This is a genomic window from Niveispirillum sp. FG156 (genome assembly GCF_057809555.1).
This window is the reverse complement of record NZ_JBMDKE010000028.1, coordinates 1-57671: the sequence shown is the minus strand read 5'-3', so window position 1 is coordinate 57671 and position 57671 is coordinate 1. Positions and strand designations below refer to the sequence as shown.

Below are 57671 nucleotides of genomic sequence, written 5' to 3'. Positions count from 1 at the left end.
TATGGGCCTTCGATATTGCGGGATCGCAGGGCTACCTGTGAACCCTTCTCCACCCCGCCAATAGGCGCGAGGATATAGTAAAATCCATTACGCTTATAGAGCTTGGGGCCTTCCAGGACGGGCAGGTTCTGCTTGTCCTCGACAATCACCGTGCCTTCATCCAGAACGCTTTTGCCATCCGGGCTCATGCGATGCAGGATCAGCGGGCCGGCGCCGACCACGGAATGGACCAGCCAGGCCGTCCCATCATCATCCCAAAACGGGCACGGGTCTTCCAGCTTCGGCTTGGCGATCACCTGGACCGGCGGGGTCCACGGTCCTTCCGCCTTTTCCGCCGTAGCCATGAACACACCCTCATCGGGGGTCGCCCAATAGACGTAGAACAGTCCATTGTGATAGCGGATGGAAGGTGCCCAGACGCCACTGGCATAACGGGTGCCGTCCACCGGCTTGGACTTTGTGTCATCCAGTTTGAACGGGCCGGGCATGTCATATTCGGGCGCGAAGGGCAACTTGGGCAGAACATGGCCAACAATGGTCCATTCCACCAGATTGCGCGACTTCAGCACCGGAATGCCGGGTGAGAAATGGAAGCTTGAGGCGACCATGTAATAGTCCTGGCCCACCAGAACCAGATCCGGATCGGAATAATCGGCATAAAGGATAGGATTGAAATAGGTCACGGGTTCCGCAGAAACCGTGACTGGTGACATCAGAAACGGAATGGCAATCGCCGCCAGGATGGTCTTGCGCATCATCCTCACCCTGCCATCTGATTGCCGTAACCGATGATGATGGTGGCCAGCACCAGCAGGCCAACACCCGACCAGACCATCAGGCGCACACCCGGTCGCGCATCCTTCCATTCCTTGAAGGCAAAGCCCCAGAGTGTGCCGAAAATGATGATGGAGGCCATGTGCAGGGTCCAGGAGGAGAAGCCATAGGCCCCCATCTGGCTTTCACCCATCGTGTAGAAGAAGAACTGGAAGTACCAGGCGGCACCGGCGATGGCGCACAGGATGAAGTTGGCGGCCAGCGGCGGACGCGGCCCCTCGTCCTTGGTCCGGCCAAGCCATTCACCCGCACTCTTGTTGCGGTTGATCAGGATGCCGCACCAGACGGCGTTGGTGATCAGGCCACCGAACATCACCAGGCAGAGGATGGGCAGGCCGGTCCAGAGCGGACCCGTGCCCGCCGCCGCCGACAGCGCCTTCACCGGCTCCCCCGCCGCCAGCCCGAAGGCAAAGCAGGAGGACATGATGCCGGAGAAGGTGGCAACCGCGACGCCCTTCACAAAGTCGAACTCCGCCACCGCCGCCTTTTTCTGCTCCTCGGACAGGGCCGCATCCTTGCGGGCACCGGCCAGGGCGACGACCACGATGCCGGCAAAGGTGACGGCCAGACCCAGCAGGATAACATTGCCGCCCGCCGTATCGATCAGCTTGGCCTTGAAATCCCCCTGGAACAAAGGCGGGATCAAGGTGCCGAAAACCGTACAAAGGCCCAGCACCACCGCCATGCCCAGCGACAGGCCCAGATAGCGCATGGTCAGGCCATAGGTCAGGCCACCAAAGCCCCAGAGCATGCCGAAGATCACGGGCCAGACCAGGGTCGGCGTTGGCGTTGCCGACAGCACGCCCAGCAGGTCATTGGTCTGCACCGACGCAAAGAACCACGGCGCCAGCAGCCAGGAAACGATGCCACCGGTCAGCCAGTAAATCTCCCACGACCAGCGCCGGACAGCGCGGTAGGGGACATAGAAGCTGGCCGAGGCAAGACCGCCCAACCAGTGGAAAAGAACGCCCAGCAACGGATTGCCAACCATGCCTGATTATCCTCCCATTTCACCTTATCGGGCTGAACGCCTCTGTGGTGCCTTGTCAAAGGGACGCTGACAGCGTCCTGCCCGGTGATTTATACGGCAAATTTCTCACATTCTGAATTTTGATCTTAGATTATGGTGAAAAAATTAGAATGTGGTTCTACCGCCCGAGGTATCGAAGGTGGCGGCGGTGGTGAAGCTGCATTCGTCGGACGCCATGAAACAGACCATGGCGGCACTTTCCTCCACCATGCCCAGCCGGCCCATGGGAATGCGGGAGCGCATATACTCCACCTGGGTTGGCGGCAGCTGATCCAGGATCGGGCTGTCAAAGGTGGCGGGCGTCAGGCTGTTGGCGATCACGCCCTTGGTCGCCAGTTCCTTGCCCAACGATTTCGTGAAGCCGATCACCCCGGCCTTTGATGCCGAATAGGCAGAGGCATTGGGGTTGCCCTCCTTGCCGGCGACGGACGCAATATTGACGATGCGGCCATAACCGCGCGGCAGCATGTGCGGCACCACCGACCGGCAGCAATGGAAGACGCCATGCAGGTTGATGGCGATGGTGCGGTACCAGCTATCCAGCGGGAAATCCTGCACCGGCGCCGTGGCCCCGGTGATGCCGGCGGAGCAGATCAGGATATCGACATGGCCCAGCGCCGCCACACTGGACTGCGTGGCGGTCGCCACCTGTGCGGCATCGGCGACATCCACGGCAACGGTATGGGCGGCATCCACATCGGCGGCGGCTGCCGCCAAGGCATCGGCATTCAGGTCCCAGAGGGCGACCTGCCCCCCTTCCGCCCGGATACGGCGGGCAACCGCCAGCCCAAGGCCGGACGCGCCCCCGGTAATGATCGCATTGCGCCCCGAAAAGCGCCCGGCAAAGATACTCATCTGTCAGAACCTCGTGAAACGAGCTGAAGCGTTCATTCATCCGCCCACTTCGTCATCCCGGCGAAGGCCGGGACCCAGGGGCCACGGGATCAAACCTTGGCACGGCGATTATCAAAGCCGACGATAGGTCGGGCATCTGGCCCCTGGGTCCCGGCTTTCGCCGGGATGACGAAGGAGCGTGCTTTCACAAAACTCAGAACACCCCATTGATCGGGCCGTCATTGATCCGGTCGGGCAGCCAGCGGGCGCCCGTGCTGCGGAAATCGACGACATCCTTCAACGCGAAGGCAGGGGCGGCGCGCGGCACGCGCAGGCGGAAGAAATCAGCGTCCTTCACATCTTCCAGCCGGATGGCCGGACGCGGATCGGACGCTTCCACCGCGATCTCGACATTGGTCATCTCCACCCGCCGCGCATGGCGGATGAAGAAACCCGTGGCCGGCAGGTCGCCGAACATGGTGGCCTCCGGATAGGCCATTTCAGCCTCCGGCGGATTGATCTGCGCCATGGACGCCGGCGCGCCGCCGACATGGTGGAAATAGCAATCGGCGATCCGCAGATCCTCAATGGGCTTTTCTGTCAGGCCCGCGACGACCGATGGCAAAATGGTGGCGCTGGAACTGACCACATTCTGGATCAGAATACGTTTCAGCGACCCGACCGGCACCCCCGCCGGCCCGCGCATCCGCTTGCCCAGGCGCAGGAAGATCGGCGCATCGACAATACCGCGCATGGCGATATTGCTGACCGTCACATCCTCCAACACCCCGCCATCCACCGTCTCGAACGCCAGACCACGGCTATCCTCGAAGATGCAGTTGGTGATGGTGATGTTGCGGAAGCCGCCATTGGTTTCCGTGCCAAACTTGATGCGCCCATGGATCAGGGGTGCGAAATCGGCAGGCATCTTCTTCCAGGTGCCATCCAGGACAGACCCGACCTGATAATTGCCCGTCACCAGACAGTCGGAAATGGTCAGGTTTTCCGTCACCCGCGCCTCACCCAGGCCGAAGCTGGATTTGGGGCAGATGGCGTCGTCATAGGGAGAATTGACGGTGCAGTTGGTGACCCGGACATTCTTGCAGCAATCGATATCGAACCCGTCGCGGTTGGTATCGACCAGCAGATTGTCGATGGTCATATTGTCGACGCCGGTGGCCAGCAGGGCGAACCAGCCCCCTTCCAGCACCTTGAAATCGCGCAGCAGGACGTTGCGGCACCATTTCAGGGCGATGGCCTTGTTGCCGGTACCGGGACCCGACGGGTCCTTCAGCCAGTTATCCTTGCCATCGCCCCGCCCCAGCCCCTTGCCCCAGATCAGACCGGGGCCGATGATGGCGACATCATGCAGCCCTTCGCCCCAGATCAGGCTGTTGCGCCAATGGCTGTGGCCGAAATCCTGATACTTATTCCATTCCGGGATGGGTTCGGGATGGTCATAGCCCTGGGTGTCGCTGGGTGCCGCCGCCAGGATGGTGGCGCCCTGTTCCAGATAGAGCGTGATGCGGCTTTTCAGCCGGATCGTGTAGCAGGCATAGGTTCCGGGCGGGAAATAGACGGTGCCGCCGCCGCGTTCGGCCACATAATCGATGGCCTTGTTGATGGCAGGCGTGTCGATGGCGCTGCCGTCACCCTTGGCCCCGAACTGGCGGATATCGGCCTGAAACACCTGGAACGGGCCCGTGGGCTTTTCAGGGGTCTTGGCGCCTGCGGCCATGGCCATGCCGGCCCCAGCCACCGCACCGGCCCCCATGACAAGCGAACGGCGGTCGAACATCTTCACCTCCCTTTTCGCCGGATAATGTCGGGGTTCGGCTCCGCCTCACCCACGACCTACGAAACCCGCCGTAGGTCGTGGGTGAGCGTCAGCGAACCCCGACATATGTCCTGCAATCTTAGAACTTCACCGTAGCACCCAGGAAGAACTCCGGCCCCAGCACGTCATAGGTGGCCGAGAAGGTGTTGGCGTTCGGGCCCTGCGTGGTGATCGGCGGACGGTTGTTGAACGCATTGTTCACGCCGCCGAAGACCTGCAGGCTGTCGCTGAAATCATAGTTGAAGGAGACGTCGAAGTAGTTCTGGGCGGCCAGCGTCGGGTAGGCGATGCTGTCCAGGGCCGGCGTGGCGGCGGAACCCTGCCGCTTGGGCACAATGTAACGGTCGGTCGTGACCTTGCCGACATAGCGGTGGCGAACCGACAGCTGCAACGCATCGACATTCCAGCTGACGCGCGTGCTGCCCCGCCAGACCGGCAGCGGCTGGCCGCAGGTCGGGCCGAACGAACCTTCGCAATGGTTCTGGATGTTGGGGAACGCCGCCACGGGGGTGGAGGTGAAATCATCCAGGAAGGTGTAGCTGGTGGAAATGTCGAAGGACGACACGTCCGACAGGCCGGGGAAGCCGAAACCGGCGGCGAAGGAATAACGCGCGGCCAGATCGATGCCGGACGTCTGGAGGCGGCCCGTATTGGCGTTCAGGATCTTGGCCACATACGGATCGTTGATCTCGCCCGTCGTCGGGTTGCGCTTGATGGCCTGGCAGAACTCGCTGCCCGCGTCCTGGATGACGTTGTAGCAAAGGTTCAGCGTGTTCTGCAGACCACCGCCCAGGGCCGAGATGGCGCCATCCAGCTTGATCTTGAAGTAGTCGACCGACAGGTTCAGGCCGGGCACGAATTCCGGCGTCAGGATCGTGCCGAATGTATAGGTGTCGGACCGTTCCTCACGCAGGTTCGGGTTGCCGCCGAAATCGGCACCGAAGATGGTGTTGGGCTGCACCGCCGCCGTGAAGATGTTGCCGGTGGGCACGCCGGTCGCCGCACAGATGGCGCGCACCGCCGCCGTCTGCTGCGCCGCCGGGGCACGGGACGAACAGGGGTCGGTGGCGACGCTGACCACGCGGTTGATGCCGCCGAACAGCTCGTTCACGTTGGGCGCACGGATGGCACGCTGATACTGCCCACGGAAGGCGATATCGCTGGTGGCGCGATAATCCAGACCGCCAGAATAGGTCCAGACCGAACCGATACCCGACAGGGAATAGTCGGAATAACGGAAGGCGCCATTGGCTTCCAGCGCGTCCACCATCGGAAGATCGCGCAGCAGCGGGATGTTCAGCTCACCGAACACTTCCTTGACGCTGGTGCTGCCACGGGTCGGCAGACCGGGATTGAAGCCCGCCACGTCGCCCGACGCCAGGAAGCTGTCGGGGGTGAAGGTGGCGCTGGTGTCGCGCCATTCCACGCCGGTGGAGAAACCGACATCGCCCGCCGGCATCGGGAACAGCTTGCCCGTCACGCTGGCCTGGGCCGTCTGCTGGGTGGCAACGGTGGAGTTGGTGGCGTTGATGGCGATGGCGGTACGACAGGCGTCGGAAATATTGGCGCCGAAGATGTTACACACCGGCGGCGTGGTACCATTGGCCAGCAGCGAGGCCTGCAGACGCGAGCGCGAAATGGCGTTCTGCAGCAGCAGCGTATTCTCGGTCCGGGCGTAGGTGTAATAGGTGTTGAAGTTCAGGTCGGAGAGGAAATCCTCCGAAGCACTTCCCAGATCCCAGTCGAAGCCCCAGGCGCCGCGATAGGTGTTGCGGCGTTCCGTGGCGCGGCGGGGACCGACCTCCACATAACGACGGCCAGCGGTGACAAGGGCCAGACCGTCACCACGCGTGGTGGTGCGGGTGGCGGTACCGCTGGTCACCGTGGTCGTGCCGGTTTCCGCCAGGTCCAGCTGACGGAAAACCTCCTGCATGGAGGATGACAGATAGGGGTTGTTGACGTTGAACAGGGTCGGCGCGCCGACATTGGTCGGGGCCAGACGGGCATCGACCACATTGTTGGAATAATGCAGCTCCATGAAGCCACGGATCTTGTCCGTGAAATCATAATGGCCGAAGCTGTTCAGCATCACGCGGCGCTGCGGCTGGATCAGGTAATTGTCCGGACCCAGGTTGAAATCGTCCTGCGGCGTCACCGCCGGGCGGGCGGTCGTGCCGCCATCGTTGAAGGTGAACCCGCGTGAGCCCAGCGATCCCAGACCGGCAGCGCTATAGGCGGCGTTCAGCGCGGCATTGGACCCGCCAAACGACGGAATGCCGGAGAAACGGCCATTGGGAATATCGCCCGACCCGCCACGGATAAAGCCCAGCTCGCCACCGCCGGCGACGCAGCCCTGGCCCGCCGGCGGGCTGAAGGGCGTGCCGGCACCATTGGCGCTGCCCGAACCCTTAACCACGCAGCCATCGGACAGGCTGTCATAGGCAAAGCTGCCCCGGTCGCCGCGCGTGATGGCGCCACGGTCCAGGAAGTTGCCGGCCACCACGACATTGCCACGGCCATTGGCGAAATTGCCGCCCGCCGTGATGTCGACATTGTAGGTCGGGGTGGTCGTCGGCTGGTCCAGATTGATCTGGGCGCGGGCTTCGACACCTTCGAAATCGTCGCGCATGATGAAGTTCACGACGCCCGTGATGGCATCGGACCCATAGACCGCCGACGAACCGCCGGTGACGATTTCGGTGCGCGCAATCAGGGTGGACGGAATGGTGTTCAGGTCGGTCACCTGCTCCGGCCCATAGATGGCGAAGCGGCGGCCATTGACCAGCACCAGATTGCGGGTAGATCCGAAACCGCGCAGGTTCACATCGGCAAAGCCGCCGGGAACCGTGTTGGACGTGGCGCTGCCCAACTGCGAGGCGACGGCCTGCGGCAATTGCGCCAGCATCTTCTCGATATTGACGTTACCGGACAGCTTCACCTCTTCAGCGCCCACCACATTCACGGGCGTGGGGGCGGAGAAGGCGCGCGGAATGCGCGAGCCGGTAACCACCACCTCTTCCAGCACGTCATTCGATGCGGGGGCGGATTGTGCCAACGCTGGCAACGCGACGCCGACAAAAGCGGCGGCAGCAATGGCGGTGCCGCTCAGCAGCCGTCCGCGACGGCTGACTACACACTTCTTCACGAGTGACCTCCCTACTTGGCTTTTCGATGATTTGCCAACGCGCCGGGGGATGGGGATCACCCATTTTGCCCTCAGCGCATATCCCATATTTTGAAAGGCACTATTATCTAATGAGAGCGGATCGTCAATCGAATTTGTTACCGCTCCCATAGTATATTTATATGATATAATGTATGTTCAGTTGCTCCATACAATCAGATTGAAGAGTTTGAAGCCACAGGATCGGTGCGGAAAGCCGCAGATTGCCTGGACTGCCGGCATGCGATCACGCTCAGGACCGCTGTCTAGCGCTGGCGCTGCAAAAATGCCACATCGCAGTGCGGTGCTTCACGCTGCACTGCGATGTGGCTGCCCTTTTAGACTTCGGGGAATGCCGACTCTCATGGATTTTCAGGACATCAATACCGTAGTTCCATGAAACTGGACTGACCTATCGCCCCTGAATACTACCATCGAGATATATCGATCACAGAACCGGCGTCGCCAGGGTCTGGGCTTCGGCCTGACAGCGGGCTGCATCCGGCTGGGACCGGGATGGAAGGGCGGACAGTTCCGCTCTGGCCGCCGCAAAGTCTGCCTGGAAAGCGGGCGATGAGCGCAGGCGGGTCATGGAGAGGGTGGCGGACAGACGCCCGGCCTCCACCGCACTGGCATTGTGAACGCCACAGACGATCCGGCTTTCACCATAGGCACGACCGCGCGCCAGGATGGCCGACGCCCGCTCCGGCATCAGTTCGGCCAGGATCAGGGCCCATGTCCAGCCATGGGTGGTGTGGCCCGACGGGTAATCAAAGCTCATCACCTCGATCCGCGACTGACAGATCGGGCCGTCATCAAACTTGAAGGGCCGCTGACGCTGGAACTTCTTCTTCACGGCGCGGTTGGCATCGGACGCGTTATCCGCCGCCGTTTCCAGAAGATGGGTCAGGGCCGGCGCCTGCTTTTCCGTCAGTTCCAAGCCCATGGCACAGCTATAGGCGCTGTACATGTAATCCGGCTTCTCGCTGACATCGCTGGTGGCCAACTGCCAGCGCGGCGAGCCTTCCAGCTTCCGGGTGGCGCGGAAAATGGCGCGGTCGGCCTCGGCGCGGGGGTCCCCCTCTTTAGGCGCGGCGGGCAGGATCGACAGAAGGTCGATGTCCCCGTCCTTCATGTAGGAGGATGCGCCCTCCAATGCCAGCGCCGGCAGTGTTATGGCCAATGTTGTGTTCAGTGCGGCGACGGTCAGCACCGCCATAACAAGAACCTTACCCGTCATCATCCTGTCCCCGGATCATCATCAATGCTTGAAAAACTATCACGTCATGGATGACAGGGAGGATGGATGTTCGGCATAGAACGCCGCCAGTGCCGCCAGCGCCTGCTCAACCGTCCAATCCGCCGCATCGTCCGCCGCCGCAAAAGGCTCCAGTGCGACCAAAAGCATGGCGTGCAGCGCGCGCTCCGCCCCGCCCCGCTTGCGCGTGTCGGCGCGAACCATCCTGTCACCCAGCGCCGCCAGGGGCCGCGCCAGATCGGGCCGGTCAAGGCGAAGGGCCAGAAGCGCCCCCCGTTCCAATGTCCAGGGATAGGCAGAGCTGTATTGAACCCGCCTTGTGATGATCAGGGCGGCATGCGCCTGCACCATCGCCTCCTGCACCTGTCCGCACAACAGCAGGTAGGATGACAGGTTGGCATGCAGCGTCTGTTGCAGGACGGGCATGGTCGGTTCGGACAGGGTCAGGGCCAGTCGCACCATCTCGATGGCTGCATCACGGTTACCGGCGCTGAATTCCGCCTCGGCCAGACGCAGCATGGGCAGTTTGCGAAACAGGCCCCGCTGCTCTGCGATGGATTGGGCTTTGGCAAATTCCTGACGAGCGCCATCGGGGTCGCCCGTCTCCGCGCGCAGCCAGCCCGCCAGCGACAATAGCCGCACCTGATCAGAATAGATTTCCCGCTGGCCGGCATAGTCCACGCCCTCGGCCCATAGGTCCAGACACGCCGCCGCATCGCCCGTGTACCAGCGGATATACCCGGCGGACAGCAGACCATCGATGCGGAAGAAAGGGGGCACATCCGGTGCCCGCAACGCCGCCACGGCCCCGGGCAATTCCGTACGGGCATAGGCGTCGCGATGGGCATGGAACGGCAGCCGAAGGGGCAACCCCTCGCCATGGATCAGCAAACCAAGGGTCGCCCGGATATGGGGTGGTGTCTGATCGTCACAAAGCGTCCAGGCGCGCACCACATGCTGAACCACGTCATTCATGGGGCCGACATAGTTCCACAGCCGGCATGCCGTGATGGCCAGTTCCTGGCCCTTCACAATATCCGCCCCCGCCAGCGCCCAGGCCAGCATGGAACGGATATCGGCAACGTCGAGACGCAGACGTTCGTCAGCATTCCTGACATGGCCCTTTACCACCAGGATACGCCGCGTCTCGGCCTGCAGCCAGTCGATCACGCGCGGCTGTAGCCGGTGCCGATCAATCAAGCCCGGTTCCAGGGTCAGCGCATATTGGCGGATCGTATCCAGCAGACGCAGGCCCGGCTCCCGCCGTTGCCCCGGCCCCACCACCAGCGAGCGGGAAACCAGCCCGGCCACCAGCCCCGGCACCTCATCGCGGCGCAAGGGGGCGCCGCCACAGACCGCCACCGCCGCCTCCACCGGCCAAGCACCGGAAAAGACGGCCAGACGGCACAGCAGCAGCCGTTCAGGCGGCGACAGCGTCTCCACGCTCCAATCCAGCATGCGGGTCAGGCTGCCGTGGCGGTATCCCGCATCGTCCGGCAGGGGCAGGTCCTGAAACCGGCCCTCCAGGGCCTGCACTACCTCTTCCACCGGACAGTCGCGCAGCAATGCCGCGAGCAGCACAAGGCCCAGCGGCAACCCGTCCAGATGCCGGCACAGCCGGGCAAGGGCGGGCATGTCCGCATCACCCGGCGGGGGCCAGCCGGCGCGGGCATGGTTGCGCAGCACCAGCCGCACTGCGGGCGCTGCGCGGATCACATCCGGGTCGGTTTCATCCTCCGGCGGGCAGGCAAGCGGGCACAGATGCAGCAGCAGCTCGCCTGCCAGCCCCAGCGGTTCCCGGCTGGTCAACAGCAGCCGCACATAAGGGCAGGCCCCTAACAGCCCGTCGGCAAACTCCGCCACCTCATCCAGGACATGCTCGGCATTGTCCAGCACCAGCAGCGTCGGTTCCGTTGAAAGATTTGTGCGGATCGCACCCAGCAGGTCGCCACCGACAAACTTCATCGACAGGGCCGCCGCCGTCACAACCGGCACCAATCCCGGCTGTCGCACGGGCGCCAGTTCGACATGCACCGTACGGATTTCCGACCAAGCGGCGGTGGCGGCGCGCGCAAGGCTGGTCTTGCCCACCCCGCCCGGCCCGACGATGGTGACAAGGCGGGACCGGGACAGCATGTCACCCAGCCCCTCCAGCTCCGCCTCGCGCCCCACCAGCAGATCAACGGGTGACGGGTCCGGCACACCGGGGGCGGTCAGCGGCAGCGCCAGGCGATAACCGATGCCGGGCACATTCTGGATGGCGTCATCGCCCAGGGCGCGGCGCAGGGCCCGCACCTGGACCCGCAGATTGCCGGCACTGACCGTCAATCCGGGCCAGACCTGGGCCGTCAGTTCGGCGGCGGTCACAGCCCGCCCTTCAGCAGCGCCCAGCGCCCGCAACAGGTCGAATGCGCGGTCGCCAAGAACCACCGGCTGGCCGTCACGCAGAAGCCGCCGGTGGACCTGATCCAACACATATGTTCCGCCCGCCCCGGCGCCCATGTTCCATCCCGAAATGGTCAATTCGGCCAATAATTTATCGACCGACACACGAAAACGGAAAAGGATTTTATTTATTTTAACAAGCCTTGGACCCCATTCCAGCTGAATAGTTTCCTCCGGCGCCATCGCCAGAAACCGGCATGGCGCGTACGGCATCCATACAAAACGGAGAAGGCCATGGGCACGATCATCACCGATGACGGTACGCAGCTCTATTACAAGGATTGGGGTGCAGGGCGGCCCGTGGTTTTCAGCCATGGCTGGCCGCTGAACTCCGACAGCTGGGAAAACCAGATGCTGCATCTGGCCAGCCATGGTTTCCGCGCCATCGCCCATGACCGCCGCGGCCATGGCCGGTCCAGCCAGCCCTGGCATGGTCACGACATGGATACCTATGCCGACGATCTGGCACAGTTGATGGAGACGCTGGACTTGCGCGATGCGGTGCTGGTCGGCTTCTCCACGGGTGGTGGGGAGGTGACGCGCTATGTCGCCCGCCATGGCCGCGCGCGGGTGGCGAAGATCGCCCTGGTCGGCGCGGTGCCGCCGCTGATGCTGAAGACCGATGCCAATCCCGGCGGCCTGCCGATGGAGGTGTTCGACGGTATCCGCGCCGCCAGCCTGGCCGACCGGTCACAGCTTTATAAGGACATCGCGTCCGGCCCGTTCTTCGGCTTCAACCTGCCCGGCGCCAAGCCGTCGCAGGGCATGATCGACAGTTTCTGGATGCAGGGCATGATGGCGGGCCACAAGGCCACCTATGACTGCATCAAGGCCTTCTCCGAAACCGACTTCACCGAAGACCTGAAGAAGTTCGGGGACATGCCGACGCTGGTGATCCATGGCGACGCCGATCAGGTCGTGCCCATCGATGCCGCCGGGCGCGCCGTGGCGCGGCTGTTGCCCCATGCGGAACTGAAGGTCTATGAAGGCGGCCCGCACGGGGTGACGGACACCCACAAGGACCGGCTGAACGCCGACCTTCTGGCCTTTGCCAGCGCTTAAGGTTAACATGCCGTCGCTCCTGCCTTTCAGGTGGGGGCGACGGCAGCAAAGGGTGTGACGATGCGGCCAGACCCTGGAAATTTCGGGCAGGACAGGCTGACGGCGGAACTGGCGGTCGGTGCTTACCGATTTCATCGGGAAACACGCCGGCTGACCAGCCGGGGCGGCACCCTTGTGCCGCTGGGCCGCCGTGCCACGGCGCTGCTGTCCATCCTGGCCGACCATGCCGGGCAGGACGTGTCGGCAGCCCAGTTGCTTGACCGCGCCTGGCCCGGACAGATCGTCGATCCTGCCAACGTCGCGGTGCAGATTTCGGGCCTGCGGGCCGCCATCGGTGACAGCGAGGGCCGCGTCATCCTGACCGTGCATGGGCGCGGCTACCGGCTGGCCACCGCCAACCTGCCCATGCGGGGCGCGACGATGGGCAATATGCCCTTGCCCCTAGCCCCGCTTTCAGGCCGGGAGGTGGAACTGGCCAATACCGTGCGCCGCCTGCGCCGGGATCGGCGGCTCGTCATTACCGGTCTGTCGGGGATCGGCAAGACCAGATTGGCCATGGCCGCCGCACACAGCATGACCGAGGATTTTCCCGACGGGCGCTGGCTGATCTCCATGAACGGCCATCCGTTTCCCGATGCCGCGACCCTGGCCGCCCATATCCTGAATACCCTGGGCGGGGCGGTGGGGGGTGATCCGGCGGCGACCCTGCTGACACAGTTGCGCGGCAGCCGGGCCTTGCTGCTGCTGGACAGTGCGGAGGGGCTGGAGGATTGCGCCCAGGCCCTGGTGCAGCGCCTGGGGGATGAATGCCCCGGTCTGTGCCTCCTGATCACCAGCCATATCGCCCATTCCCGCCTGCGCAGCGCCTGTGTGCGCCTGTCGCCCCTGGCGGTGCCCGCCGACGGCAGCGAGACAGCGGCACCGGCCATGGAGCTTTTCCTGACCGCCGCGAATGCCGCAGGCCTGCATATTGACGCAAACGCGCAGCCAGCCATCGCCCGCATCTGCTGCCGATTGGGCGGCGTGCCGCTGGGTGTGGAGATTGCGGCCCGCGCCGCCAGCCTTCTGGGCTTGTCCGCCACGGCGGATGCAAGCCGTGATCCGATGCGCGCCTTTCCCGTCGTGCGCCGTCCGGGGCCGGCGCGCCACCGTTCCGTCGGTGCGTCCATCGCCTGGGCCATGGGCATGCTGACCGAAACCGAACAGATGGCCCTGCGCATCCTGTCCACCCTGCCCGGAGAGTTCACACGGGCAGAGGCGGAAAGCGTCTTGTCGCGCGCAGGCACCGATCAGCCGCGCCGCTGGCTGGCACGCCTGGACAGCAAATCCATGCTGGAACATGGCGGCGACGGGTTGAGCCTTAATCCGCTGGTCCGCGCCGGCACAGCGGCATCGGTGCTGGGATGATGCGGATTGCCGCTCTCCTGCTGTCGGCCCTGCTGCTCACCCTGCCATCCCTCGCCGCAGAGCCGCTGCGTGTTGCCATCGGGCCGGAGCCGGAAACGCTGGACCCGCACAAGGGAACGGAGATTTCGGCGGCCCGCCTGCTGCTGGACCTGTGCGAGGGGCTGCTGACCCGCGATGCCGATGGCCGCACCGTGCCGGGCGTGGCGGAGCGGATCGACCATGCCAGCGATGGCCTGACCATGGTCTTCCATCTGCGCAACCACGCCCGCTGGTGGAATGGCGATGCGGTGACGGCGGCGGATTTTGTCCGGGGCTGGCGCCGGGCGATTGACCCCGCCACCCGGTCGGGCATCGCCGATCTTCTGGACGGGGTGGAGAATGCGGTGGCCATCCGCCGGGGCCTGCTGCCGCCCGACCGGCTGGGCATCCAGGCGGCGGATGCGCGGACCCTGGTGGTCCGTCTGGAACGGCCTGTGCCCGATTTCGACATGGTGCTGGCCCACCGCCTTACCCTGCCCGTCCATGGCCCCACCCTGGCGGCCCATGGCGATGGCTTTGCCAGGGCCAGCACCTTGATGTGCAACGGCCCCTACCGCCTGACTGAACACCGGCTGCAGGACCGCTACATCCTGGACCGCGCGGATCATTGGCACGGGGCCGCCACTGTGAAGATCGCCCGTGTGGAGGCGCTGGTGGCGGAAAAGGCGGAACTGGAGATGAACCTGTTCCGTGCCGGACAGCTGGACATCACCAGCACTGTGCCGGCCCCCATGCTGGACTGGGCCCGCACCAACCTGCCCGATGCGGTACAGGTCCATCCCTGGACCCTGCTGTCCTTGATGCTGGCCAATCCCGATGGGGCGGCATGGCGCAACAACCCCGCCTTTCTGGAGGCGCTGGAACTGGCGCTGGACCGGGATCAGCTGGTGGCGGATGCGCAGGGCCGGGCCATGCCCGCCTATGGGTTGATCCCGCCCGGCCTGTGGGGACAGGACAGGCCACCCACGCCCAAGGTCATGACGGGGGAGGCCCGCCGTCTGGCGGCGCGAGACGCCCTGGCCCGTGCCGGATACGGGGCGGGCACACCCCCGCCGCGCGTGGAAATCGTCTTTGCCGGTGTGGAGGCGATCCGCCGCCGGGTCATCGCCATCGCGGCGCAGTGGAAGCAGGTCTTAGGCGTGGAAACGAATCTGGTCGGGCTGGAATCCCGCATGGTCAGCGCCCGGCAGCGCCAGAAGGATTTCCAGGGCTTCCTGTACAATAGCTGGATTTCCTACTCACCCTTCTACGCCCTGTCCCCCTTCCTGCCACCGGATGCGGCGGTGACGGCGACGGACCGGGCGGGACAGGCGCAGCAGATACAGGCGCTGGAACGGTCCCTGCTGGAAAGCCGGCGGGTGATACCGCTGGCCTTCGGCAGCGCCATGCACCTGGTATCGCCCCGCGTGGGCGGGTGGCGGGGCAACACCTATGACATCCATCCACTGCGGTATCTGACGCTGGAGCGGTAAGAGCCAGCCCTCACCCTCCCAAACGCTGACGCGTTCGGGCCCCTCCCTCTCCCGCAAGCGGGCGAGGGGCATAATTTATACCCTCGCCCACGAAGGTGGGAGAGGGAGGGGCCCGTCGGCGTTAGCCGACGGGCGGGTGAGGGTAACCCGACCGCGCAGCCTCTCTTACTCCGCCGCCGCACTGACCGGCGATATCGGACGGCGCCAGCGGGACAGAAGTTCCGCTTCCTCATCCTTGGCCTTGTGCAGATGTTCATCCTTCACATGGCCAAAGCCACGGATTTTCTCCGGGATGCTGGCGATATCGACGGCCAGATGCATGTTGGCGGGCGACAGGCCGGCCAGCAGCTCCTCCACCACGGCGATATAGTCGCTGATCAGCTGCCGCTCCATCACACGTTCCGGGTTGCGACCGAAAATATCCAGGCTGCCACCGCGCAGGCCCTTCATCTTCGCCAGCATCTTGAAACCCAGCATCATGGCTGGCCCGAATTCCTGCTTCTTCAGGTGGCCGGTGATGGGATCGCGGGCAGATGTTGCCGGCGGGGCCAGATGGAATTTCAGCTTGTAGTCGCCCTCGAACTGGCTGGCCACCTGCGCCCGGAAACGGCCATCGCTGTAAAGGCGGGCCACCTCATACTCGTCCTTATAGGACATCAGCTTGAACAGATACCGGGCCACCGCGCGGGACAGGGCGTCGCGGCCCGGCGTGCGCTCGGCCTCCACGGCCTGCACCCTGTCCACCACGGCCTTGTACCGGCCGGCATAGGCAGCATCCTGATAGTCGGTCAGATAAGCGATGCGGCGTTCCACCATTTCCGCCAGGGTTTCAGACGCACGGCGATGGCCGAAGGCACCGGCCTTTTCCTGCTTCGGAATGGCGGCATCAATGACCCGGCCCAGATCGATGGCGGCACGGCGACCCCAGCGGAAGGCGTCGGTATTCATCTTCACCGCCGCCCCGTTCAGCTCGATGGCCTTTTCAATGGCGCTGGCCGTCGTCGGGACCAGCCCCTGCTGATAGGCATAGCCCAGCATGAACATGTTGGTGGCGATGCTGTCACCACACAGCGCGGTGGCGATCTTCTGCGCGTCGATGGCCGACACGGCCTCCGCCCCGCCCACGCCGGACGCAATGGTGCGGGTCAGGCTGCCCGACGGCACCGTCGCATCGGCATTGGCGATGAAGGCCGCCGTCATCGTCTCTGCCGTATTCACGACGGCGCGTGTGCGGCCCGGCGCCATCTTGGACAGGGCATCGGCATTGGCCGCCACGACGATGTCGCAGGCCAGGACCAGATCGGCCCCGCCGGCCACGATGCGGTTGGCATGGATCAGGTCCGGGCGCTCGGCAATGCGCAAATGGCTGGTCACCGACCCGCCCTTCTGCGCCAGACCAGCCATGTCCATGGCGGTAAAGCCACGGCCTTCCAGATGGGTGGCCATGCCCAGGATAGCGCCGATGGTGACCACGCCGGTGCCACCAATACCGGTGACCAGGATGTTCCAGGGCTTGTCCAGCGTCGGGATCACCGGTTCCGGCAGTACACCCCAATCATCACCCTTGGCCGCCGCCGGCTTCGGCTTCTTCAAGCTGCCGCCCTCAACCGTCACAAAGCTGGGGCAGAAACCCTTCAGGCAGCTGAAATCCTTGTTGCAGCTGGACTGGTCGATCTGCCGCTTGCGCCCGAACTCCGTCTCCACCGGCACGACCGACAGGCAGGAGGATTTGGCGGAGCAATCGCCGCAGCCTTCGCAGACCAGCTCATTGATCACCACGCGCTTGGCGGGATCGGGATACTTGTTGCGCTTGCGGCGGCGGCGCTTTTCGGCGGCACAGGTCTGTTCATAGATGATGACCGTGACGCCCTTTTCCGTCCGCAGGTCGCGCTGCACCTGATCCAGCTCGTCGCGGTGGAAAATCTTGGTGCCATGGGGCAGGCCACGGCCCAGCCCATACTTTTCCGGCCCGTCGCTGACCACCACGATGCGCTTCACGCCCTCGGCGTCCAGCTGCTGCGCGATGTCATAGACGGACAGAGTGCCGTCCACCGGCTGCCCGCCCGTCATGGCGACGGCATCGTTATAGAGGATCTTGTAGGTCATATTGACCTTGGCCGACACGGCGGCGCGCACCGCCAGCAATCCTGAATGGAAATAGGTGCCGTCGCCCAGATTGGCGAAGACATGCTCCTCGCCGGAAAACGGCGACTGCCCGATCCACTGCACGCCTTCGCCGCCCATCTGGCTGAACACTTCCGTGTTGCGGCCCATCCAGGTGACCATGTAGTGGCAGCCGATGCCGGCCAGACCCCGGCTGCCATCGGGCAAGCGGGTGGAGGTGTTGTGCGGGCAGCCGGAGCAGAAGAAGGGCGTGCGCACGGTGGTCGATGACGGCGTGTTCTGCCGCACCCGGTGCTCCATGCGGGCCAGCCGCTCCGACACATAATCATTGGGGCCGAAGGACAGGATGCGCCCGGCCAGGACGCGGGCGATATCCACGGGGTTCAGTTCCGCCTTTTCCGTGAAGAGCGGCTTGCCCGTATGGTCAGTCTTGCCCAGCACGCGCGGGCGGCGGTCCCAGTGGAACAGCTGTTCCTTGATCTGGCTTTCCAGGACGGAGCGCTTTTCCTCCACCACCAGCAATTCCTGGGTGGTCTGGGCAAAGGCGCGCATGCCTTGCGGCTCCAACGGCCAGGCCATGGCCACCTTATAGATGCCCAGGCCCCATTCCTTCGCCATCTCCTCGCTGATTTCCAGCTCGTCCAACGCTTGACGCACGTCCAGGTACGACTTGCCGATGGTGACCAGACCCAGGCGCGGGGCGGCGTGGCCGAACACCACCTTGTCCAGACGATTGGCGCGGGCGAACGCGCGGGCAGCGTCCAGCTTCCAATCGATCATGCGGGCTTCCTGAATCAGCGGCGTGTCATGCAGCCGGATGTTCAGCCCGCCGGGCGGCAGTTCGAAATCGGTGGGTTCCTGAATGATGATGCGCGACGGATCGATATCGACGATGGCGGTCGTATCAATGGTGTCGGCGATGCAGGTAAAGCCCACCCAGGCACCCGAATAGCGCGACAGGGCAAAGCCGATCAGACCCAGATCCAGGAATTCCTGAACGCCGGCCGGGTTGATGGTCGGCATGAAAGCATGGATGAAGGCCTGATCCGACTGGTGCGGCAGGGTGGAGGATTTGCAGCTATGGTCGTCACCGGCAAAGGCCAGAACGCCGCCATGCCGGCTGGTGCCGGCAAAGTTCGCATGCTTCAGCGCATCGATGGACCGGTCGACGCCGGGGCCCTTGCCGTACCAGATGCCGAACACGCCATCGACCTTGGCCCCCTGCCACAGGTTCACCTGCTGGCTGCCCCAGACGGCGGTGGCGCCCAGTTCCTCGTTCACGCCGGGCTGAAAATGAATGTCGCCCTTGGCCAGAAACTTCCGCGCCTGCCATAGCGCCTGATCATAGGCACCCAGCGGCGAGCCGCGATATCCCGAAATGAAGCCCGCCGTCTTCAGGCCCGCCACCTGATCCCGCTGCCGTTGCAGCATGGGCAGACGCACCAGCGCCTGGGTGCCGGTCATGAAAGCCCGGCCCTGCTGGAGGGTATATTTGTCGTCGAGCGCGACGGTCGCAAGCGTGCGGGCGGCGTTGGCCATTTCTTAATACCCTCCCCTATCGGACCGCTATGGTAGGTCCGATTATTGACCCTGTCCTGCACAGACCGTAACCAGGAAAATAGGTCAATACTACTGACTTATTTTCGATCCAAAACCGATCCTGGGACGCGTGGATTCGTGCATGGATTTCCGGGGTTTCAGGTGCATTATTACTGCTGCAATGCGGTATCGCACCGCGTCAGGCATTGACCGATTCGCACGCCGCCCCGGACCGGGTCACAGGCGGCTCGATCTATGCTTTCGGGCAGGGGAATCGGGTGGGCCTGTTAACCCTCTTTCGTGGTAATCAGGTTTCCAGAAGAGCATAAATCGGCAACATTGCAGAGAAAGGACGGCGGTGGCGGATTTCGACCTTCAGCAGTCACTGACCCTGCATCAGCGCTTCCTGGAAGGGCGTCCGGGCGGCAAGCGGCTGGAACTGAAATCACAGGATCTGCGCGGCGCCAACCTGCCCAACGCCGACATGCGCAACGCATTGTTGAGCGGCGTGAACCTGGAAGATGCCGTCCTGCGTGTCGCCAATCTGGACGGGACGGACCTGTTCGGGGCCAATCTGGCGCGTGCCGACATGGTGGGGGCCAGTCTGGTCAGCGCCGATCTGCGCGGTATCAATCTGGCCGGCGCCAACCTGCGCGGCGCCTGCTTCGACCGGGCCGACCTGCGTCAGGGGCAGTTGGTGATCTGGGTCGGCAAGGTCAAGCAGCAGGTGGTGCAGACGGCCAATCTGGCCGGTGCCAACATGTCCAACGCCTCGCTGGCCGGGGCCGACCTGTCCGGTGCGGACCTGCGCAATGTCAATCTGGCCGGCGCCAACCTGTCAGGGGCCTACCTGTTCGCCGCCAACCTGTCAGGGGCCGATCTGCGCGGCACCAGCTTTGCCGACGCCAAGATGAAGGCCGCCATCCTTGACAATGCCCAGGTGACCGGCGCCGACTTTGCCCGTGCCGACCTGCGCGATGCACGGTTACGCAATGTCCCGCCCGACGCCGCCAATTTCAAGGCCGCCTATACCGATGGCGCCGTGTTCAGCGCCGACCATGGCAAACTGGCACCCGAGGTCCGCGAAGCCATCGCACAGCATCAGCGCTGGATCATCAGCAATGGCCGCGAAGGGCTGCGCATGGTGTTGATGAAGCCCGACCTGACCGGGGCCGATCTGACCGGCTGCGATCTGTCGGGATCGGAGATCACCTATGGCCGCTTCGACAAGGCCAATCTGCGCGGCTCCATGTGGCGGATGGCCAAGCTGACGGGGTCCAGCTTCCGGGGGGCGGAACTGCGCGATGCCGTCTTCGACGGTGCCAATCTGGCCCGTACCGACCTGCGGGAGGCCAGCCTGCTCGATACGCAATTCGGCCCTGTGCCCCTGCGCGGGGCGGATGGTCAGTCGATGGGCCGCGACTGGCCCGCCGACCTGCGGGAGGCCAATCTGGCCGGCGCCGATGCGCGCGGGGCCAACCTGCGCGGCGCCCGGCTGGAAGGGGCGAAATTCAGCGACGGCAACTTTGCCGCCACTGACCTGCGGGGTGCCAGCCTGGATCCCAGTGCCACCAACGCCCCCGAACTACGCCGGGCCCGTTGGCAATGATGCATCGCGGCAGGTGACGCCGGCCCCATGGCTGGGATACGGTGCTTGCCAGCATGCGACAGCAATCCAAAGAATGACAAATGGCGAAGCACAAGCCCGATCCCAGCACCCTTCCCTACCGTCCCTGTGTCGGCATCATGCTGATCAACCAGGAAGGCCACATCTTCGTGGCCAAGCGCACCGACACGCCCGATGCCTGGCAAATGCCGCAAGGTGGCATTGACGAGGGCGAAAGCCCCGCCCAGGCCGCCCTGCGCGAGCTGGAGGAAGAGATCGGCACCGCCAAGGCCGTGATCCTGGCCGAAAGCAGCCAATGGCTGTCCTATGATCTGCCGACCCATCTCGTGGGCAAGGTCTGGGGTGGCCGGTACCGGGGCCAGACCCAGAAATGGGTGGCCTGCCGTTTCACGGGCACGGATGCCGACATCAATATCGAAACCGAACATCCGGAATTCGATGCCTGGCAATGGGCGCCGATGCATAAGCTGACCAGCCTGATCGTGCCCTTCAAGCGCGCGACCTATGAACAGGTAGTGGCCGAGTTGGGCCATCTGGCCGTTCCAGGCTGAGGCAGTGCCATGGCGGGGCTGACGGGACCGGCGGCGCAACGCATCGGGCAATTGCTGCAGGCAGGCTTGGCCGCGCAGAAGGCGGGACGCATGGCACAGGCCGAACAGGCCTATCGGCAGGTGCTAAGCATCGATCCGCGCAATCCCGACGCCTGGCAGCTTCTAGGCCTGCTGGCGAAGAATGCGGGCCGGCCCGACCTTGCCGTGGATTACATGCGCCGCTCGCTCGACGCCAATCCGCGGCAGCCGGGGGTGTGGAGCAATCTGGGCAATCTGCATCTGGGCGAACAGCGGGCCGCCGATGCCCTGACCTGTTACGACCGGGCCATCGCCCTCATGCCGGGAAATGCAGAGTTCCAGTATCATCGCGGCAAGGCGCTGCATGCGATGCGGCGCCTGGACGAGGCGCAGAAGGCCTGTGCCACCGCCCTGAAACTCTCGCCCCAGCATCTGCCCAGCTTGTTGATGCTGGGTCTTATCCATGGCGATGCCGAACAGCTGGCGGAGGCAGAAGCGGCGCTGATCCGCGCCCGCGCACTGGCGCCCGATCATCCCCTGGTCCTGATCAACCTTGCCTCCATCCTGCGCCGGCAACATCGCTATGCCGACGCGGAGCCGCTTGTGCGGCGGGCCGTGGCGGTCGCCCCGCAATCAAAGGATGCCTGGCTGCTGCTGGGCAACCTGATGGGGGATTTGAGCCGGCATGAGGAAAGCATCCAGGCCTTCCAGACCGCGATCCAGCATGACCCGCTGGACCGGGATGCCCACCGCAACCTTGCCCGCCGGCTCTGGACCCTGGGGCGGCTGGATCATGTGTTCGACGCGATCTACGCCGTCATGCGGGCGCAGCCGAAATCGGCCCGCGCCCTGGATATCGCTGCGGAATTGCAGGCCGAGTTCGGCTTCGTCGATGCCGCGATGCAGAACTGCGCCCTGGCCCTGTCGCTGGCCCCAACCGATCCGTCGGTGCTGCGCCGTCAGTCCAGCCTGCTGCTGCGAGCCGACCGGCCATCAGAAGCCATCCCGCTGCTGCGGCAGCTGCTGGAGGCGCATCCCGACAATCTGTCCCTGCACAATGACCTTGCCCTGGCTCTGCTGCGGTCCGGAGACCGGCAGGGCGCGCGCGACGCGGCGCGGCGCACGCTGTCGGCCTTTCCCTATGACCAGTACAGTTTGGCCCTGCTGGGCACGCTCGGTCGGCTGGACGGTGATAGCGATGATGGCGAGATCGATGGCTGTGTCGCCGTGTTCGATCTGCCCGCGCCCCAGGGTTGGGCCGATCTGGACAGGTTTGTGGCCGAAACACTGACGCTGCTTGACCGGCTGCACGATACGGTCAACGAACCGATCCATCTGACCCTGCGCAAGGGCACGCAGACCAGCGCCAATCTGTTTGCGCAACGCGACGACGCACCCATCGTGGCCCTGCGTGAACAGATTCTGGCCACTGTGCGCGCCTATGTCGACGCGATGCCGGACCGCCCGGAACACAGCTATTTCGGGCGGCGGGGCAAGGGGCTGGCCTTTGCCGGCTCCTGGTCATCACGCCTGCGCGATGGTGGTTTCCATACCCACCATATCCATCCCGAAGGCTGGATCAGCGGCGTCTATTACCTGCAGGTGCCGCCGGCGGCCGATACGGGGGACCAGTCGGGGTGGCTGACCTTCGGCGTTCCCAATCTGGGACCAGAGGTCAGCCTGCCCGCCCTGCACGCCGTACAGCCGAAGCCGGGCCGGCTGGTGCTGTTCCCATCCTATTTCTGGCACGGGACGGTACCGTTTCAGGATGAGACGCCGCGCATCACCATCGCCTTTGATCTGGTCCCGGCCTGAACATCAGCGCCGGCGCCCGATCTCAACATCCAGAACCAGCGACGGGCCACGGCCATAGTCGCGGTAGATGATGGTGGCCGGCGGACGCGGCGGCGGGGCGTAGTAGTGGTAATATACCGGCGGCGGCGGGGGCGGCCGGTGATAATGGTGGTGGTGATGGCGACCACCCCGATCATCATACCCGCGATCATAATGATGATGGTGGTGCTGCCGGTCACGGTCGTGACGGCCACCGGCCAGCGCGTCCCCAACCGGGGCCAGGGACATCAGGGCTGCCGCCAGGGCGGCCAGGGAAAGCATGCGTTTCATCTTCATATCCTCAATCCACTGCCATGGACATGAAGACAGGCTGACGCCGCATCGCGGCTGGAATAGGGCGGCGGGGCGGCAGGAAAGCGCCCAACCCTGTGACCATTTCAAGCCGGAACCCGAAATGAAAATGGCGGGGCCGAAGCCCCGCCATTCCCATACTCATATTCAGAGACGATCAGATCAGAACTTGACCTGGGCGCCCATGAACACGTAACGGCCCATCGAGTCGTACACACCCGGATAGGTGTTGCCGTTGCCGTACACGGCAGCCAGCACGCCCGACAGCGGCGGGTCCTTGTCGAACACGTTGTTCACGCCGAGCGACAGCGACAGGTTCTCGATCGGGCTGTAGGTCGCAGCCACGTCGATGTAGTTGTACGCGTCGAACTTGCGGTTCAGCGGGTTGACAGCAGCGCTCAGCAGCGGGTTCGGCGAAGCAGCCTGCGCCTTCACGCTGGAGACATAGCGCCAGGAGACCGACAGGTTGGCATCCCACGGGGTCGCCCAGGTGGTGCGCAGACGGTGACGCCATTCGGGGGTCGGCACGCCGCAGGTGGAGCCATGGTAGCCCACGCAGTCGTACACGCCTTCACCCGGCAGCGGCTCGCTCTTGGCGGTATCCATCCAGGTACCGACCATGCTGAAAGCCACGGAGCCGGCATCGGCCAGACCCACGTCTTCCAGATCGAAGCGGTAGGCCAGATCGACGTCGATGCCCGAGGTGGACAGCGAAGCGATGTTGACGTTGGTCGCCTTGACGTTGGCGATGGTGCCGATCCACAGCGAACCGGAGGTCGGATCGCGGGTGATCAGCGAGCAGTAAGCGGCATTGCCGGTCGTACCGCAGAGGTTGACGGCCAGATCAGGCGGAACGGTCGAGATGACGTCCTTGATCTTGATCTTGAAGTAGTCAACCGTCAGCGTCAGGCCTTCGATCACCGACGGGGTGGCCACGAAGCCGATCGAGTAGGTGTCGGAGGTTTCCGGCTGCAGGTTCGGGTTACCACCGTCCAGCGAGTTATACTGGCCAGCGGAGTTGTCCAGGATGCGGCCATACTGGGCAGCGGACACGCCCGTGTTGGCGCACTGGGCCGCCGTGAAGGTCGGAGAAGTGCCAGCGCAGGGATCCTCGTCCATGTTGAACAGGCCCAGGCCCTGCGGCGTGAACAGTTCCTGGACGTTCGGGGCGCGGACGGCGCGGTTGTAGCTACCACGGATACGCAGATCGTCGATCGGCGCCCAGTCACCAGCAACCTTGTAGGTGTCGGTGCCACCGAAGTTCGAGTAATCCGAATAACGGTAGCCCAGGTCCAGGGTCAGCTGCTTGACGAACGGAGCGTCCTCGATCAGCGGAACGCGCATTTCGCCGAACAGTTCGGTCACGTCGAAGCCGCCGGCAACGCCCAGCGTCGGGCCGCCCTGGCCAGCCAGGTCGCCAGTGGCGAAGGCGCTGTCCACGGTGCGCTGCAGGAACTCTTCACGATATTCCGCACCCAGAGCGATGGCGACGCCCGTGGTAGCAGTCGGGAAGGTCAGGCCATAGTCGCCCAGGTCCTTCGAGATGCTGCCCGAGGCCATCTTCTGCTCGGTATAACCGCGCTGGAAGCCGGGGGTCTGCAGGAAGTCCAGAGCAGCCTGGTTCACGCCACCCGGCGTGAAGATGTTGTACGGGGCGCAGCCATTGCTGTCATCGCGGCAGACGATCTGGCCGGCGGCGTTGCGGACGGCGTCCAGCGACTGACCGATACGGGAGATCGAGAAGTCGTTGTAGTAGGTCTGGGCAAAGTTGACGCGGGCATACTGGCCATAGACGTCATAGTCCCAGCCGCCGACATCACCCTTGAAGCCGCCGGTCATGCGCCAGGAGGTGTGCTGCAGGTCGGACTGACGACCGCCACCTTCCGTGTTACGACGGAACAGCGTCATGTTGACGGTGTTGGCAGTGCCAGCCAGCGAGCCGCAATACTGCGTGCGCTGGGCAGCGGACAGCATGGCGTTATCGCAACGGATGTTGAACGACTGGCCGAAAATGCCCGACGGGGCGATCTGGGCAACCGTCTGGTTGTCCATGAACATCAGCTGCGTGTAGGCGGTGACGTTCTCGTTGATCTCGTACTTGCCAAAAGCGCCCAGCGTGTAACGCTCGTCCGGACGCTGATAGTAGTTCAGCGGGCCGAAATTGTAGGGCTGGTAGTACGGGACGAACACGCCAGCATCGTTCAGCTGGCCGTTGGCCGGGGCGGTGCCGCCGCCGACAGTGCCGGTGGTCAGAACGATACGGGTCGGGAAGGTGGTGCCGGAACCGGAGCAGTTCCACACGCCGGCGCCAGCGGCAACCGTACAAGCGGAATAGTCACGCTCGGACTGCAGGATGGCGTCGATCTTACGATAGCCGGCATACAGGGTCACATTGCCCTTGCCGTCTTCCGTGGAGGCGCCCATCACGACGGTGGCGTCGCGGGTGAAGCCGTCGGTCACGCTGTCGTCGGGCAGCGGATACTTGCCACGGTTCACGGCGTCGCGGGCCGGACCATTGCCGTTATTGTGCTGGTAGAAGGAGAACTGATAGTCGAAGGCCACGCCTTCGAAATCGTCCTTCATGATGAAGTTCACAACGCCGGCGACGGCGTCGGAGCCGTACACGGCGGAGGCGCCGCCGGTGGCCACTTCAACACGCTCGATCAGAGCGCCGGGGATCTGGTTGATGTCGGGAGCGGAACCGCCCGAACCCGGGGAACCCGGCGGCAGACGCTTGCCGTCGACCAGAACCAGCGTACGGGAAGCACCCAGGTTACGCAGGTCGATGGTGGCGGTACCGGTCGAGCCATTCGAGACCTGGCTGGTCTGGCTGGCGAAAGCCTGCGGCAGGCTGTTGACCAGGTCTTCGACGCGGGTCGTGCCCTGGTACTTGATTTCGTCCTGACCGACCACGGTGATCGGCGACGTCGAGACCAGGTTCGGCGACGCAATGCGCGAACCGGTCACAACGATCTCTTCAATCTCCTGGGCCATGGCCGGAGCGGCGGTCATTGCGACGGCGCTCACAGCGGCGCCGGCCATCAGAAGGCCGCGGATCGACCGCGCGGAATATACGGACTGCTTCATCTATCTCTTTCCCTTTTCCAGGTGCCCGTTGGTGGACACCGATTGGGTTGCCCCAGACTCCAGACCCCCGTTCAGGGCCGGAACCACCCACCGTTTCCATCAGGTCTGGAGACCAAGGTCGCGATGAGCCGCATAGCTGCTGCCCGCAAATAACAATCTATTCTCTCGCGCTTGCAATAGGTGTTTCACATTGGTGACTCAACATTGCTGAAGACCGTTGCATCTTTGCACTTGCATAGACCGAAAGGCAGAGATTCCGCGCCTCGGGCGCATGGAACAGTGTGACAGCACGGTACCGCCTTGTAACAGGCGGGTTTCAAGGGTTCAGGCCGCTTCCGGCGGGCCCTTCCGGTCATTTTGCGACGCAAAAATCGTTGCCAGCGAAACGTTCAGCATTTCGCGACCCGCTTGCTCGGCATTTGTGATCAATCCGGCCGTGTCGGCTGCCCAACCCGTATCCAGCCGCTCCACCATGACATTCTCGCCACGAATCGCGAGGTCAAGTGCGAGGCGAAGATCGGCCAAACTGGCCCGATTCAGATCGCGCGAGACCATCCAGGCGCCGCGTCCTGACCGTTCCACCCAGTGGGATTTTCGCAAGGATTCCAGCATGTCATCGATCACAGCCCCACCCACCGGCACGCGGCGCGACAGCGCTTCGCGCTTCAATCCCACCCCGTGCCGGCTGGCCTGATATAGGGCATCCAGCACGGCCAGCGCCACCATCAGGCGCTGGCCCGTGGCAAGCCCCCCCTCCTCCCCGTTCAGCCGCCCCGCCCGCCATTCCGGCAACGAGGCCGCCAGTTCGGCACCAAACAGCACCACGGACCAGAGCAGGTAGAGCCACAGCAGGAAGGTCGGCACCACCGACAGGGCGCCGTAGATCGCCTCATATGTCGGGAACAGGGTCAGGTAGAAGGAGAAGCCGGTCTTGGCCAGCTCTGTCGCCAGCCCGGCCACAGCCCCGCCGGCCAGCGCATCCTTCCAGGCCACCTCCCGGTTGGGGATGGCCACATACATCAAGGTGAAAGCCGCCGTTTCAAACAGGAACGGCACCAGGGACAGGGCAAAGGCCAGTCCCGGATCACCATCCGCCTTCATCCGGGCCAGGGCACCCAGGCCCAGCGACAGGCTGGCCCCCAGCAGCAGCGGGGCCATGGTCAGCACGGCCCAGAAAGACAGCAGCCGCGTCAGGAGGGGGCGCGGTTCCGCCGCCCGCCAGATGGAATTCAGCGCCCCTTCGATGGCGAAGAACAGCAGGATGGCCGTGATGGTCAGACCGACCACGCCCAGCCCCGTCAGGGCACCCGCCTTGGCCACGAACGTGCCGGCATAGGATTGGATCTGATCGCCCACCTGCGGCACCAGATTCTGGAACAACAGGGTTTCCGCCTGCTGCCGCAGCCGCCGATAGGCGGGAAAGGCCGTGAAGATGGCGAACACGACCGTCAGCAGCGGTACCAGGGCCAGCAGCGTCGTATAGGTCAGGGCAGAGGCCGACACGAACCCCTTGTCCCGCGCAAAACGCCGGGCGGCATGGGCCAGGATGGTGTGCCCGTCACGCAGCAGCCGCAACAGGTTGCGCATCCTTGTCCCTGAAAACCCTGACCCGCCTGCCATGCGTTTGACCCTCGACTTCGTTCGTGTAGGATGCGCCCCGATTTATGGCCGACCGGCCATGGCGGAGAGATAGAGAATGACAAACAGCGCCACCACCCAGATCAGCAGCGGCCTGATGGCCGGCAAGCGCGGCCTCATCATGGGTGTCGCCAATGACCGTTCCATCGCCTGGGGCATTGCCCAGGTCGCGGCCCAGCATGGCGCCCAGCTGGCTTTCACCTATCAGGGCGACGCCCTGCTGAAGCGGGTGAAGCCGCTGGCCGATCAGGTTGGTTCCGATATCCTGCTGCCTTGCGACGTGACGGACGAGGCCAGCATCGACGCGGCCTTCGAAACGATCAAGGAAAAGTGGGGCGGCCTGGATTTCGTGGTGCATGCCATCGCCTTTTCCGACAAGAACGAGCTGGACGGGCTGTACCTCAATACCACGCGCGGCAACTTCCTGAAGAGCCTGGATATTTCCTGCTACTCCTTCACCGCCGTGGCCCAGCGCGCCGTACCGCTGATGAAGGAAGGCGGCAGCCTGCTGACCCTGTCCTACTACGGGGCGGAAAAGGTGATGCCGCATTATAATGTCATGGGCGTGGCCAAGGCGGCGCTGGAGGCCAGCGTCAAGTATCTGGCCAACGACCTGGGCCCGCAGGGCATCCGCGTCAATTCCATCTCCGCCGGCCCGATCAAGACCCTGGCCGCCAGCGGCATCGGTGATTTCCGCTATATCCTGAAATGGAACGAGCTGAATTCGCCGTTGCGCCGCAACGTCACCATCAATGAGGTCGGCAATGCCGGCCTGTTCCTGCTGTCCGATCTGGGCAGCGGCGTGACGGGTGAGAACCTGCATGTCGACAGCGGCTATCACACCGTCGGCATGGTGCAGGTCGACGCCGCCGCCGGCACGGCCGCGCTGCTGGCCGGCATGGGCGAGGGCTGATTTCAAAATGGCGGGCAACAGCTTCGGTACCCTGTTCCGGTTCACCACCTTCGGCGAAAGCCATGGCCCGGCCATCGGCTGCATCGTGGACGGGGTGCCGTCGCGCCTGCCCCTGGATGAGGCGTTCATCCAGACCTTCCTGGACAAGCGCAAGCCGGGCATGAGCAAATATGTCACGCAGCGGCGCGAGCCGGACAGCGTGCAGATCAAGTCCGGATTGTTCGAGGGCCTGACCACGGGTACGCCCATCATGCTGTTCATCGAGAACGAGGATCAGCGGTCCAAGGATTACGGGGACATCAAGGATAAGTTCCGCCCCGGCCATGCTGACTTCACCTATGACGCCAAATACGGCATCCGCGATTATCGCGGCGGCGGCCGTTCGTCCGCCCGCGAAACGGCCAGCCGCGTCGCCGCCGGTGCCGTTGCCCGCCGCGTGCTGGAAACCGCGCCCGGTGGCGGTATCAGTATCCGCGCCGCCATGGTGCAGATGGGACCGCACAAGGTGGACCGGTCCCGCTGGGACTGGGCAACCGTCGATCAGAACCCGTTCTTCTGCCCCGATCCCGTAATGGCCGAACAATGGGCCGACTATCTGGACGGCATCCGCAAGGCCGGGTCGTCGGTCGGTGCGGTGATCGAGGTCGTGGCCAGCGGCGTTCCCGCCGGCTGGGGTGAGCCGATCTATGACAAGCTGGACAGCGATCTGGCCCAGGCCATGATGACCATCAATGCCGTCAAGGGCGTGGAAATCGGCGCCGGGTTCGACGCCGCCAGCCTGACCGGTGAGGAAAACGCCGATCAGATGCGGGTCGGCCCGGACGGCAAGCCGCATTTCCTGTCCAACCATGCCGGCGGCATCCTGGGCGGCATCTCCACAGGCCAGGATATCGTGGTTCGTTTCGCTGTCAAACCGACCTCTTCCATCCTGACCCCACGCCAGACCGTGGATCGTTTCGGTAACGAAGCGGATATATTGACCAAGGGCCGCCACGACCCCTGCGTCGGTATCCGCGCCGTACCGGTGGGTGAGGCGATGATGGCCACGGTCCTGGCCGACCATTTCCTGCGCGCCCGCGCCCTGGGGCAGTAACCTCTTTCAGACAGGGCGCGTTCGGTCACCGGTTCCTGTATCATCCCCGCACAATAAATGACGGGGATGATGATGATGCGCGCTGCCGCCCTGCTGCTGACCGGATTGCTGCTTTCACCGGCCACGGCGCTCGCCGATGCCACGGGCCTGACGGCGCAGACATTGCTGGACACTGTCACCACCGGTGACGGCAAGCCCCTGAAATACCCCGACGGGCAGGCTCGCATCTCCGCCCTGCTGGTGGAACTGGCGCCGGGTGGGGAGACGGGCCAGCACCGCCACCCCATGCCTGTCGTCGGCTATATCGTATCCGGGGAGGTGACGGTATCCGCGCAGGGGTTGCCGGACCGTGTGTTCAAGGCGGGGGATGCCTTTGTGGAAACCATCGTCTGGCACAATGGCCGCAACCTGGGTAAGGACCCGGTGAAAATCCTGGCCATCTATCTGGGTGCCGACGGTCAGAAGCGGGTGGAAAAGCCGCAGAACAGCGATGGGCATTATTGAGGATTGCGGGCACCGGGTGACCATGCGCTAGGATACGGCAACCGTTCCAACCGCCACCGATGACCCCGCCATGCCGCACCTGACCCAAGACCAGATCGACGCCTATCACCGGGACGGGTTCCTGGTGCTGCCGGGCTTTGCCAGCGATACCGCCTGTGACGCGCTGATGGCGCAGGCGGGACGCCTGGTCGATGGGTTCGATGCCGACGCGCATGCCTCCATCTTCTCCACCGTGAATCAGCAGAAGACCTCCGACGATTATTTCATGTCGTCGGGCAACCAGATCCGCTTCTTCTTTGAGGAGGAGGCGTTTGACGCGGCGGGCCGTCTGCGTCAGGAAAAGCATCTGTCGATCAACAAGATCGGCCATGCCATGCATGACCGTGACCCCGTCTTCGACGGCTTTTCCCGCGATGCCCGCCTGGGCGCCATCGCTGGCGATATCGGCATGGAAAAACCCCTGCTGATGCAGTCCATGTATATCTTCAAGCAGCCGCATATCGGCGGCGAGGTGGTGTGCCATCAGGACAGCACCTTCCTTTACACCGAACCGATGAGCGTGGTCGGCTTCTGGTTCGCGGTGCAGGATGCGACCCTGGATAATGGCTGCATGTGGGCCCTGCCCGGCGGGCACAAGGCTGGGCTGAAGAAGCGCTTCAACCGTGCCGCCGATGGCGGGGTGTCGATGGAGGTGCTGGATGGCAGCCCCTGGCCCGACTGCACACCCGAAAACGGCTATGTCCCGCTGCCGGCCACACGCGGCACATTGATCCTGCTGCACGGCCTGCTGCCGCATCTGTCGGGGCCGAACCGTTCCGACCGCTCACGCCATGCCTATACGATCCATGTGGTCGATGGCGCCTGCGACTACCCGGCCAGCAACTGGCTGCAACGCCCCGCCCACGACCCGGCACGCGGCTTCGCCTGATCCTTCCCGCTTTCGACAGGGGGCGGCACAGCCCCCTTGACTCGCACCCAAATATGTAACCTACTGGTTACCTATGAAGGATGATCTGTACCAGCTTGACGAGGCGGCGACCGATGCGGTGTTCCAGGCTTTGGCCAGCCGGGAACGGCGGCGGCTGCTTGACCTGATCCGGGGCAACCCCGGCTGCATCGTCGCCGACCTGCTGTCGGCGTTCGAGATGAGCCGGATTGGCGTGTTGAAACATCTGCGCGTCCTGGAAGACGCGGACTTGGTCGTGTCGGAGAAGGCGGGGCGGGAGCGGCGGCTTTACGTCAACACCCTGCCGCTGCGCGCCATCCACCGCCGCTGGTCAGATGAGTTTGATGATTTCTGGGCCGGCAAGCTGCTGGACCTGAAGGACAAGATCGAAGCGGGCTCATGACAGGGGGAGATATCATGGGGGATGAGAACAAGAAGGTATTCCGCACCAAAATCAAAGGCTCGGTGGAGGCCATCTGGCGGGAACTGACCAAGACCGACAGTCCGCAGCAGGCGGTATTCAACGCCCTGATGGTCAATACCGGCTTTCACGCCGGCGCGGCGGTACAGATGCGCACCGCCGACCGCCGCCGCACCCTGGTGGTGGGGGAGGTGCTGGAGTATGACCCGCCCCGCCGCTTTGCCCACACGTTCCGCTTCACACAGTTCGACGATGCCCCCTGCACCGTCATCTATGAACTGTTCCCACAAGCCGACGGCATCGTGGAGGTCACCTTGACCGTGGAGAACATTCCCCACGGCACCCGTACGGCCAAGGAAATGGACCAGGGCGGCACCAACATCCTGGCTAACCTGAAATCCGTGGTGGAGACGGGCACGGTCCCCTTCGGCACGCGGGTGATGTACGCGATGTTCGGCGTGATGGGCTTCGTCCTGCCCAAGCGCACCCTGGCGGAGAACTGGCCCTTGCAGGACCGTGACGCCGGCTGAAACTTTAACAAACCAAAGACAGGGAGAAAGACATGACCATGCGTACCTGGCTGGCCGCCATCGGCCTGATCCTCACCATGCTACTGGGCTACGCCCCGGCACAGGCCGCGGATACCGACCCGTTTGCCGATATTGCCGGCATGGTCGGCAAAAGCTGGCGCGGCGAAGGCACCGGCCCCGATGGCAAGCCGATGGTAGATCAGTCGCGCTGGGAATGGGCGCTGGGCGGCAAGGCCGTGCGCATCACCCATATCCTGGGCGACCTGTCCTATGGCGGGGAAACCCTGGTTTTCTGGGACAGCCCGCGTAAGACCATGATCTATCACTATTTCACGACCGCCGGTTTCCACACCCAGGGCGTGATGCGCGCCGACGGGCCGGGCAAGCTGGTGGCCGAGGAAGATGTGGCCGGCCACCCCAAAATCAGCAAGGTACGCTCCACCCTGACCCTGAAGGATGGCGTCCTGACCAATCAGGCGGAGTTCCTGTCCGACGGAAAATGGACGCCGGGCCACACCATCACCTATCGCGAGGCGGCGACGGCGGCGCTTCCGCCCTTCCCCAAGGCCCGGTAAGGGGCTGTCACCGGCTGTCGAGCTTCAACTCGATCCGGCGGTTGAGCGCCAGGGAGGCGGGGCTGTTGCCCGGCTCCAGCGGCTGGAACTCGCCAAAGCCCGTGGCGGCCAGCCGTTCCGGCGGCACCCCCATCTGGACCAGGAAGTTCACGACGGAGATGGCACGCGCCGTCGACAGTTCCCAATTGCTGGCCCAACGCCCGGATTTGACCGGCACCATATCCGTGTGCCCGTCAACGCGCAGGATCCAGTTGATCTCCGGCGGCATCTGCGCCGCCAACTCCAGCAGGGTCTTGGCCAGCCGCCCCAACTGCACCTGCCCCGCTTCGCCCAGCTCTGCGGAGCCGCTATCGAACAGCACTTCCGACTGGAATACGAACCGGTCGCCCACGATGCGCACATCATCGCGGTTACCCAGAATCTCCCGCAGACGGCCAAAGAATTCAGACCGGAACCGCGCCAGTTCCGCCACCTTGCCGGCCAGGGCGGCGTTCAGGCGCTTGCCCAACTCGGCAATCTGCACCTCCTGCTCTTTGGCTTTCGCTTCCGATGCATCCAGGCTGGTCACCAGCTGTTGCAGCTGGGCGCGCAGGGCGGCGATCTGCTGGTTCAGCAGCGCCACTTCATTGCGGGCCGCCGCGCTGATCTTGCGTTCTTCCTCCAGGTCCCTGGTCAAGCCGGCGACCCGTTCATCCGCCGTGGCCGCCGCATCTGCCGTCCCGCCCATGGCGTCAAGACGGGCCCGCAGCGCCTCCTTCTCCGCCAGGGTTGCGCGCAGCCGGTCGGTCAATTGCCCGAAATCGGCCTGCATGCGGGCATTACTGTCGCGTTCAAGCGCCAGGGCATCGGCCAGCTGTGCCACCCGGCCTTGCAGATCGGCCAATTGCCGGTCACGGCCCTGCAAGGCGCTGGTCAGATAGAACTGGCCCAGCACGAACACCATCAGCAGGAAGATGACGACCATGGTCAGGCTGGACAGCGCGTCCACCCAGCCGGGCCAGATATCGACCTTCTCCCCCCGTGATCCGCGCCGCCGGACATAGGCCATGGATCAGCGCTCCGTATCGCCCAGTGCCGCCACCGTCCGGGCCAGGATCTTGATCTCGCTGCGCAATTCCTGGGTGGACTGGATGCGCCCCTGCGTCGTCTCCTCCAGCAGGCGGGCGGTGTAAAGCTCCAGATTGCGGATATGGGCGCGCGTCGCCTCGTCAAGGCCCAGGCCGCCGCCATTGGACAGGCTTTCGGCCAGCCGCAGCATCACCTGCTGCTCGGTCCGCATCTGGTCGGTCAGGGCGGCAATGCGCTCCGTCAGTTGCACCAGCTGCTGATTCTGGAGCTTCCGCCCCTCCTCCGCCCCGGCCATGGTGAATTGCAGCCGTTCGATATTCTCCGCCGTCTGTTCCAGCAGGGCCTGGATATAGACGGGAACCGACGCGCCCCCACCGGACCCGCCACCCGCTTCCACATCGCCCAGCGCCCCGCTGGACAGCCGCGTGATGCCGGCCAGCCAGTCCTCCAGCTCTGTATAGAACCGGTTCTGCGCCTGCCCCGCCTGTAATTCCAGGAACCCCAGCACCAACGATCCCGCCAACCCGAACAGGGAGGAGGAGAAGGCCATGCCCATCCCCGACAGGGGCGCCGACAGGCCCGCCTGCAAATTGCCGAACACGCCTGCCACATCGGCATTGTCGAAACTGAGACCGGAAATGACGGTGCCGATGGAGGAGACGGTCTGCAAAAGGCCCCAGAAGGTGCCCAGCAATCCTAAGAAAATCAGCAGCCCGATCAGGTATTTGGAGATCTCCCGCCCTTCATCCAGGCGCGTGCCGACCCCGTCCAGCAGCGACCGGCTGGCCACCGTCGACAGGGTGAAGCGTCCGCCCTGGCGTTCACCCAGCATGCGGGCCATGGGGGCCAGCAGCCGGGGCTGCGTATCCGGCGCGCGGTTGGCCGTAAACGCCTCCAGCCACGCCACCTCCGGCCCCAGCATCGTGACCTGCCGGAAGATGAACCAGATCCCCAGCAGCAGGGTGAACAGGATCAGACCATTCAGGGCCGGGTTGGCCAGAAACGCCTGGATCAGGGATGGCAGCAGGACCGCCGCGATCAACGCCACAGCCAGGGTGAACAGCGCCATGCGCGTCAGGAACCGGCGTGGCCGGCTGGCCGGCGGTTCCACTGCGGGCGGACGGTCGGGCGGGGCGGCAGGCGTGCGACGATCAGCGGAAAGCGTCATGGGCGGATCACCAGATCGACACGATCAGGGGCCGTTGCCGGGGCGACCGTGCCCGCCGCCATCGATACGACCTCGGCGAAAACCAGCAGGCGCAGCGGATCAAGGCCAAGCTGCACCAACCGGTCCCGCAGGGCGCGGGCGCGCAGCAGGGCGATGCGCCGTGCCTCCGTGGGGCGGGTGGTCTGGCTGCTGGCATAGGCGCGCAGCTCAAGCCGTTCCGCCGGATGGGCCTTCAGCCGCGCCACGATATCGTCCAGCACGGCATCGGTGCCCGATGGCAGGATTTCTGCCCCCGGCGGGTAAAGCAGGGTGCTGCGCTCCGCCGGCATGCGCGCCGGCTCAGGCCCCGTAGCGACGCCAGGGAAGCGGGACGGCGGCAGTTCCGAAACCGGTGCGGCGGGGATGTCGCCCTGATCCGGCACGCCGGGCGTCGGCGGCAGCGTCAGGTCGGGTGTCGCCGGCACCGTGATGGGGGCACGCACGGCGGCGGGCGGCGGGTTGGCCGGCAATGGCCCGATACTGTTCTGCGCCAGAGCGCCGGACAGGGGTACCAGTGCCAGAAGCAGCGACAGGGTCGAAAGGAGGGGAGTGCGCGTCATCATGCCGGCCAGGAAAGCGGAAGATTATGGCTGCGCCATGTCACAGGCACCACAGCAACCGGCAGAACGATAGCGGACGGAAGCGGCCCCGGCCACCCTTGATAAGGTCATTCGACTCTGGATGGCAACGCGGGCGGGGGCGGCGGTGATGCGGCATGGGCGGGCACCACCTGCTTCACCATGCCGCCGGCCAGTTCCATCAACCGTTCAGCGGGCGCGCCGTCCTTGATGGCCTGATGCAGAGCCACCAGGTCCCCCGCCATGGACAGCTTATGCTGTTCCACACGCTGGTCGGCCCTGGCCCGGGCAATGGCCTCGTTGGCGGCGGCAGTATCGGCGGCACCGCCCTTGAACATGGCCTGCACGGTTTCCACCAGCCTTTGCAGCACGGAATTCACCATGCTGGCCGAATAGCCACCCAGCAGGGCCAGAAGCGGCTTGCCCAATGTGGCGGTGCTGCCGCCCATGGGATTGCCCTGGGCGTCCAGCGTTTCCGGCCCGCCCAGCGGCACCAGTTGCGAGATCAGCAAGCCCGCGATGATGCCCAGCACGATGCGAATCCAATAGGAACTGTCCAGTCTGGGGTCATAGGTCCCCGCCTGGATAAACCAGTACGCCGTGGACAGGGCATTGAAACAGGCCCCCAGCCCCGCCGCACTCATCAAGAAGATCAGCACATGCAGCAGATGTTCGGAATCAATCGTGTAGATGTCCTGCCGGATGGTGGTGGCGTTGATATGCTCCGACAGGCTGGCCATGATGAAACAGGCCAGGAAGAAAATGGCCGCCAGAAGCAACCGCCGGATATTCGGCAGGGGACCAAAGCTGGACCAGAATCGCCCCGCAAACGGGTCATCGGCCAACAGGCGAATGGTACGCGGACTGGCCGGCGCCACCAGCGACGCCAGTTGATTATGAAGCTTCGCCAGATCGGCCAGCGGCGGCGGTGCGTCCTCATCCAGAATCGACAGCCGGGCGATCACATCCGCCGGCATCGACGTTCCATTCCCCAGGACATAGCGGACCATCGCATCCACTTCCCGGCGCAATGACGCCCCGATATCCGCGCCCAGCGCGCGCGCCATATCCCCATCAGCCATTATTACCCCCATTCAGCAATAGGGTAACTTAACCGTTTGGTTGCATGACGGGAAGATGTAGGGACGGCATTCGATAGGGAGCGAGGCGTAAAAAAGGGCCCGTCGAGATAACAAAAATCGCCTCCCCGGCGAAGGCCGGGGCCCAGGGGCCATACACCCGACGCCAGTGTTGCTGATAGCGAGGCAGGTGGAGAAGTTGAACCTTGGGGCCCCTGGGCCCCGGCCTTCGCCGGGGAGGCGGGTTTTTAGTATCGAGGTGTTTCTCAATAGCGCTTGGACTTGCCCACCAGCGATTACGGGATCTGCGTTTCAACCCCGGTCTGGTTGCGGGGTGGCGGGGGGGCTTCCCGCTCGCGCCGCGCATCCTCCTGGGCCTGACGACGCTGCTCCTGCATGCGGCGGGCATTCTCCTCGGCGGCTTGGCGGCGATCATCGTCGGCGCGGCGACGGGCGTCATCCTCTGCCTGTCGGCGGGCTTCACTCTCGGCCTGACGGCGCTGATCTTCCATCCGACGTGCATTTTCTTCGGAGGCCCGACGGCGGTCATCGTCCGCCTGACGACGCGCATCACCCTCGGCCTGACGGCGTTGCTCTTCCATCCGGCGCGCACCCTCCTCGGCGGCCCGACGGCGGTCATCATCCGCCTGACGGCGTGCATCGCCTTCAGCCTGACGGCGCTGTTCCTCTGCCCGGCGGCGTTGTTCTTCCAGACGGCGGCCTGCATCCTCGGCCTCGCGGCGGCGGTCATCGTCACGGCCACGCACTTCTTCCTGTGCCCGACGGCGCTGATCTTCCAGGCGGCGGGCGGCGTCTTCGGCATCCCGGCGGCGGCGCATGTCGTCATCGGACGGACGCGGCGGCGGCTGCACAATGGGCGGCCGTTCGTAGCGGCGGCGTTCATCCTCGGCCCGGCGGCGTTCCTCTTCCGCACGATGGCGGGCATCCTCCGCCCGGCGACGATCCTGTTCGGCACGGGCCCGATCCCGGTCGCGTTCCCGTTCCCAACGCGCCCGGTCACGCTCCCATTCGCGACGGCGACGCTCATGCTCCCAATAAAGTTCGCGGCGGCGCTGTTCCCACAGATAGGCATCCCACCGGGCCCGGTCGCGCTCCAGCTCCCAGATCATCCGGTCATAGTCGGGATCGCGGTAGGTTTCCTCATAATAGCCACCGCCGGAGCCGCCAGCACCGCTATCGCTCCAGATGATGGCGCCCGCCGATCCACCCCCGCTGCCGCGCACCGCCGGAAGGGTGGCGGGTGTGCTGACCATCAAGGACAGCAGTTCCTTGCGCTCATCAGGGGTCAGGGCGCGGGCGGGGGTGTTGGTGGCCGGATCACCGGCGCAGATGCGGCGGAATTCCTCCACACGCGGGCTGGACAGCGGAACGTTGGGCCAGATGTCCGGGGCCAGGTACGATAGTTCCAGAACCAGCCGCAGCTGTTCCGCCGCCTCATCCGCAGTCAGGGCGCGGCCCGGAATCCCGGCATCGGGATTGCCCATGCAGACCAGGCGCAGTTCCGACAGGCGCCAGGAACCGGCGGCAATCTGGCGGTTGCGCATCTCCCCTTCCTTGATGGCGGGATCGGCGGCACAGGCACCAAGCCCCAGCAACAGGGCAGCGGCGAATGAAACGGGCAGAAAACGGCTTCGCATGATTATTGGCCCCGGAAGGCAGTCACCGGCGCCATCCGCCGGCTACCCCATTTGGCGTGCCACGAATGGCGGAATTGAGACAGAACAGCAGCGTTTCCGGGACGGCACCGAAAAATCACGGATTGAACCAGCGAAGTCCCAGATATACGGCTTCCATCAGTAGCAGGACAGCCCCCGTAACCCGCAGAACCTGCGGGTTGCGCTGCCATGGATAGGCACGGTAGGAGCGCTGTTCATCCAGGTAATGGTCATCCCCTGCCCGCATGCGGCGTTCGATATGCCGGGCCTGCCATTGCGGTGCAAACAGCATGACAAGGGCCGTAATCGTCGGCGCGATCAGCAGAATCAGGTGATTATCCATGACCTCTCCCCGGCTGGTACCAACAGGTTAAGGCACCAGCCGTCATTCCCGCAATCAGATACCGCCACCCATCTGCTGCTGTTCGCGGCGGAACGGGTGGGCCGGATAGACGCCCAGGAACTTCACCTCGCTGGCGAAGAAGCCAAGCTCCTCCATGGCCAGCCGCAGGGAGCGTTCCTCCGGATGGCCCTCAACGTCGATATAGAACTGCGCCGCCGTGAAACGGCCATCCACCAGATAGCTTTCCAGCTTGGTGATGTTCACGCCATTGGTCGCAAACCCGCCCAGCGCCTTATACAGCGCTGCCGGACGTGACCGGACGCGGAAGACAAAGGTGGTGACGCTGTCGGTACCGCGTTCCGGCACACTGGGTTCCCGCGCCAGGATCAGGAAGCGGGTGGTGTTGTGGGTCGCATCCTCGATCCCCTTGGCCAGCACCTGCAAACCGTAGATCTCGGCGGCCAGATCAGACGAGATGGCCCCCTTGGTCGGGTCATTCCAGCGGGCCACATCGGCAGCCGCACCCGCCGTATCGGCATTGTTGACGGGCTTCAGGCCCCGTTCGCGCAGATAGTTGCGGCACTGGGACAGGGCCTGGATATGGGAATGGACCTCGGTCAGCCCCTCCATCGTCGCGCCCTGCGGTGCGACCAGGCAGTGGACCACGCGCTGGTAATGCTCACCAATGATATGCAGCCCGCCATGCGGCAGCAGGTGGTGGATATCGGCGACGCGGCCCGCGACCGAATTCTCCACCGGGATCATGGCCAGCTTGGCCTTACCCTCATGCACCGCGGCAAACGCATCCTCAAACGAGGCGCAGGGCAGCGTGACCATGTCGGGAAAAACGCTGCGGCAGGCCAGGTCGGAATTGGCACCGGGTGCGCCCTGATAGGCGATGGTGGAGGCGGGCATGAGGGGCTCTGTCTGTCGATGAGGCGATGGGCGGGATGCCGTGGATCACGGCGTGGGCGATGGGGCCAGCATATGGCGGGCGCGGTCAAGGTCTTCGATGGTATCCACCCCCAGCGGCACGATGTCCACCCGCGCCAGCGCGATGGTCATGCCATTGGCCAGCGCGCGCAGCTGCTCCAGCTTTTCGCGCTGCTCCAGCTGTGCCGGGGCCAAGGAGACGAACCGTTCCAGCGCGGCGCGGCGATAGGCGTAAAGCCCGATATGGTGGAACAACGGCCCATCGCCCCAGGGGGCCGTGGCGCGGGTGAAATAGAGCGCGCGTCCCGTATCGGCACCCGGCGGCATTTCCACCACGGCCTTTACCACATTGGGATTCGTACGCTCCGCCGCCTCGGTAATCACGGCACCCAGCGTGGCGATATCGACGCCGGGGTCCGACAGGGGGCCGAACACGGCGCGGATGGCGGCTGGGTCAATGGTGGGCAGGTCGCCCTGCACATTGACGATGGCGTCGTACCGGCCATCCGGATCGATGCGCCGCACCGCCTCCCACACCCGGTCCGATCCTGATGGATGGTCCGGGTCGGTCAGGACAGCGATGCCGCCGGCCTGGATCACGGCATCGACGATGGCCTGTTCCGCCGCCGCGACAATCACGGGGCCGATCCCCGCCTCCATGGCGCGGCGCCAGACATGCACGATCATCGGCGCGCCGTGAATTTCGGCCAGCGGCTTGTCCGGCAGGCGCGTGGAGCCAAGCCGGGCGGGGATTACCACCAGCGGATGGGCGACGGGAGCGGCGGTCAGGGGACGGTTCGGATCGGTCATTGTTTTCCCGTGCGACATTTGGTCCGCCGGGTCAAGGCGGAAAGCCATGTGCGTTCTTGCATCCTTACGCTAAGTATCGCGCATGGATTCACGTCAAGGCGGGCATGGACGTGCCCGCCTCTTGGCGTTATTGTGCCCGCGCTTGGCGAACCCAAGGGATTAGGACTGATGGCGAGCAGCACCTTCAATAAGATTTTCATGGCGATCCTGACGGCGACGCTGATCGCTCTCCTGGCGGGTTTCGTCTCCAAGAAGCTGGTTCATCCGAGCTACCCGGCTGAACGCGCCTACAAGGTAGAGGTACCGGAGACCGAGACCGCCGCCACCGACGTGCCTGCCGCTCCGGCAGAGCCGGACCCGGTGACGCCGCTCCTGGCCGCCGCCGATCCGGCTGCCGGTCAGAAGCTGGTCAAGGCCTGCGCGGCCTGCCACAGCTTCGAAAAGGGCGGCGCCAACAAGGTGGGGCCGAACCTGTGGGGTATCGTGGGCAACAAGCATGCCCATGCCGAAGGCTTCTCCTATTCCGACGCCATGAAGGCGCAGGAAGGCCCCTGGGACTATGAGCACCTGAACAAGTTCCTGGCGAACCCGAAGGTGACCATCCCGGGGACGAAGATGAACTTCGCCGGCCTGAAGAAGGTCGAGGATCGCGCCGCGCTGATCGCTTATCTGCGCACGTTGGCCGATACCCCGGTGCCGCTGCCGTAATCGGCACGTCACCCGGAACATGGTATGAAGGGGCGGCAGCGATGCCGCCCCTTTTCCTTTTCAGGGGCAAAACCGCATATTCCGGAGTCGTCTGATATGTCTGCCGTTCCCGATTTCCTGGTCGATCTTGCCCTGCGTTGCGCCGATGCGGCGGGTGTCGTGGCCAGCCGCCATTACCGCACGCGGGTGGATGTCGATGTGAAGGCCGACGCCTCGCCCGTCACCATCGCCGACCGCGAGGTGGAAAGCGCCATCCGCGCCATCCTGACCGTCGAGCGGCCCGATGACGGCATCCTGGGAGAGGAACATGGCAGCCAGGATCTCAATGCCGAATATGTCTGGGTCATCGACCCGATCGACGGCACCAAATCCTTCATCACGGGCCGCCCGCTTTTCACCACCCTGATCGCCCTGCTGCATCGGGGTGTGCCCGTGCTGGGCATCATCGACCAGCCGGTGATCGGCGACCGCTGGCTGGGCATTGCCGGTCGTCCCACCACATTGAATGGCGCGCCCATCACGACGCGGCCCTGCGCCGATATCGCCATGGCGACGCAGGCCGCCACCATGCCCTTCCATCAGGTCGAATTCGCCATGACCCAGGCGTCGAGCCGCTACATGGTCTGGGGCGGCGATGCCTATGCGTTCGGCCTGCTGGCCGGCGGCTTCATCGACCTGATGGTGGAGGCCGGGCTGCAACCCTATGACTGGGCCGCACTGGTCGCCGTGATCGAGGGTGCCGGTGGCCTGATCACCGATTGGGAAGGGCAGCCGCTGCGCCTGGGCTGCAACGGCAATGTGGTCGCCGCCGGCGATTCGGCCCTGCATGCGCAGGTCCTGGCCATGTTCCGGGACCGTCGATAAGCCCTAATCAGCCCTCAACGGGGGCCAGTGCCACCCTGCTGGCGGGTAGGCGCACGGTAACGGTGGTGCCGACCGCCGGTGTGCTTTGCATGGTCAGTGAACCGCCATGCGCCTCGGCATAGCCCCTGGCCAACGGCAGGCCCAGCCCAGCCCCCGGCTGGCGCCGGTTATGCCCGCCCTCTACCTGCGAGAACGGTTCCAGGGCGATGCGCATGGCATCCACATTCATGCCGATGCCGTGATCGGCGACCTCGATCAGCACATCGCCCGTAGGCCCATCCAGTCGCACGATGACGGCGACAGGCTGGCCGGCTTCAGAGAATCGGAGGGCGTTGCCCAGCAGATTGACCACGATCTGCTTCAGCCGCACCTCGTCGGCCAGGACACGCAGCCCCTGGGGTGACACATCCAGCTTGACCGGCACGCCCCGTTCCGCCGCCTTCTGCCGCAGCAGGCGCTCGCACCGGTCGATCAACGGGGCAATATCGACCCAGCCTTCACGCAGTTCCAATGTCCCTGCATCCATGCGCGCAATATCCAGCAGGTCATTGACCAGCCGCAGCAGATGCAGCCCGCCCTCATGGATATCGACCGCATATTCCTTGTATTGCGGCACGCCCAGGCTGCCCAGCAGCTCATCCCGCAATATTTCCGAAAAGCCGATGATGGCGTTCAGCGGGGTGCGCAGCTCATGGCTGATATTGGCCAGGAACTGGCCCTTGGCGCGGTCGGCCACCGCGGCCCGCGTCTCCGCCGCGCGCAAGGTTTCACGGCGCGCCAGTTCGGGCCGCCGGTCGCGGGCCACCAGCGTCATCTCGCCCAGCGGCTCCCCCGTCACGGGCAGCACCGCCAGTTCGATGGGCACGATGGTCCCGTCCGCCGCCTCGATCCGCAGCGTCGCCCATTCGATCCCGCCCCTCCCCCGCATCTGCATGACGCGGTGGAAGATCAGGCGGTCGGCATCCACCACCAGATCCAGATAGGGGCGCCCCACCACCCGCCCGGCATCAGCCGGTGATATACCCAGCATCGACAGGCCCGCCGCATTGATCAGCGATACGCGGCCATCGGCCAGCAGGCAGACCATGTCCGGCAAGGCATCGATCAGGGCGCGATACCGCTCGGACAATTGCCGCAGGGCATCGTTCATCTCGGCTTCCCGCCGGGCCGCCCGCTGCACCCGGGTCAGGACCTGGGCCGTCAGCGCGAACAGGGCCAGCAGCACACCCCCCAGGACCCAATAGACACTGGACAGGAAATCCAGGGCGGGGCGCGGGACACGCCATGTCAGCCAACCTGCCGGTGGATTGGCGGGTGCCGCACCAAATTCCGCCAGGGGCAGCAACCCTACATCAGGCAGCACCGGGCGGATGGAGATATCGACATTGTCCAGCAGCAGCGGGTCCAGCAGGCGGGCCACGGCCACGCGATCAAGCCTTTGCAGGAACACCAGGGCCATGCCATCCGGTCGGGCAGCCCCCCCCTGGCTGGGCCGGATATCGGCCACGGAGGCCAGATAAAGCTGGTCACCCCAGCGCACCACCCCCGCGACAGCCTCGGTCGTGCCGGGCAGGGCGGCAATGGATTTCTCCATCATGCGGCCCAGGGCCGGCGGCGGCTGGATCTCGCGCATCCGGTTGTCGGTCAGGCGCTTGCCATCCTCCATCCCATAGATGACGCGGCCCTGCCGATCGATCACCAGACTCATCGACAGGCGATAGCCGCCGCTGAGATAGATGCCGATATTCTCGTCCGCCCAGGGCAGGTCAAACCGATCCACAACATGCATGACGGCAGCATCCCAGCCCGCATAATCACGCATGACAACGGCCAGGGAGTTTTCCGCACCCGCCATCAGGCGGGCGACGCGCTGTTCAGAGCGCTGTGCCTCGCCGGCATCGAAATGCCGGGCCGTGGTGAACAGAATGGCCGCCACCGCCAGCACCGCAAAGGCCAGCAGCATCAGTACGGGCACCGTTGCCAATGGCAAAGGATGCCGGCCCGCGCCGGCGGGCTGTATCAGGTCTGGGGCGGGTTGCGGGTCGTGCATCGCGTAGGCGGTGGCGCTCCGTCGGATTGGGCACCCATCCTCTACCCGAATGGGGTAGGTTGCAACCTTGTTCGCGCGGGGCCACCTGTGCGTCTGGCCAGCGTCGGCACAGAAGTTTCATGACAATATCATGACAAAATGTAGTGAAACTGACGCTGCGATTGCCGTGCCTATAATGCAACAGGTCCGGCCTGTCATGAAGACGTAATAAAACCGCATCAAATCGGCAATACCCCTCTGTTAGCCCTCCGCCGGGGCCTGAGGCACTGCCGAGACATACCCGGTGATGGGGATCGGCACGCTGACAGGCTTTGTCGCCCGCGAGATCCCACCGGAGAACAACAATGAGCCTCAAGTCCACCCTGCTGGTCGGCGCCGCCGTCGCCGTTCTGGCCGCCGGCCCGGCCGTGGCCCAGTCCGCCGCCCCGTCCCAGACCCAGATCGACGCCCTGGCCGCCCAGATCCAGGCCCTGCAGGGCCAGCTGACCTCACTGAAGGACTCGGTCGCCAAGGAAAGCGCGGCCAACAAGAAGACGCTGGAGGCCATGCCGAAGGTGACCGCCGATGGTGGCCGCATCCGCGTCCAGACCGCAGACAAGGCCTTTGACGCCGCCATCCGCGCCCGCGTGCACATGGATTACGGCTTCGGCAATGGTGGCAAGAACTTCACCGCCGACGGCACCGACGGCTTCGGCATCCGCCGCGCCTTCCTGGGCGTGGCCGGCAAGGTCTACACCGACTGGACCTATGAAGTGACCGCGAACTTCGCCGGCAACCGTGGCGGCGGGGCGCAGATCCAGGCCGCCAATATCGGCTATACGGGCATCCAGGGCTGGACCATCGTGGCCGGCGTGATGCAGCCGAAATTCACGCTGGATGACAGCACGTCCTCCAACGACATCGCCTTCATGGAACGCGCGCCCATCGGCAACATCGTCGTCGGCATCGGCGGTTCCGACAGCCGCACCGCCATCGGCGTGACCAACAAGGGCACCAGCCACTTCGTGGCCGCCTATGTGACCGGCAACGCCACCAACACCACCGGCAGCTTCGACGATCAGGTCAACCTGCTGGGCCGCGCCGCCTATGCCTTCTGGCAGGCCAATGAAGGCTCCGCCGGTATCGGCGTCTCCGGCGTCCTGCAGACCACCCCGCAGGCAACCGCCCGCCCGGTGGCCGCCGGCACCGCCACCACCAGCATCGGCTTCGGCGACCGTCCGGGCCTGCGCATCGGCGGCACCGACACCTCCTACCGCCTGACCAACGTCACGGTGAACCAGATCGACAGCGCCTATGCCTATGGCGCCGACCTGGGCGTGAATTACAAGAGCTTCTGGGCCGCCGCCGAATATTACAATTTCGGCGCTGAATATGCCGACCGCACCGCTTCGGGCGCCGTCCAGACCCTGGCCGATCCGGAGTTCAGCGGCTATTACGTGTCCGCCGGCTACATTCTGACGGGCGAGCGCCGCAACTACAATATCGGTGAATGGACCACCGTGAAGCCCTCCTGGCCCGTCGGTCAGAACGGCATGGGCGCCTGGGAAATCGCCGCCCGTTACAGCCAGGTCGACCTGATCGACCGCGCCGCCGGCATCAACACCGGTACCGCCGGCAAGGAAACCAACTGGACGCTGGGTCTGAACTGGTACGTCAACCCGGCCATCCGCCTGATGCTGAACCATGTCATCAGCAAGACCGAACGCGCCAATGGCCAGGAGGTCAAGCTGGACCTGACCGCCATGCGCATGCAGTTCCAGTTCTGATCTGCGTCCCGCTTCCACCCTGCTTCGCGCGGGGTGGATCGGGTTCTCAGTCTCAGGCACATGCAAACCCACCGGTTCCTGAAAGGACCGGTGGGTCTCTTTTTGCCATCTTCAATTCAGCGTGCATGCATAAATTTGGTGTATAGTGATGCAAAACCTGAATGTATTAATGAGTTACTAATTTCATTGTTCAGATATGGAACCTATACAGAAGTGTATTTCAGGTTACCATAATATGTTGCCTTAATATCACGACGCGAAAAAGTCGCTGTTTTTTTTGGAAACCTAACCAGACGGATTATACAGAGCGTAGTGACGCACCAATCCTTTGGTCATAGGCATTGTTGAAGGAGCAATTCCTTCCTCCTGCCACACCGGAGACACAATGCGCAATCTGCGTTCACCGGCACGGCACGGCCTGATGGCCGGGCTGCTGATGCCAATACTCGCCTATACCGCTCCAGCCATGGCAACGGTCGATGGCCCTACCGCCACCGTCGCTGTGAAGGCCCTGAATTTTCTTCAGCCCAAGCCAGCCAAGCCGACGCCCGTCACTATCGTGACGGCAAGCGGCCAGGCCGCTGCGGGCGACGCGGTCAAATCCGCCCTCGGTGCTGATGTGACGGCTAAGGTCATTGACAGCGCTGGCGACGTGACCGGCGCCGTTGCGGTTATCGTAATCGGCAGCGCCGACGTTTCCGGCAAGGCAGCCGCCGGTCAGCTTGTGATCGGCGACATGGCCTGCATGGAAGCCGGCAAATGCGCCCTCGCGGTCGAGCGGCAGGCCTCCGGCGCCGCCAAGTATCATGTCAACACGGCAGCCCTGGCCAAGGCCGGCGTCAGTTTCGACAAGAATTTTCAGATGCTCGTGACCGCGCACTAAGCCGGCGCCAAGACCACCAGGAGTTCTCGTAAATGAAGAAATCTATTCTGCTCGGCGCAACTGCCCTTCTTGCCGTCGGCGCCAATGCCCAGACCATCAACTACACCGCGCTTCAGGACGCGTTTGGCCAGCCCGTGACCACCAGCGTGACCGGCAAGCCGCAGGTTGCCGCCGATGCCCCGGCCGCTCTGCACATCATCACAGCCGAAGACATCAAGGCGACCGGCCTTGATAATCTGCCCGATATTCTGGCCCGCGTCGGTGGCATCGATCTGCTGCGCTGGGCTGCGGGCAGCGTTGATATTGGCATGCGCGGCTACAACCAGCCCAACAGCCCGCGCCTGCTGGTCCTGTTGAACGGTCGTCAGGTTTATTCCGACCATTACGCGCTGGTAAACTGGTCGACCATCCCGGTGCAACTGTCGGAAATCAAGCAGATCGAAGTCGTGAAGGGACCGGTCGGCGCCATCTATGGCTTCAACGCGGTGGCGGGCGTGGTCAATATCATCACCCAGAATCCGCTTTATGACACCGATGGCACTGCCACCGCCCGCTTAGGCAACAATGGTGCCCGTGAAATCGGGTTGTCGAAGAATGTGAAGGTTTCCGACGGTTTCGGCCTTCGCTTCTCTGCCGGGTACAAGGAACAGGACGAGTTCAGCCAGGGTTCGATTACCGCTGTGGAGCGTGGCCGTCTGCTGGACCCTGAATCCTCTCATGTCGCGGTCGGCGCCCTGGCACAGCTCACAGACAGCGTTCAGGCCGGTCTGGAGTTGACCCGCTCCAAGATGAAGCAGACCGATATCACCGCCACCAACAGCCTGTACGGCGATGACTATCTGACAAAGTCGGCCAAGCTGGACCTGATTGGCGATGCCGGTGATGCCGGTCTCGTCTCCTTCACCGCCTACCGCAACTGGCTGGATTTTGAGTATTTCGGCATCGGCAAGTCCGACGTGACCACCAGCGTGGTGCAGTTGTCGGACCTGATTCAGATCGGCAACGACCACACCGTGAAGATTTCCGGTGAATACCGCCATAACAGCATGGGCCGCTTCCCGGCGCCCGGTGCCACCATCTCCTATGATGTCTGGGCCGTGGCCGGGATGTGGGACTGGCGCCTGACCGACAAGCTGTCCTTCACCAACGCCCTTCGCTCCGACTGGTTGGACCTGAGCTATTCCGGTGCCGCCTCCCCGCCCTATGTCGCTGCCGACTTCGACCGTTCGATCAGCAAGATCAGCGTGAATAGCGGTCTGGTCTACAAGGCGACGGATGTCGATACGCTGCGCGCCACCTATGGCCTGGCCAATCAGCTTCCGTCCATTCTGGAACTGGGCGGTTTCTACCTGCCCACGGTCACAGCGGCCGGCCTCTTCGCGTCGGCGGGCAATCCCCATATCAAGCCCAGCAAGGTACAGAGCTATGAGCTGGGGTATGACCGCGCCCTGGCGGCCATCAATGGCGGGCTGCATCTGTCGGTCTTCCGGCAGACCACGGACGATATCAAGTCGTTCCTGGGTTCCGACCGCAGCGTGGTGAATGGCCGCCCAGCCTCTATCGTGATCAATGCCGGCGACAGCGCCTCCTGGGGCTTCGAGGCGGCGTTTGATGGGCGCGCCATGAATGGCGTTCGCTATGGCGCCTCTTATTCCTGGAATGACATCAATGATGATCTGACCGTGAACAAGGGCGCCATCGCCACCCGTCCGGTGAAGTTCGAAGGGGCGGCTCCGCGTCACAAGCTGCAGGGCAATGTGGGTTGGTCTGACGGGGCGCTGTCTGCCGACATGAACCTGTCCTGGCAGTCCAAGCGCACCTTGCTGCATCCCGTGACGGGCGGCCAGGGCCTGTTCCCGATCGATAGCACTTGGACCGGTACGGCCAGCGTCGGCTACCTGTTCGAAACAGGAACCGAAGTCCGCTTCACCGCCAGCGATTTCCTGCGGACGGAGACGGCTCTGGGCTCTGCTCTGGAAACCGAGCGCCGGGTCTATGCCAGCGTGTCGCAGAAGTTTTGACATCAGTGTGTCCCCACCCGGTCATGCCGGGTGGGGAACCACGCTGTCAGAAAAAGAATAAGGATCCCTGCACATGACCCAACACGCCCTTCTCACCCGTCTGGATCAGTTGTCTTTGCTCGCCAAACTGATGGCCGGTCCCATCGTCGCCGCTCTCGCCATGCTGGTGCTGGGCGGTCTTTCCATTATCGAACTGCGTTCGCAGGCGGCGGAAACCCGCATCCTGGTGGATGAGAAGCTGGCCAGGGCAACCGAGATGCAGAATCTGGTGGCGGAACTGAAGGGCAGCCTGGGTTCCGCCTATTTCGCGGTTCTGTCGGTGGCGGGCGGCAATCCCGCAGCGGACGCCACCAAGGAGCTGGAAACCGTCAAGATCGCCATCGCCAAGGAGGCGCAGCGTCTGACCGTCATTTCCGACACCATCGCCGATCCCAAGCTGAAGGCGACGGTAAAGGCGTCAGCGGCGGAACTGGACGGGTTCAGCGGCGCTGTTGATGTCGTCTCCACCATGCTGGAGGTCGATATCGCCACGGCGGCCGGTGCCGTTCTGCCTTTCAATGAAAAGGTACAGGTCATCGTGGCCGCCCTGGACACGGCGATGGCCCAGATCCAGGCCGACGCCCGTGCCAGCGTGGAGCGTCAGGCACAGAGCGCTGTAACGGCCTCGTGGCTGCTGGTCCTTGGCCTCCTCACCGCCCTGGCTATCGTGTCGCTGCTGGTGTTCTTCATCACCCGCCTTGTCCGCAACGGCATCGATGGCATCGCGCAGGCGATGGGCCGTCTCGCCGCCAATGATCTGTCGGTCGATCCCGCCCCGCTGGTTCGCAGTGACGAGTTGAACAGCCTGGTCGATGGCCTGTTTGCCTTCCGGAAGGCGTTGCAGGAGGCCGCGCGCCTGTCTGCCGAGCGCATCGAGGCTGACAACCGCGCCCGCCGGGCCCTGCTGGCGCTTGCAGACAGTTTCGAGGCCACGGTACTGGGCTCCGTCCGCACGGTCGGTGAAACGGCCGGCACGGTGTTGACCGAGGCGGAACGTCTGGGCCTTGTGGCAGAGGACGGTCGAACGGCCGCCAGCCACGTCTCCCGCGCCGCCGAAAGTTCGGACCAGGGCGTGCAGTCGGTCGCCAGCGCTGCCGAGGAACTGGCCGTCTCCTTCAATGACGTCGCCCGTCAGGTGGAAGGCGTCACGGGCAGCACACGTCAGGCCTCTGCGGCGGTTGAACGGTCCGACGGCCTTGTCCGCAATCTCAGCAGCGAAGCAGAGGGCATCAAGAATGTCGTCGACCTGATTTCCGCTATCGCCAGCCAGACCAACCTGCTGGCCCTCAACGCGACCATCGAGGCCGCCCGCGCCGGGGAAGCCGGCAAGGGCTTCGCGGTGGTGGCATCGGAGGTCAAGCAATTGGCCGGTCAGACCGCGAAGGCAACCGAAGAGATTGAGCGTCGGATCAGTGCCGTTCGCCACGCCGCCAACGCCGTTGTCGGTGCCCTGACCGAAATCACCGACCGGATCGGCGACGTGTCCAGCGTCAGTACAACGGTCGCGGCGGCGGTGGAACAGCAGCGGATGGCGACCCAGGAAATCGCACGCTCGGTGCAGTCCGCCTCCACGGCAAGCCGCGAGGCGGCGAGCGAGGTGCAGTCCCTTGCCCAGGTTGCCGCCGGTACCGGTGATGCCGCCCGGGGCCTGCGTGAGGCGGCGACGGGGCTGACCAACGGTGCTGCCCGCCTGCGGCAGGAGGTGGATGGCTTCCTGCAGCGGGTCCGTGCCGGCTGATCAGGGGCGGAACGGCTAATAAAAAAGGGCGCTACCCGATCGGGGGCGCCCTTTTTGTTTCTGTGCTGCTGGTCAGCCGGGCCGCTTGACGGCATTGATGCCCTTGGCCCCCGCCCGCGCCACGACATCGGCCAGCGGTTCGGCCACCACTGCCATGTGGAAGGCGTTGGCATGCAGCAGGGTGGTGGCATCGCTCATGATGCCGACATGGCCGGGGAAGAACACCAGATCGCCCCGGCGATACTCCACGCCCATCCCATCGGTGGAGATCAGGGCACCGACCGAAGCCGCCTGCTGATCGCTGTCGCGCGGGCAATCAACCCCGGCGGCCAGCAGGGCCAGTTGCACCAGACCCGAACAATCGATGCCGATGCTGGTGCGTCCGCCCCAGAGATAGGGCGTGCCGACAAACCGTTCCGCCACGGCCACAAAGTCGGGGGCGTAATCATCGACGAGCGCCAGATGGCGCGCATGCACCCAGCCACCACTCTCAATCTGGCACCATTCGCCCTGCTTGCCCGTCACGACGACGCAGGCACCCATCGGCAACACGTCCAGAAATGGCAGCTTCAGGTCCGCCTCGGGCTGCAAAAAGGTCCGAAGGGCCGTGACCTTGTGCGTGGCCTCTGTCAACCCGGCTTCCAGCGCCTCAACCCGCAGCCAGCCGACATAGCCATCGGTTTCATTCTGGCCCCAGGCCCAGCCATCATGCTCGTCCAGCACGGTGAAGCCTTCACCCAGCAGCAACTCTGTGGATTGCCGCGCCTCGAAGGACGGCTTCTCCTTCAGGGCGGTGAAGCCGCTGTTTATCTGGCAGGGCACGCCATCGATGAAACGGGGGGCGTTCACACGGCCACGCAGATAGCTGGCGGCAAGGTCATCCCGGAAGGGATGGATACGGGGGTCGAGCTTTTCTTGGTCGGTCATGCCGAAGGGGCCAGGGCTTCCGTACGGGCGCCATCCACCATCACCGGCGGAACGACACCACTGATATCCAGGGCGGGATCGGCAACGACCCCGCCTTCCTCACCGACCACAGGCGCCTTTTCCGCATCGATCACCATCTGGCCGAATTCAGCCAGGAAGACGGACCCTTTGACAGTCCGCTGGACCAGCACGTTACGGCGATCCTCCTGATCGCGCTTGCGCTTGATGTAGCCCAGCCGGCCCAGCCGGTCCAGCGCGCGCGTGATGGCGGGCTTTGATACGTTCAGGGTCGCGGCCAGCCCACGCACCGTGTGCGGCGGCGGCGTCAGAAACACGGTGAGCAGCAGCGCCAGCTGCCGTGCGGACAGGTCAGGCCCATCCTTGCGCACGCTGGCGACCAATGCGCGTCGCCACAGTTGCAGCGCCTCTAGGTTACGTGACATGCCCCGCCCCCCGAACCCGCGTCCCATACCCGGCACCATGCGACATCCGCAGCCGGGCACGGGAAGCGAGTGTGCCGAAGATCAGGCCCTTCGGCAAGCCGGGACAACAAGGATTGTTACTGTTTCGAACCAAAGCGGTTGGCGATCACCGCGAACATGGCGCGAAGCGTCATGGCCTCGCCCCCTTCCGGGCGGCCCGGACGGTTGGACTGGTTCCAGGAGAACAGGTCGATATGGGCCCAGACCGTGTCCTTCGACACGAACTGTTCCAGATACAGCGCCGCCGTAATGGCGCCCGCCATGCCGCCGCCGGGCGCGTTGTTCAGATCGGCAATCTTGCTGTCCAACTGCGCGCGGTACCCCTGCCACAGCGGCAGGCGCCACAGCGGATCATCGTTGACCGTGCCTGCGGCCAGGATTTCCGCGGCCAGCGCATCATTGTTGGAGAAAAGCGCCGGCAGGTCGGGGCCCAGCGCCACCCGCGCAGCACCCGTCAGGGTCGCGAAATCCAGCAGCAGGGCCGGCTTCTCACTGTCCGCCTCGGCCAGGGCATCGCACAGGATCAGGCGGCCCTCGGCGTCGGTATTGCCGATCTCCACCGTCAGGCCCTTGCGGGTGGGGATGATGTCCATGGGGCGGAAGGCGTTGCCGGCAATGGAATTCTCCACCGCCGGGACCAGCACGCGCAACCGCACCGGCAGCTTCGCCGCCATGATCAGCCGCGCCAGACCCAGCGCATGCGCCCCGCCCCCCATATCCTTCTTCATCATCAGCATGCCCGCCGATGGCTTGATATCCAAACCGCCGGTATCAAAGCACACACCCTTGCCGACCAAGATCACCAGCGGGTGTGCCGCGTCACCCCAGCGCAGCTCGATCAGGCGCGGTTCCCGCGCGGCCGCGCGGCCCACGGCATGGATCATGGGATAGTTCTGGGTCAACAGATCATCACCGACGATGGCGCTGAAGGTGGCGCCGAATTCGGCAGCCAACTTCTGTGCGGCCTCGGCCAACTGCGGCGGCCCCATATCCTCGCACGGCGTGTTCACCAGATCGCGGACCAGGAAGGCCGCCTTGGCAAACCGCTCCACCGCCGCACCATCGGCCTTGGCCGGCAGGACAAGGCTGGCAAATTCCTTGGAGGACTTCTTGTAGCGGGTGAACTGATACGTCGCCAGGACCCAGCCCGTGGCCACCGCCGTTGCCGTATCGGCATCCAGATCAGCCTCGATGGCATAGGACCCGGCGGGCAGGCTGCCCGGCAGACCGGCCAGCGACCAGATATCGATCCGGTCGGCCACCCCGGCCAGCACCCGCGCAATCTGCCCACCGGCGCCCGGCAGGATGGCTGTGGCGCCGGGGGCGGCCTTGAAGCCCAGACGCTTCACCCAGGCAGCATCAGCCGGGGACGCGGCGGCCAGCCAGGCATCCAGCCCGGCCTTGGTCACCAGCGTCAGGGGAACGGTATCGGCAGCGGCGGCGGTCAGGAGATGGTCGATCACGAAATCTCGTCCTTGGGCTGTAGCGGTCGTGCATGGGTGCCGCGATTGTCCCCGTGCCAAGTTGGGGCTTTGCGGTCATTCGCCAACAGCCCTACTCTCCCCTCCTCCTCTCCGCAACGGTGAAGCAGAGCCAACGCGATGTCCGACAAAAACTCCGCCCCCCTCACGCTGGTCATGGGCAACAAGGCCTATTCATCCTGGTCGCTGCGCCCCTGGCTGGCCCTGCGCCATGCCGGCGCCGACTTTGCGGAGGTGGTGGTGCCGTTGCGCCAGCCTGAAACCAAGGCAACGCTGCTGTCGCACGCGCCCAGTGGCAAGGCGCCGTCGCTGCGCCATGGCGATCTGGTGGTCTGGGACAGCCTGGCCATCTGCGAATATGTGAATGAGCTGTTCCCGGCGGCACAGCTGTGGCCCGCCGACGCATCGGTGCGGGCCGTGGCCCGCGCGGTGTCGGCGGAGATGCATTCGGGTTTCCCGGACCTGCGGAAGAACCTGTTCATGGATGTGCGCAGCCGCTTTGACCGGCCTGACCGGGTCGCGGCGGCCCAGGCCGATATCGACCGGGTCCTGGAAATCTGGACCGACCGCCGCGCCCGATTCGGCGGCGCCGGCCCGTTCCTGTTCGGCGCCTTCACCATCGCCGATGCGATGTTCGCGCCCGTCGCCACCCGGTTGCGCACCTGGAACGTGCCGCTGGACCCCATTTCTGCCGCCTATGTTGAAACCATCCACGCCATGCCCGCCATGGTGGACTGGGTGAATTCGGCAAAGGCGGAACCCTGGGTGGTACAGTTCGAAGGGATGTGACATCGCCGGGTTTATCCCGTTCGGCCTATTGCTTTGGTGGGTAAGTTGCCTGACAGTGCGCAGCCCCCACCAGGGCATGGTTTCTTCGGTTTGAACGGGGTCTGGTTTGGCGGGGCCGGGTTTTCTGAACACCATGCGGGGGCTGCTGCTGACGGCCCTGGTCGCATTGGTACCGGTCACGGTGGATGCCGCCGACCTGCGTCTGGGCGTCATGAACCTGGCGCAAAGCACTGACCCGCATGTCGGTGCCAACCGCAACGAATATATGCTGCATGATCAGGTCTATGAGGGGCTGGCGCAGGCCGACGCGCAGTTTCAGCCCTCTCCCCGGCTGGCCGAAAGCTGGGAGATGCAGCCCGACGGGTCCTGGCTGTTCCGCCTACGCCGGGATGTGCGGTTCCAGAATGGCCGTCCGCTGACCCCGCGTGACGTGATCTACAGCTTCTGCCGCACGGGCAAGGTCGGGCCGGAACCCCGCCCCTTCGCCGCACGGCTGGCGGAGGTTGCCTCCGTGACGGCCCCGGACGCGCACAGCATCCTGGTGCGTCACCGCAGCAAGGTCACCATCTTCCCCAGCGATGTCGCCAATATCCCCATCATCCCCGCCCCTGGCGAGCCCAACAGTCGCGCGCCTGTCAGCTACAGCGCGGAAGGCTGTGCGGCCTTCACCGACTGGCTTGACGACGGGAAGTTCGGGTCCGCCGGCTCGCGGGCGGGCACCGGCCCGTTCCGACTGGTCAGTTTCGGGGACAAGGAAATCCTGCTGGAACGCAATCCCGACTATTGGGGCCGGTCGGCGGATTGGGACCATGTCCGGCTGATCCGGCTGGCCGAGAATGAGCGCGTGCCCGCCATGCTGGAGGGGCGTATCGATGTGCTGGACGGGGTGTCGCTGGAAGCCCTGCCCTTCTTCGCCAGCCAGCAGGCTGTGCAGGTCGTGGAAGGGCCGTCCGCCGCCGTCACCTATCTTCAATCCAATCAGCATGTGCCGGGCGATGGCAGTGCCAACAGGTTCCGGGATGTGCGGGTGCGCCGCGCCCTGATGCTGGCCATTCCGGCCCGGCTGCTGGCCGACCGGATCGTTCCCGGCTATGGCACGGCGACGGGCCAGATGGCCATGCAAGGCATGGCGGGCTACACGCCGGACATTCCCGACGATGTCTATGATCCGCAGGAAGCCAAACGCCTGCTGGCCGAGGCGGGACAGGCCGGCGGTTTCGACACGACCCTGATGGTCACGCCCCTGCAATCAAAGATCGGCGACGCTATCGCCTATTTCCTGGACAAGGTCGGTGTGCGCGCCAAGGTGCAGGTCGAACCGATGGAACGCTACATCGAACGGCTGCGCACCGGCGATTTTCAGCTGTTCTATGGCGGCTGGATCTTCAATCCGGCCAATATGCCGGACTCCCTGCGCGCCCTGCTGGGCACCAGCAGCGGCGGACCCAGCCGGGGCGCCCATAATTATGCCGGCTACTGCAACGCCGATATCGACCGCCTGCTGCGGGCAGCCCTGGGTGAACCTGACCCCGCCAAGCGGGACAGCATGCTGCAATCGGCAACCCGCGCCTTCTTCGACGATGTCGCCTGGATCCCCGTGATGCATGCCCAGGGCCGCTGGGTGGTACGCAAGGGCGTGAAGCTGGACCCGCGTCTGGACCGGCTGCTTCTGGCAAGCGAGATCAGGCTGGAAACTGCAACCCGTTGACGCTGGCGCCCAACATTCTACACTACGCCCGGACAAACGGGGGTCGGGGCGCTGATGTCAACAGAATGGTGGTATGTACGCGACGGGGCCGTCCTTGGACCAACCTCGACATTCCACCTGACCGGCATGCTTCGAAAAGGGATTCTGCATGCCGGTGACTGGGCATGGCAGCCGGCATTGCCCGGCTGGACCCGGATAGGGGACATCGCCGCCCTGCAGTCAGGTCTACTCCCTCTGTCTGAAACGGACGTCTCTGACATCGGCCCTGATATCCCCCTGCCCGATCCCGGTGCCGAACGGTCGGCCAGTCCCCTGTCGCGTCTATTGGCCCACGGGATCGACTTTGCGGTGGGTGTGATCCTGTCCGGTTTCGTTCTTGGCGTGGTCTATGCGCTGACGTCACCGGGGAAGATCGGTATAAACCTCGCTGATTTCACCCTGGCATTCTGGCTGGTACCCGCCATGTTGTTGCAGCAGGCCTTCGCGGTGGCCCTGTTCGGCAACACGATCGGAAAGCGCTCCATGGGCCTGCGCCTCCGGCGTGGCGATGGCGGCAGGCCGGGGCTGCTCACCATGTTGATCCGGCAAGTCAGGGTTTGGGTGGAGGGCTTCGGACTGGGCATGCACCTGATCGCCCCCTTCACCATGCTCCAAAGCCGTCGCCGACTGGTCCGGGGGCAGCGGACGCGTTGGGATCAGGCGCTGGACCTTGTGGTGGTGCAGGATGGCACCGGATGGTCGCGCCACCCGTTTGGCCCCGTCATCTACAGCCTGACCGCCAGCATGCTGCTGGCGCTGCCCAATCCGCTGCGCGCCTTCGCACCCGAACCGGTGGTGGATTATTCTTCTGCTTACAGCATGCCGCAGACGACATCCGCCATCTGGCGCAATCCCGTCACTGGCAAGGATGCAAGACTGGTGACCGGCTGGGAGATGCAGGTGGAACCACGCGAAAGCGGCGGCAACAGGCATTGGTTCTGGAAAACCGGTCGCGACGGGCGCGGCATGATCGAACGCGATTTCCTGAAAGAGCCATTCCCAGCATTCTATACCGCCCAGATGAAGGATATCGGACAGACGGTGCCCGCCACCCTGCCGATACCCGCACCGGGACAACCGGTCTGCATGCACCATATCACGCCACCATCTGACGCCCCTGACGAGGACGAATTCGAGGAACAGCGGGTCTGTGCCCTGTCATCGGGGGAAATCTGGCGTATCCACGGCTGGTGGCCCGCCGGGGACGAGGCCGAGCAGTCGCGGGTCAGAAGCCTGCTGGACGGGTTGGAAACCACCATCCGCTGAGCAACCCGCTGGGGATCATCCCTATCCTTAGTTACAGGCTTTTTAGATTCACTGGAGCTTGAGAAAATGTGCCTCCCCGGCGAAGGCCGGGGCCCAGGGGTCACAGGCTCAAACCTCGAAGCTG

45 protein-coding genes (1 of these 45 running past the window's edge) are annotated in these 57671 nt (G+C 64.5%); 22 read left to right on the top strand and 23 right to left on the bottom strand.

All coding sequences use genetic code 11. From position 1 onward, the window contains the following. From ACODSP_RS18180 to ACODSP_RS18150, 7 genes are all read right to left on the bottom strand, one after another. On the bottom strand, positions 1-758 hold the 5' end (the start) of the coding sequence (locus ACODSP_RS18180; protein ID WP_488966973.1) for a glycoside hydrolase family 43 protein. The gene continues 856 nt to the left of window position 1, outside the view; the window shows 758 of its 1614 coding nt (coding positions 1-758); the start codon lies at positions 756-758; its stop codon lies off the left edge, out of view. A 2-nt stretch (positions 759-760) separates the two neighbouring features. Beyond that, the gene (gene rhaT / locus ACODSP_RS18175) at positions 761-1825 is read right to left on the bottom strand and encodes an L-rhamnose/proton symporter RhaT (RefSeq protein ID WP_488966972.1); all 1065 of its coding nucleotides are present in this window, start codon (positions 1823-1825) and stop codon (positions 761-763) included. A 144-nt stretch (positions 1826-1969) separates the two neighbouring features. Next, positions 1970-2719: an SDR family NAD(P)-dependent oxidoreductase gene (locus ACODSP_RS18170; protein ID WP_488966971.1), complete on the bottom strand. Its 750-nt coding sequence runs from the start codon at positions 2717-2719 to the stop codon at positions 1970-1972. Between the two features lie 193 nt (positions 2720-2912). Then, entirely contained in the window at positions 2913-4496 is a 1584-nt protein-coding gene (locus ACODSP_RS18165) for a rhamnogalacturonidase (protein ID WP_488966970.1), read from the bottom strand. Between the two features lie 118 nt (positions 4497-4614). Continuing rightward, on the bottom strand, positions 4615-7680 hold the full coding sequence (locus tag ACODSP_RS18160; RefSeq protein WP_488966969.1) for a TonB-dependent receptor plug domain-containing protein: 3066 nt from the start codon (positions 7678-7680) through the stop codon (positions 4615-4617). Between the two features lie 466 nt (positions 7681-8146). After that, complete coding sequence (locus ACODSP_RS18155; protein ID WP_488966968.1) at positions 8147-8917, bottom strand: acid phosphatase; 771 nt, start codon at positions 8915-8917, stop codon at positions 8147-8149. 60 nt (positions 8918-8977) lie between these two features. Beyond that, complete coding sequence (locus tag ACODSP_RS18150) at positions 8978-11431, bottom strand: ATP-binding protein (protein WP_488966967.1); 2454 nt, start codon at positions 11429-11431, stop codon at positions 8978-8980. Positions 11432-11635: 204 nt separating this feature from the next. On the opposite strand from ACODSP_RS18150, the gene ACODSP_RS18145 reads away from it, so the two are divergent. Genes ACODSP_RS18145 through ACODSP_RS18135 form a run of 3 tightly spaced genes read left to right on the top strand, consistent with a single transcriptional unit; the run spans position 11636 to position 15381 of the window. Next, positions 11636-12463, top strand: coding sequence for an alpha/beta fold hydrolase (locus tag ACODSP_RS18145; RefSeq protein ID WP_488966966.1), 828 nt, complete (start codon positions 11636-11638; stop codon positions 12461-12463). 60 nt (positions 12464-12523) lie between these two features. After that, positions 12524-13870, top strand: coding sequence for an ATP-binding protein (locus ACODSP_RS18140; RefSeq protein ID WP_488966965.1), 1347 nt, complete (start codon positions 12524-12526; stop codon positions 13868-13870). Then, positions 13867-15381, top strand: coding sequence for a peptide ABC transporter substrate-binding protein (locus ACODSP_RS18135; RefSeq protein WP_488966964.1), 1515 nt, complete (start codon positions 13867-13869; stop codon positions 15379-15381). The genes ACODSP_RS18140 and ACODSP_RS18135 overlap by 4 nt, the downstream gene beginning before the upstream one ends. Before the next feature lie 165 nt (positions 15382-15546). On the opposite strand, the gene ACODSP_RS18130 is transcribed toward ACODSP_RS18135, so the two are convergent. Next, the gene (locus ACODSP_RS18130; protein WP_488966963.1) at positions 15547-19044 is read right to left on the bottom strand and encodes an indolepyruvate ferredoxin oxidoreductase family protein; all 3498 of its coding nucleotides are present in this window, start codon (positions 19042-19044) and stop codon (positions 15547-15549) included. Between the two features lie 358 nt (positions 19045-19402). Here ACODSP_RS18130 and ACODSP_RS18125 point away from each other — a divergent pair, with 358 nt between their 5' ends. From ACODSP_RS18125 to ACODSP_RS18115, 3 genes are all read left to right on the top strand, one after another. Beyond that, the gene (locus ACODSP_RS18125) at positions 19403-20653 is read left to right on the top strand and encodes a pentapeptide repeat-containing protein (RefSeq protein ID WP_488966962.1); all 1251 of its coding nucleotides are present in this window, start codon (positions 19403-19405) and stop codon (positions 20651-20653) included. Between the two features lie 80 nt (positions 20654-20733). Beyond that, positions 20734-21222 carry an RNA pyrophosphohydrolase gene (locus tag ACODSP_RS18120; RefSeq protein ID WP_488966961.1) on the top strand — a complete coding sequence of 163 codons (489 nt, stop codon included), beginning with the start codon at positions 20734-20736 and terminating at the stop codon, positions 21220-21222. A 9-nt stretch (positions 21223-21231) separates the two neighbouring features. Next, on the top strand, positions 21232-23055 hold the full coding sequence (locus ACODSP_RS18115) for a tetratricopeptide repeat protein (RefSeq protein ID WP_488966960.1): 1824 nt from the start codon (positions 21232-21234) through the stop codon (positions 23053-23055). Positions 23056-23058: 3 nt separating this feature from the next. On the opposite strand, the gene ACODSP_RS18110 is transcribed toward ACODSP_RS18115, so the two are convergent. The 3 genes from ACODSP_RS18110 to ACODSP_RS18100 form a co-directional block, all read right to left on the bottom strand. Next, the gene (locus ACODSP_RS18110; protein ID WP_488966959.1) at positions 23059-23364 is read right to left on the bottom strand and encodes a hypothetical protein; all 306 of its coding nucleotides are present in this window, start codon (positions 23362-23364) and stop codon (positions 23059-23061) included. A gap of 183 nt (positions 23365-23547) precedes the next feature. Beyond that, positions 23548-26472 carry a TonB-dependent receptor plug domain-containing protein gene (locus tag ACODSP_RS18105; RefSeq protein WP_488966958.1) on the bottom strand — a complete coding sequence of 975 codons (2925 nt, stop codon included), beginning with the start codon at positions 26470-26472 and terminating at the stop codon, positions 23548-23550. Positions 26473-26796: 324 nt separating this feature from the next. After that, positions 26797-28059: a YihY family inner membrane protein gene (locus tag ACODSP_RS18100; protein ID WP_488966957.1), complete on the bottom strand. Its 1263-nt coding sequence runs from the start codon at positions 28057-28059 to the stop codon at positions 26797-26799. A gap of 109 nt (positions 28060-28168) precedes the next feature. Here ACODSP_RS18100 and fabI point away from each other — a divergent pair, with 109 nt between their 5' ends. The 7 genes from fabI to ACODSP_RS18065 all read left to right on the top strand — a co-directional run bounded on the left by fabI (position 28169) and on the right by ACODSP_RS18065 (position 33092). Beyond that, positions 28169-29023, top strand: coding sequence for an enoyl-ACP reductase FabI (fabI, locus tag ACODSP_RS18095; RefSeq protein ID WP_488966956.1), 855 nt, complete (start codon positions 28169-28171; stop codon positions 29021-29023). A gap of 7 nt (positions 29024-29030) precedes the next feature. Next, complete coding sequence (aroC, locus tag ACODSP_RS18090) at positions 29031-30116, top strand: chorismate synthase (RefSeq protein WP_488966955.1); 1086 nt, start codon at positions 29031-29033, stop codon at positions 30114-30116. A gap of 66 nt (positions 30117-30182) precedes the next feature. Continuing rightward, positions 30183-30620, top strand: coding sequence for a cupin domain-containing protein (locus tag ACODSP_RS18085; RefSeq protein ID WP_488966954.1), 438 nt, complete (start codon positions 30183-30185; stop codon positions 30618-30620). Positions 30621-30690: 70 nt separating this feature from the next. Further along, complete coding sequence (locus tag ACODSP_RS18080) at positions 30691-31548, top strand: phytanoyl-CoA dioxygenase family protein (protein WP_488966953.1); 858 nt, start codon at positions 30691-30693, stop codon at positions 31546-31548. Positions 31549-31621: 73 nt separating this feature from the next. Next, positions 31622-31969, top strand: coding sequence for a helix-turn-helix domain-containing protein (locus ACODSP_RS18075; protein ID WP_488966952.1), 348 nt, complete (start codon positions 31622-31624; stop codon positions 31967-31969). A 14-nt stretch (positions 31970-31983) separates the two neighbouring features. Next, entirely contained in the window at positions 31984-32517 is a 534-nt protein-coding gene (locus ACODSP_RS18070) for an SRPBCC domain-containing protein (RefSeq protein ID WP_488966951.1), read from the top strand. 32 nt (positions 32518-32549) lie between these two features. Next, the gene (locus ACODSP_RS18065; protein WP_488966950.1) at positions 32550-33092 is read left to right on the top strand and encodes a hypothetical protein; all 543 of its coding nucleotides are present in this window, start codon (positions 32550-32552) and stop codon (positions 33090-33092) included. Between the two features lie 7 nt (positions 33093-33099). Here the strand turns inward: ACODSP_RS18065 and ACODSP_RS18060 are convergent, their stop codons facing one another. From ACODSP_RS18060 to ACODSP_RS18025, 8 genes are all read right to left on the bottom strand, one after another. Continuing rightward, on the bottom strand, positions 33100-34140 hold the full coding sequence (locus tag ACODSP_RS18060; protein ID WP_488966949.1) for a peptidoglycan -binding protein: 1041 nt from the start codon (positions 34138-34140) through the stop codon (positions 33100-33102). A gap of 3 nt (positions 34141-34143) precedes the next feature. Beyond that, positions 34144-35328 carry a flagellar motor protein MotA gene (locus ACODSP_RS18055; RefSeq protein ID WP_488966948.1) on the bottom strand — a complete coding sequence of 395 codons (1185 nt, stop codon included), beginning with the start codon at positions 35326-35328 and terminating at the stop codon, positions 34144-34146. Then, the gene (locus ACODSP_RS18050) at positions 35325-35930 is read right to left on the bottom strand and encodes an OmpA family protein (RefSeq protein ID WP_488966947.1); all 606 of its coding nucleotides are present in this window, start codon (positions 35928-35930) and stop codon (positions 35325-35327) included. Before ACODSP_RS18050 ends, ACODSP_RS18055 begins: the two co-directional genes overlap by 4 nt. A 104-nt stretch (positions 35931-36034) precedes the next feature. Further along, positions 36035-37027, bottom strand: coding sequence for a hypothetical protein (locus ACODSP_RS18045; protein ID WP_488966946.1), 993 nt, complete (start codon positions 37025-37027; stop codon positions 36035-36037). Between the two features lie 293 nt (positions 37028-37320). Next, positions 37321-38682, bottom strand: a complete 1362-nt coding sequence (locus tag ACODSP_RS18040) for a hypothetical protein (RefSeq protein WP_488966945.1) — start codon at positions 38680-38682, stop codon at positions 37321-37323. A gap of 115 nt (positions 38683-38797) precedes the next feature. Beyond that, positions 38798-39043 (bottom strand): hypothetical protein, encoded by a 246-nt coding sequence (locus tag ACODSP_RS18035; RefSeq protein WP_488966944.1) that lies wholly within the window; start codon positions 39041-39043, stop codon positions 38798-38800. Between the two features lie 54 nt (positions 39044-39097). Further along, positions 39098-39958 carry a prephenate dehydratase gene (locus ACODSP_RS18030; protein ID WP_488966943.1) on the bottom strand — a complete coding sequence of 287 codons (861 nt, stop codon included), beginning with the start codon at positions 39956-39958 and terminating at the stop codon, positions 39098-39100. 45 nt (positions 39959-40003) lie between these two features. After that, on the bottom strand, positions 40004-40786 hold the full coding sequence (locus ACODSP_RS18025) for a 3-deoxy-manno-octulosonate cytidylyltransferase (RefSeq protein ID WP_488966942.1): 783 nt from the start codon (positions 40784-40786) through the stop codon (positions 40004-40006). Between the two features lie 168 nt (positions 40787-40954). On the opposite strand from ACODSP_RS18025, the gene ACODSP_RS18020 reads away from it, so the two are divergent. Together ACODSP_RS18020 and ACODSP_RS18015 are read left to right on the top strand one after the other, a co-directional pair. Next, positions 40955-41494 (top strand): c-type cytochrome, encoded by a 540-nt coding sequence (locus tag ACODSP_RS18020; RefSeq protein ID WP_488966941.1) that lies wholly within the window; start codon positions 40955-40957, stop codon positions 41492-41494. Between the two features lie 96 nt (positions 41495-41590). Next, positions 41591-42358: an inositol monophosphatase family protein gene (locus tag ACODSP_RS18015; protein WP_488966940.1), complete on the top strand. Its 768-nt coding sequence runs from the start codon at positions 41591-41593 to the stop codon at positions 42356-42358. A 7-nt stretch (positions 42359-42365) separates the two neighbouring features. On the opposite strand, the gene ACODSP_RS18010 is transcribed toward ACODSP_RS18015, so the two are convergent. Then, positions 42366-44333 carry an ATP-binding protein gene (locus ACODSP_RS18010; protein WP_488966997.1) on the bottom strand — a complete coding sequence of 656 codons (1968 nt, stop codon included), beginning with the start codon at positions 44331-44333 and terminating at the stop codon, positions 42366-42368. 419 nt (positions 44334-44752) lie between these two features. Between ACODSP_RS18010 and ACODSP_RS18005 the strand changes: the two genes are divergently transcribed. The 4 genes from ACODSP_RS18005 (at position 44753) to ACODSP_RS17990 (ending at position 50855) form a co-directional block, all read left to right on the top strand. Next, entirely contained in the window at positions 44753-46174 is a 1422-nt protein-coding gene (locus tag ACODSP_RS18005) for a porin (RefSeq protein WP_488966939.1), read from the top strand. A gap of 385 nt (positions 46175-46559) precedes the next feature. Beyond that, a complete protein-coding gene (locus ACODSP_RS18000) occupies positions 46560-47057 on the top strand; it encodes a hypothetical protein (protein ID WP_488966938.1) in 498 nt (165 codons plus the stop codon). A gap of 32 nt (positions 47058-47089) precedes the next feature. Then, the gene (locus tag ACODSP_RS17995; protein ID WP_488966937.1) at positions 47090-49078 is read left to right on the top strand and encodes a TonB-dependent receptor plug domain-containing protein; all 1989 of its coding nucleotides are present in this window, start codon (positions 47090-47092) and stop codon (positions 49076-49078) included. A 73-nt stretch (positions 49079-49151) separates the two neighbouring features. Beyond that, positions 49152-50855 carry a methyl-accepting chemotaxis protein gene (locus tag ACODSP_RS17990; protein WP_488966936.1) on the top strand — a complete coding sequence of 568 codons (1704 nt, stop codon included), beginning with the start codon at positions 49152-49154 and terminating at the stop codon, positions 50853-50855. Between the two features lie 72 nt (positions 50856-50927). Here ACODSP_RS17990 and ACODSP_RS17985 read toward each other — a convergent pair whose 3' ends face one another. The 3 genes from ACODSP_RS17985 to ACODSP_RS17975 all read right to left on the bottom strand — a co-directional run bounded on the left by ACODSP_RS17985 (position 50928) and on the right by ACODSP_RS17975 (position 53727). Then, on the bottom strand, positions 50928-51782 hold the full coding sequence (locus ACODSP_RS17985; RefSeq protein WP_488966935.1) for a C40 family peptidase: 855 nt from the start codon (positions 51780-51782) through the stop codon (positions 50928-50930). Next, the gene (locus tag ACODSP_RS17980; RefSeq protein ID WP_488966934.1) at positions 51779-52225 is read right to left on the bottom strand and encodes a MarR family transcriptional regulator; all 447 of its coding nucleotides are present in this window, start codon (positions 52223-52225) and stop codon (positions 51779-51781) included. Before ACODSP_RS17980 ends, ACODSP_RS17985 begins: the two co-directional genes overlap by 4 nt. Before the next feature lie 116 nt (positions 52226-52341). Next, positions 52342-53727: a leucyl aminopeptidase family protein gene (locus ACODSP_RS17975; RefSeq protein WP_488966933.1), complete on the bottom strand. Its 1386-nt coding sequence runs from the start codon at positions 53725-53727 to the stop codon at positions 52342-52344. Between the two features lie 138 nt (positions 53728-53865). Between ACODSP_RS17975 and ACODSP_RS17970 the strand changes: the two genes are divergently transcribed. The 3 genes from ACODSP_RS17970 (at position 53866) to ACODSP_RS17960 (ending at position 57547) form a co-directional block, all read left to right on the top strand. Then, positions 53866-54534 (top strand): glutathione S-transferase family protein, encoded by a 669-nt coding sequence (locus ACODSP_RS17970; RefSeq protein ID WP_488966932.1) that lies wholly within the window; start codon positions 53866-53868, stop codon positions 54532-54534. A 133-nt stretch (positions 54535-54667) separates the two neighbouring features. After that, a complete protein-coding gene (locus ACODSP_RS17965; protein WP_488966931.1) occupies positions 54668-56242 on the top strand; it encodes an ABC transporter substrate-binding protein in 1575 nt (524 codons plus the stop codon). A 54-nt stretch (positions 56243-56296) separates the two neighbouring features. Continuing rightward, positions 56297-57547: an RDD family protein gene (locus ACODSP_RS17960; protein ID WP_488966930.1), complete on the top strand. Its 1251-nt coding sequence runs from the start codon at positions 56297-56299 to the stop codon at positions 57545-57547. Positions 57548-57671: the final 124 nt, after the last annotated feature.

What these genes read in the sequence shown, in the direction of transcription:
- rhaT (WP_488966972.1), bottom strand. Translation starts at nt 1,825, where the DNA reads ATGGTTGGCAATCCGTTGCTGGGCGTTCTTTTCCACTGGTTGGGCGGT.
- ACODSP_RS18170 (WP_488966971.1), bottom strand. Translation starts at nt 2,719, where the DNA reads ATGAGTATCTTTGCCGGGCGCTTTTCGGGGCGCAATGCGATCATTACC.
- ACODSP_RS18165 (WP_488966970.1), bottom strand. Translation starts at nt 4,496, where the DNA reads ATGTTCGACCGCCGTTCGCTTGTCATGGGGGCCGGTGCGGTGGCTGGG.
- ACODSP_RS18155 (WP_488966968.1), bottom strand. Translation starts at nt 8,917, where the DNA reads ATGGCGGTGCTGACCGTCGCCGCACTGAACACAACATTGGCCATAACA.
- ACODSP_RS18145 (WP_488966966.1), top strand. Translation starts at nt 11,636, where the DNA reads ATGGGCACGATCATCACCGATGACGGTACGCAGCTCTATTACAAGGAT.
- ACODSP_RS18140 (WP_488966965.1), top strand. Translation starts at nt 12,524, where the DNA reads ATGCGGCCAGACCCTGGAAATTTCGGGCAGGACAGGCTGACGGCGGAA.
- ACODSP_RS18135 (WP_488966964.1), top strand. Translation starts at nt 13,867, where the DNA reads ATGATGCGGATTGCCGCTCTCCTGCTGTCGGCCCTGCTGCTCACCCTG.
- ACODSP_RS18130 (WP_488966963.1), bottom strand. Translation starts at nt 19,044, where the DNA reads ATGGCCAACGCCGCCCGCACGCTTGCGACCGTCGCGCTCGACGACAAA.
- ACODSP_RS18120 (WP_488966961.1), top strand. Translation starts at nt 20,734, where the DNA reads ATGGCGAAGCACAAGCCCGATCCCAGCACCCTTCCCTACCGTCCCTGT.
- ACODSP_RS18115 (WP_488966960.1), top strand. Translation starts at nt 21,232, where the DNA reads ATGGCGGGGCTGACGGGACCGGCGGCGCAACGCATCGGGCAATTGCTG.
- ACODSP_RS18110 (WP_488966959.1), bottom strand. Translation starts at nt 23,364, where the DNA reads ATGAAACGCATGCTTTCCCTGGCCGCCCTGGCGGCAGCCCTGATGTCC.
- ACODSP_RS18105 (WP_488966958.1), bottom strand. Translation starts at nt 26,472, where the DNA reads ATGAAGCAGTCCGTATATTCCGCGCGGTCGATCCGCGGCCTTCTGATG.
- ACODSP_RS18100 (WP_488966957.1), bottom strand. Translation starts at nt 28,059, where the DNA reads ATGCGCAACCTGTTGCGGCTGCTGCGTGACGGGCACACCATCCTGGCC.
- fabI (WP_488966956.1), top strand. Translation starts at nt 28,169, where the DNA reads ATGACAAACAGCGCCACCACCCAGATCAGCAGCGGCCTGATGGCCGGC.
- aroC (WP_488966955.1), top strand. Translation starts at nt 29,031, where the DNA reads ATGGCGGGCAACAGCTTCGGTACCCTGTTCCGGTTCACCACCTTCGGC.
- ACODSP_RS18085 (WP_488966954.1), top strand. Translation starts at nt 30,183, where the DNA reads ATGATGATGATGCGCGCTGCCGCCCTGCTGCTGACCGGATTGCTGCTT.
- ACODSP_RS18080 (WP_488966953.1), top strand. Translation starts at nt 30,691, where the DNA reads ATGCCGCACCTGACCCAAGACCAGATCGACGCCTATCACCGGGACGGG.
- ACODSP_RS18075 (WP_488966952.1), top strand. Translation starts at nt 31,622, where the DNA reads ATGAAGGATGATCTGTACCAGCTTGACGAGGCGGCGACCGATGCGGTG.
- ACODSP_RS18070 (WP_488966951.1), top strand. Translation starts at nt 31,984, where the DNA reads ATGGGGGATGAGAACAAGAAGGTATTCCGCACCAAAATCAAAGGCTCG.
- ACODSP_RS18065 (WP_488966950.1), top strand. Translation starts at nt 32,550, where the DNA reads ATGACCATGCGTACCTGGCTGGCCGCCATCGGCCTGATCCTCACCATG.
- ACODSP_RS18060 (WP_488966949.1), bottom strand. Translation starts at nt 34,140, where the DNA reads ATGGCCTATGTCCGGCGGCGCGGATCACGGGGGGAGAAGGTCGATATC.
- ACODSP_RS18055 (WP_488966948.1), bottom strand. Translation starts at nt 35,328, where the DNA reads ATGACGCTTTCCGCTGATCGTCGCACGCCTGCCGCCCCGCCCGACCGT.
- ACODSP_RS18050 (WP_488966947.1), bottom strand. Translation starts at nt 35,930, where the DNA reads ATGATGACGCGCACTCCCCTCCTTTCGACCCTGTCGCTGCTTCTGGCA.
- ACODSP_RS18045 (WP_488966946.1), bottom strand. Translation starts at nt 37,027, where the DNA reads ATGGCTGATGGGGATATGGCGCGCGCGCTGGGCGCGGATATCGGGGCG.
- ACODSP_RS18040 (WP_488966945.1), bottom strand. Translation starts at nt 38,682, where the DNA reads ATGCGAAGCCGTTTTCTGCCCGTTTCATTCGCCGCTGCCCTGTTGCTG.
- ACODSP_RS18035 (WP_488966944.1), bottom strand. Translation starts at nt 39,043, where the DNA reads ATGGATAATCACCTGATTCTGCTGATCGCGCCGACGATTACGGCCCTT.
- ACODSP_RS18030 (WP_488966943.1), bottom strand. Translation starts at nt 39,958, where the DNA reads ATGCCCGCCTCCACCATCGCCTATCAGGGCGCACCCGGTGCCAATTCC.
- ACODSP_RS18025 (WP_488966942.1), bottom strand. Translation starts at nt 40,786, where the DNA reads ATGACCGATCCGAACCGTCCCCTGACCGCCGCTCCCGTCGCCCATCCG.
- ACODSP_RS18020 (WP_488966941.1), top strand. Translation starts at nt 40,955, where the DNA reads ATGGCGAGCAGCACCTTCAATAAGATTTTCATGGCGATCCTGACGGCG.
- ACODSP_RS18015 (WP_488966940.1), top strand. Translation starts at nt 41,591, where the DNA reads ATGTCTGCCGTTCCCGATTTCCTGGTCGATCTTGCCCTGCGTTGCGCC.
- ACODSP_RS18005 (WP_488966939.1), top strand. Translation starts at nt 44,753, where the DNA reads ATGAGCCTCAAGTCCACCCTGCTGGTCGGCGCCGCCGTCGCCGTTCTG.
- ACODSP_RS18000 (WP_488966938.1), top strand. Translation starts at nt 46,560, where the DNA reads ATGCGCAATCTGCGTTCACCGGCACGGCACGGCCTGATGGCCGGGCTG.
- ACODSP_RS17995 (WP_488966937.1), top strand. Translation starts at nt 47,090, where the DNA reads ATGAAGAAATCTATTCTGCTCGGCGCAACTGCCCTTCTTGCCGTCGGC.
- ACODSP_RS17990 (WP_488966936.1), top strand. Translation starts at nt 49,152, where the DNA reads ATGACCCAACACGCCCTTCTCACCCGTCTGGATCAGTTGTCTTTGCTC.
- ACODSP_RS17985 (WP_488966935.1), bottom strand. Translation starts at nt 51,782, where the DNA reads ATGACCGACCAAGAAAAGCTCGACCCCCGTATCCATCCCTTCCGGGAT.
- ACODSP_RS17980 (WP_488966934.1), bottom strand. Translation starts at nt 52,225, where the DNA reads ATGTCACGTAACCTAGAGGCGCTGCAACTGTGGCGACGCGCATTGGTC.
- ACODSP_RS17970 (WP_488966932.1), top strand. Translation starts at nt 53,866, where the DNA reads ATGTCCGACAAAAACTCCGCCCCCCTCACGCTGGTCATGGGCAACAAG.
- ACODSP_RS17965 (WP_488966931.1), top strand. Translation starts at nt 54,668, where the DNA reads ATGCGGGGGCTGCTGCTGACGGCCCTGGTCGCATTGGTACCGGTCACG.
- ACODSP_RS17960 (WP_488966930.1), top strand. Translation starts at nt 56,297, where the DNA reads ATGTCAACAGAATGGTGGTATGTACGCGACGGGGCCGTCCTTGGACCA.